General features: G+C 64.8%; 45 protein-coding genes and 1 pseudogene (2 of these 46 cut by a window edge). 31 read left to right on the forward strand and 15 right to left on the reverse strand.

The window, feature by feature from the left end:
- Positions 1–1,000, forward strand: the 3' portion of a protein-coding gene (gene cprA, locus CKW37_RS00255; RefSeq protein ID WP_095153428.1) for a cationic peptide resistance protein CprA. Its footprint begins 131 nt before the window's first position; 1,000 of the gene's 1,131 nt are visible here — the last part of the coding sequence; the start codon falls outside the window, past its left edge; its stop codon occupies positions 998–1,000.
- 50 nt (positions 1,001–1,050) lie between these two features.
- Here cprA and CKW37_RS00260 read toward each other — a convergent pair whose 3' ends face one another.
- Both CKW37_RS00260 and CKW37_RS00265 read right to left on the reverse strand, forming a co-directional pair.
- Positions 1,051–2,382 (reverse strand): diguanylate cyclase, encoded by a 1,332-nt coding sequence (locus CKW37_RS00260; RefSeq protein WP_177454382.1) that lies wholly within the window; start codon positions 2,380–2,382, stop codon positions 1,051–1,053.
- A 177-nt stretch (positions 2,383–2,559) separates the two neighbouring features.
- On the reverse strand, positions 2,560–3,777 hold the full coding sequence (locus CKW37_RS00265) for an MFS transporter (protein ID WP_095153430.1): 1,218 nt from the start codon (positions 3,775–3,777) through the stop codon (positions 2,560–2,562).
- Positions 3,778–3,983: 206 nt separating this feature from the next.
- Between CKW37_RS00265 and CKW37_RS00270 the strand changes: the two genes are divergently transcribed.
- The gene (locus tag CKW37_RS00270) at positions 3,984–4,904 is read left to right on the forward strand and encodes a LysR family transcriptional regulator (protein WP_095153431.1); all 921 of its coding nucleotides are present in this window, start codon (positions 3,984–3,986) and stop codon (positions 4,902–4,904) included.
- Between the two features lie 36 nt (positions 4,905–4,940).
- Here the strand turns inward: CKW37_RS00270 and CKW37_RS00275 are convergent, their stop codons facing one another.
- Positions 4,941–5,858, reverse strand: a complete 918-nt coding sequence (locus tag CKW37_RS00275; protein WP_095153432.1) for a LysR family transcriptional regulator — start codon at positions 5,856–5,858, stop codon at positions 4,941–4,943.
- A gap of 111 nt (positions 5,859–5,969) precedes the next feature.
- Between CKW37_RS00275 and araD1 the strand changes: the two genes are divergently transcribed.
- The 9 genes from araD1 to CKW37_RS00320 all read left to right on the forward strand — a co-directional run bounded on the left by araD1 (position 5,970) and on the right by CKW37_RS00320 (position 17,521).
- Entirely contained in the window at positions 5,970–6,968 is a 999-nt protein-coding gene (gene araD1 / locus CKW37_RS00280) for an AraD1 family protein (RefSeq protein WP_095153433.1), read from the forward strand.
- A 73-nt stretch (positions 6,969–7,041) separates the two neighbouring features.
- A complete protein-coding gene (locus tag CKW37_RS00285) occupies positions 7,042–8,361 on the forward strand; it encodes an MFS transporter (protein WP_177454383.1) in 1,320 nt (439 codons plus the stop codon).
- 29 nt (positions 8,362–8,390) lie between these two features.
- Positions 8,391–9,944, forward strand: coding sequence for a UxaA family hydrolase (locus CKW37_RS00290; protein ID WP_095153435.1), 1,554 nt, complete (start codon positions 8,391–8,393; stop codon positions 9,942–9,944).
- A gap of 33 nt (positions 9,945–9,977) precedes the next feature.
- Positions 9,978–11,549, forward strand: a complete 1,572-nt coding sequence (locus CKW37_RS00295; RefSeq protein ID WP_095153436.1) for an aldehyde dehydrogenase (NADP(+)) — start codon at positions 9,978–9,980, stop codon at positions 11,547–11,549.
- Positions 11,550–11,834: 285 nt separating this feature from the next.
- Positions 11,835–12,293: a (2Fe-2S)-binding protein gene (locus CKW37_RS00300; protein ID WP_095153437.1), complete on the forward strand. Its 459-nt coding sequence runs from the start codon at positions 11,835–11,837 to the stop codon at positions 12,291–12,293.
- Positions 12,293–14,551: a xanthine dehydrogenase family protein molybdopterin-binding subunit gene (locus CKW37_RS00305; RefSeq protein WP_095153438.1), complete on the forward strand. Its 2,259-nt coding sequence runs from the start codon at positions 12,293–12,295 to the stop codon at positions 14,549–14,551. The genes CKW37_RS00300 and CKW37_RS00305 overlap by 1 nt, the downstream gene beginning before the upstream one ends.
- 12 nt (positions 14,552–14,563) lie before the next feature.
- On the forward strand, positions 14,564–15,916 hold the full coding sequence (locus CKW37_RS00310) for a cytochrome c (RefSeq protein ID WP_095153439.1): 1,353 nt from the start codon (positions 14,564–14,566) through the stop codon (positions 15,914–15,916).
- A 16-nt stretch (positions 15,917–15,932) separates the two neighbouring features.
- Positions 15,933–16,955, forward strand: a complete 1,023-nt coding sequence (locus tag CKW37_RS00315) for an XdhC family protein (RefSeq protein ID WP_095153440.1) — start codon at positions 15,933–15,935, stop codon at positions 16,953–16,955.
- Positions 16,952–17,521 carry an NTP transferase domain-containing protein gene (locus CKW37_RS00320; RefSeq protein WP_095153441.1) on the forward strand — a complete coding sequence of 190 codons (570 nt, stop codon included), beginning with the start codon at positions 16,952–16,954 and terminating at the stop codon, positions 17,519–17,521. The genes CKW37_RS00315 and CKW37_RS00320 overlap by 4 nt, the downstream gene beginning before the upstream one ends.
- A gap of 49 nt (positions 17,522–17,570) precedes the next feature.
- Here the strand turns inward: CKW37_RS00320 and CKW37_RS00325 are convergent, their stop codons facing one another.
- Positions 17,571–18,173 carry a TetR/AcrR family transcriptional regulator gene (locus CKW37_RS00325; RefSeq protein ID WP_095153442.1) on the reverse strand — a complete coding sequence of 201 codons (603 nt, stop codon included), beginning with the start codon at positions 18,171–18,173 and terminating at the stop codon, positions 17,571–17,573.
- 127 nt (positions 18,174–18,300) lie between these two features.
- Here CKW37_RS00325 and CKW37_RS00330 point away from each other — a divergent pair, with 127 nt between their 5' ends.
- From CKW37_RS00330 to mgtA, 14 genes and pseudogenes are all read left to right on the forward strand, one after another.
- Complete coding sequence (locus CKW37_RS00330; RefSeq protein WP_095153443.1) at positions 18,301–19,533, forward strand: serine hydrolase; 1,233 nt, start codon at positions 18,301–18,303, stop codon at positions 19,531–19,533.
- A gap of 21 nt (positions 19,534–19,554) precedes the next feature.
- Entirely contained in the window at positions 19,555–20,676 is a 1,122-nt protein-coding gene (locus tag CKW37_RS00335) for an extracellular solute-binding protein (RefSeq protein WP_256587655.1), read from the forward strand.
- Between the two features lie 229 nt (positions 20,677–20,905).
- Entirely contained in the window at positions 20,906–21,727 is an 822-nt protein-coding gene (locus tag CKW37_RS00340) for a TorF family putative porin (protein WP_095153444.1), read from the forward strand.
- A 78-nt stretch (positions 21,728–21,805) separates the two neighbouring features.
- Complete coding sequence (locus CKW37_RS00345) at positions 21,806–23,668, forward strand: CocE/NonD family hydrolase (RefSeq protein WP_159985185.1); 1,863 nt, start codon at positions 21,806–21,808, stop codon at positions 23,666–23,668.
- A 60-nt stretch (positions 23,669–23,728) separates the two neighbouring features.
- Positions 23,729–24,298 carry a DUF3237 domain-containing protein gene (locus CKW37_RS00350; protein WP_095153446.1) on the forward strand — a complete coding sequence of 190 codons (570 nt, stop codon included), beginning with the start codon at positions 23,729–23,731 and terminating at the stop codon, positions 24,296–24,298.
- A 161-nt stretch (positions 24,299–24,459) separates the two neighbouring features.
- A pseudogene (locus CKW37_RS33470) lies at positions 24,460–25,155 on the forward strand (cache domain-containing protein); the annotation flags it as partial.
- A gap of 27 nt (positions 25,156–25,182) precedes the next feature.
- Complete coding sequence (locus CKW37_RS33475) at positions 25,183–26,019, forward strand: methyl-accepting chemotaxis protein (RefSeq protein ID WP_371864256.1); 837 nt, start codon at positions 25,183–25,185, stop codon at positions 26,017–26,019.
- 98 nt (positions 26,020–26,117) lie between these two features.
- Positions 26,118–27,860 carry an amidohydrolase gene (locus CKW37_RS00360; protein WP_095153448.1) on the forward strand — a complete coding sequence of 581 codons (1,743 nt, stop codon included), beginning with the start codon at positions 26,118–26,120 and terminating at the stop codon, positions 27,858–27,860.
- A 139-nt stretch (positions 27,861–27,999) separates the two neighbouring features.
- Entirely contained in the window at positions 28,000–29,142 is a 1,143-nt protein-coding gene (locus CKW37_RS00365; RefSeq protein ID WP_095153449.1) for a hypothetical protein, read from the forward strand.
- 60 nt (positions 29,143–29,202) lie between these two features.
- A complete protein-coding gene (locus tag CKW37_RS00370; RefSeq protein ID WP_095153450.1) occupies positions 29,203–30,342 on the forward strand; it encodes a hypothetical protein in 1,140 nt (379 codons plus the stop codon).
- A gap of 124 nt (positions 30,343–30,466) precedes the next feature.
- Positions 30,467–35,422 (forward strand): RHS repeat domain-containing protein, encoded by a 4,956-nt coding sequence (locus tag CKW37_RS00375; protein WP_095153451.1) that lies wholly within the window; start codon positions 30,467–30,469, stop codon positions 35,420–35,422.
- 209 nt (positions 35,423–35,631) lie between these two features.
- A complete protein-coding gene (locus CKW37_RS00380) occupies positions 35,632–37,248 on the forward strand; it encodes a mechanosensitive ion channel family protein (RefSeq protein ID WP_095153452.1) in 1,617 nt (538 codons plus the stop codon).
- Between the two features lie 402 nt (positions 37,249–37,650).
- Entirely contained in the window at positions 37,651–38,355 is a 705-nt protein-coding gene (locus tag CKW37_RS00385) for an MgtC/SapB family protein (protein WP_095153453.1), read from the forward strand.
- A 221-nt stretch (positions 38,356–38,576) separates the two neighbouring features.
- Positions 38,577–41,291, forward strand: coding sequence for a magnesium-translocating P-type ATPase (mgtA, locus tag CKW37_RS00390; RefSeq protein ID WP_095153454.1), 2,715 nt, complete (start codon positions 38,577–38,579; stop codon positions 41,289–41,291).
- 27 nt (positions 41,292–41,318) lie between these two features.
- On the opposite strand, the gene CKW37_RS00395 is transcribed toward mgtA, so the two are convergent.
- The 4 genes from CKW37_RS00395 to CKW37_RS00410 all read right to left on the reverse strand — a co-directional run bounded on the left by CKW37_RS00395 (position 41,319) and on the right by CKW37_RS00410 (position 44,609).
- Complete coding sequence (locus tag CKW37_RS00395) at positions 41,319–41,786, reverse strand: GNAT family N-acetyltransferase (RefSeq protein WP_095153455.1); 468 nt, start codon at positions 41,784–41,786, stop codon at positions 41,319–41,321.
- 26 nt (positions 41,787–41,812) lie between these two features.
- The gene (locus CKW37_RS00400) at positions 41,813–42,616 is read right to left on the reverse strand and encodes a LuxR C-terminal-related transcriptional regulator (RefSeq protein WP_095153456.1); all 804 of its coding nucleotides are present in this window, start codon (positions 42,614–42,616) and stop codon (positions 41,813–41,815) included.
- 105 nt (positions 42,617–42,721) lie between these two features.
- Positions 42,722–42,904 carry a DUF2783 domain-containing protein gene (locus CKW37_RS00405; RefSeq protein WP_095153457.1) on the reverse strand — a complete coding sequence of 61 codons (183 nt, stop codon included), beginning with the start codon at positions 42,902–42,904 and terminating at the stop codon, positions 42,722–42,724.
- A gap of 10 nt (positions 42,905–42,914) precedes the next feature.
- A complete protein-coding gene (locus tag CKW37_RS00410; RefSeq protein ID WP_095153458.1) occupies positions 42,915–44,609 on the reverse strand; it encodes an FAD-dependent monooxygenase in 1,695 nt (564 codons plus the stop codon).
- A 193-nt stretch (positions 44,610–44,802) separates the two neighbouring features.
- Between CKW37_RS00410 and CKW37_RS00415 the strand changes: the two genes are divergently transcribed.
- Entirely contained in the window at positions 44,803–45,285 is a 483-nt protein-coding gene (locus CKW37_RS00415; RefSeq protein WP_095153459.1) for an OsmC family protein, read from the forward strand.
- Here CKW37_RS00415 and CKW37_RS00420 read toward each other — a convergent pair.
- From CKW37_RS00420 to CKW37_RS00435, 4 genes are all read right to left on the reverse strand, one after another.
- Positions 45,207–46,361, reverse strand: a complete 1,155-nt coding sequence (locus CKW37_RS00420) for a hypothetical protein (RefSeq protein ID WP_095153460.1) — start codon at positions 46,359–46,361, stop codon at positions 45,207–45,209. The genes CKW37_RS00415 and CKW37_RS00420 overlap by 79 nt on opposite strands.
- 96 nt (positions 46,362–46,457) lie before the next feature.
- The gene (locus tag CKW37_RS00425; protein WP_095153461.1) at positions 46,458–48,713 is read right to left on the reverse strand and encodes a tetratricopeptide repeat protein; all 2,256 of its coding nucleotides are present in this window, start codon (positions 48,711–48,713) and stop codon (positions 46,458–46,460) included.
- A 71-nt stretch (positions 48,714–48,784) separates the two neighbouring features.
- On the reverse strand, positions 48,785–50,470 hold the full coding sequence (locus tag CKW37_RS00430; protein WP_095153462.1) for an arylsulfatase: 1,686 nt from the start codon (positions 50,468–50,470) through the stop codon (positions 48,785–48,787).
- Positions 50,471–50,533: 63 nt separating this feature from the next.
- Positions 50,534–51,856 carry an alginate export family protein gene (locus tag CKW37_RS00435; RefSeq protein ID WP_256587656.1) on the reverse strand — a complete coding sequence of 441 codons (1,323 nt, stop codon included), beginning with the start codon at positions 51,854–51,856 and terminating at the stop codon, positions 50,534–50,536.
- 447 nt (positions 51,857–52,303) lie between these two features.
- On the opposite strand from CKW37_RS00435, the gene CKW37_RS00440 reads away from it, so the two are divergent.
- The 5 genes from CKW37_RS00440 to CKW37_RS00460 all read left to right on the forward strand — a co-directional run bounded on the left by CKW37_RS00440 (position 52,304) and on the right by CKW37_RS00460 (position 56,173).
- The gene (locus tag CKW37_RS00440; RefSeq protein WP_095153463.1) at positions 52,304–53,611 is read left to right on the forward strand and encodes an MFS transporter; all 1,308 of its coding nucleotides are present in this window, start codon (positions 52,304–52,306) and stop codon (positions 53,609–53,611) included.
- Positions 53,612–53,657: 46 nt separating this feature from the next.
- Positions 53,658–54,185, forward strand: a complete 528-nt coding sequence (locus CKW37_RS00445) for a YbhB/YbcL family Raf kinase inhibitor-like protein (protein WP_095153464.1) — start codon at positions 53,658–53,660, stop codon at positions 54,183–54,185.
- A gap of 90 nt (positions 54,186–54,275) precedes the next feature.
- Positions 54,276–54,941 (forward strand): M24 family metallopeptidase, encoded by a 666-nt coding sequence (locus CKW37_RS00450; protein WP_095153465.1) that lies wholly within the window; start codon positions 54,276–54,278, stop codon positions 54,939–54,941.
- Between the two features lie 64 nt (positions 54,942–55,005).
- The gene (locus CKW37_RS00455; RefSeq protein ID WP_095153466.1) at positions 55,006–55,434 is read left to right on the forward strand and encodes a molybdopterin-binding protein; all 429 of its coding nucleotides are present in this window, start codon (positions 55,006–55,008) and stop codon (positions 55,432–55,434) included.
- Positions 55,435–55,492: 58 nt separating this feature from the next.
- A complete protein-coding gene (locus tag CKW37_RS00460; RefSeq protein WP_095153467.1) occupies positions 55,493–56,173 on the forward strand; it encodes a trans-aconitate 2-methyltransferase in 681 nt (226 codons plus the stop codon).
- Here CKW37_RS00460 and CKW37_RS00465 read toward each other — a convergent pair.
- The 3 genes in view from CKW37_RS00465 to CKW37_RS00475 are tightly spaced (at most 3 nt apart) and all read right to left on the reverse strand, a layout consistent with a single transcriptional unit that may run on beyond the window.
- Positions 56,150–56,713 carry a cupin domain-containing protein gene (locus CKW37_RS00465; RefSeq protein WP_095153468.1) on the reverse strand — a complete coding sequence of 188 codons (564 nt, stop codon included), beginning with the start codon at positions 56,711–56,713 and terminating at the stop codon, positions 56,150–56,152. The genes CKW37_RS00460 and CKW37_RS00465 overlap by 24 nt on opposite strands.
- Positions 56,714–56,716: 3 nt before the next feature.
- Positions 56,717–57,517, reverse strand: a complete 801-nt coding sequence (xth, locus tag CKW37_RS00470; protein ID WP_095153469.1) for an exodeoxyribonuclease III — start codon at positions 57,515–57,517, stop codon at positions 56,717–56,719.
- Positions 57,514–57,671, reverse strand: partial view of a hypothetical protein gene (locus CKW37_RS00475; protein ID WP_095153470.1) — the 3' portion only. It continues 85 nt past the right edge of the window; only the last 158 of its 243 coding nucleotides appear in the window; the start codon falls outside the window, past its right edge; the stop codon is at positions 57,514–57,516. The genes xth and CKW37_RS00475 overlap by 4 nt, the downstream gene beginning before the upstream one ends.

A 57,671-nucleotide genomic window follows, 5' to 3' on the forward strand; every position in this document is an offset into this window, starting at 1 on the left:
CCGCGAACAAGGCCTGCAACGTCTGCGCGACAACCTGCGCCAACACGGCGTCAGCGAAGCCGCCAGCCTGGCGCTGGAGCCCGCGCAAATCATCTGCGGCGACTTCCTCGACACCACCTGGCTGCCCCGCGAAACGCCACGCCTGATGCAGATCGACCGTGTGATCAACTGCGCCGCAGTAGCGTCGTTTTCGAAGAACCCGACCATCTGGCCGGTGAACGTCGAAGGCACCTTCGCCTTCGCCGAGGTCATGAGCCGTTCCAAGCGCCTCAAGCGCTTCCTTCACGTCGGCACCGCGATGTGCTGCGGCCCGCAACAGGCCTCGCCGATCAGCGAGTCCTGGGTGTTTCCCGAAGCGCGCGAGCAACTGGTGGACTACACCGCGTCCAAGGCGGAAATCGAACGGCGCATGAGCGCGGAATTGCCCGGGCTGCCGCTGGTGGTCGCGCGGCCGTCGATTGTCGTGGGGCACCGGACCCTCGGCTGTCAGGCGTCCGGCAGTATTTTCTGGGTGTTCCGCATGGGCTTTGCCCTGGAGAGTTTCACCTGCGGATTGGAGGAGCAGATCGACGTGATCCCCGTCGACTACTGCGCCGAAGCGCTGATCGGCCTGACGCTCAAGCCAACCCTGGAACACGACCTCTACCACATCTCCGCCGGGCATCAGGCGGCCTGCACGTTCGCCGAGATCGACGCCGCCTTTGCCCAGGCCAACGGCGCGGCGCCGGTGGGCGAGCGCTACCGCAAGATCGGCGTGGACGACCTCAAGCAACTGGCCGGCGACTTCGAGTCGCGCATCGGCCCGGCCAACCCGCGTCTGGTCCTGCGGGCGTTGCGCCTGTACAGCGGCTTTGCCGACCTGAACTACCTGTTCGACAACAGCCGGCTGATCAATGAAGGGATTGCCATGCCGCCGCGCTTCACCGACTACCTGGACGTGTGCGTGCAGTCGTCCAGCGGCGTAAGCATCGCCACGCAGATGCAAGCCGACTTCAAGTAACGCCCAGCTTCAGCGCGCGGCCTTGCGCTGCGCGCCGAAGATCAACCGCCTCAGGCGATCTCGTCGAACGCCACCACCCGATTGCGCCCGCCCTGCTTGGCCTGGTACATCGCCTGGTCGGCCTGGCGCAGCAGATGCTGGTAGTCCGGGTGACCGTTGTACGTCGCCACGCCGATACTCACCGTCACCCGATGCTTCCTGCCGTCGGTGAGTTGCAGTTTTTCCTCTTCGATCTTGCGGCGCAGTTTCTCCGCGACTTTCAGCGCGTTGTTGTCGTTGATGTCCACCAGGATCATCAGGAACTCTTCGCCGCCCATGCGGAACACGTAATCGCCCGCGCGGCTGTGGCTGCTGAGGATTTCCGCGGTCTGCTGGAGAATCATGTCGCCGGCGTCGTGGCCGAAGTTGTCGTTGATCGACTTGAAATGATCGATATCGATGGACAGTACCGAGAAGCGCTGCCCGGTCTTCTGCGCAATGGTGATTTCATTGCCGATCACCACTGGCAGGAATTTGCGGTTGAGCATGCGCGTCAGCACGTCACGGCCGCTTTCCAGTTCATTCGCGGTGTTGAACAGGCTGTCGAGGTTGAACATCAGGCTCTTGGTCTGATCGCGAATGTCCCGCAGCAGGCCCATCCGCGACGTTTCCGAGGCAGCCAGGAACATCGGCAGAAGCACCTCGTCCATGTTGCGGATGATCTGCAGGATCTGGTTGCTCTCATCGGTGTTCTGGAAGGCGTAGGCGCCTTTGTGACGGAACCACAGGCCGAAATCCGAGGCCGCCAGCCGGGGCAGGTTGACGCCGTTGGAGCCCATCACCAGGTCGAACATCAGGCTGTTTTCCCAATCGAGCAAGGCGCCGCGCTGGCGTTCGCGCTCGGTGGTGATGTTCTGCAGCACCGAGAACAGCCGGTAGCCTTCTTCGTTGCGCGAGTTGCGGTCATGGGAGCGGGAATAGGCGTGGCTCATGATTTCCATGGCCAAGTCCATGCTTTCGCTGGCCAGGTGCAGCGCTTGCGCCCGGTCTTCCACAGGCCAGTCCTGCTGGATGATCAGTTGGAACAACTGCTTTTTCAGGTTGCGCGCACCGCTCAGCACCAGGTGCAGCGGGACGTCGATGCGCGCGTGAACTTCGCCGACCTGCTTTTGCAGGGCCACCAGGGGCAGGAAGTCACCCTCGGCGGACGCCGAATAGACCTTGACCAGCCAGGCCTGCATCGAACTGCCGAGGCGGTTCTTGACCTCCTCGTGGGACAGGATCAGCGAGGCGTTGGGGTCCGCCAGCATGTGTTCATAGAAGCGCGCGGCAAGGGTGACCTTGTTGCTTTCGACCAGGCTCTTCAACGATTGAATGAGTGCGCCGGGAAAATGCGCAACCATGTTGTGCCATTCCCTGGCTTGTATTTCTGGAGCGACGCTGGGCATGTGGGGCCTATTTTCAGTTCAGCAAAAAGCGTGCTGGCGAACCGTACCGCGTCCGCCAGCGGGGCATTCTATTGCACGAAGACCCTGAAAGTCTTTGAACTGAAGCGGCTAAAAGGCTTTTGGCCATCCCCGTCAGTGACGGGCCGCCCCACCGGCCCGCAGCATGAACTTCAGCAGCGCCAGCCCCGGCAGGATCGCCGACAAGACCACGAACGCTGTCCAGCCGAGGGTTTCGTAGAGCGGGCTGGCAATCAGCGAGCCCAGTGCGCCGCCGACGAAAATGCTGGTCATGTACACCGCATTCAGCCGCGCCCGGCTGTGCGGATCCAAGGCATAGACTTCGCGCTGGCCGAGCACCATGTTCAGTTGCACCGCGAAATCCAGCAGCACCGCGGTGACCACCATCCACCACCACCCTGCCCCCGGCAACGCCCCGGCGAGCAAGGCCAATGGCGCCAGCAACAAGGCGATCAGGGTACCGCGCTGGACATGCCCGGCGTCCGCCAGACGGCCAGCGATGGGCGCGGCAATGGCGCCGACCGCGCCGACCAGGGCAAACAGCGCGATGCCGTTCTGGCTGAAACCGTGCTGCCGGATAAGCTCGATCGGCGCAATGGTCCAGAAACTGCTGAAACTGGCGAACAGCAAACCCTGATACAGCGAGCGCTCACGCAGCACGCCATAACGACGGGCCAGGGTGAACACCGAACCGATCAGCGCCGGGTAACTGACCCGATGCGCCGGCACCCGGCGCGGCAACAGCCAGCCCATCACCAGCGCCATCACCACCATCAGTCCGGCCGCGCTGAAGAACACCCCACGCCAGCCGAACGCTTGCGCAAGCGTGCTGGCCAAGGGACGGGACAGCAGGATGCCCAGCAGCAGGCCGCTCATGATGTTGCCGACGACCCGGCCACGGGATTCCTCCGGCGCCATGTGCGCGGCCAGCGGCACAAGGATCTGCACCGCTACCGAGGTCAGGCCGATCAGCAGCGAACAGAGCAAGAACAGCGAAGGCGTCTGGCTCAACGCCGCCGCGGCCAGGCACACCGCCGCGGCGAGGGTGAAGGTCACCAGCAGCCGGCGATTCTCCAGCAAGTCCGCCAATGGCACGAGGAACAGCAGGCCCAGGGCGTAACCGAACTGAGTCAGCGACACGATCAGGCTGGCGTGGGTGGTGGACAGGCCAATGGACGGCGCGATCATTTCCACGATCGGCTGCGCGTAGTAGAGGTTGGCGACCACCGCGCCACAACAGAAGGCGAGAAACACCACCAGGGCCGTGGGCAGCGCCGGCGTGGCACTGGCGGACTGGCTGATGGAAGTGGTAGCTGAATTGCCGGAGGACATTGATGACACCTCATCAGGGTGAATCGGGAGTAAGGACGCCAGCGTAGAGCGCGGCGGCAACCGAGAGAATCCGTCTGTCGGGCAACGCAGCGTTGCGTATTACGCAACGATTAGCGTGAGGCCAAGGTTAACTTCGCTTGACGATCCATGCTCAGGCTACAGAAGATGCGGAACATTTCGTTGCGCAGAGCGCAATAGGGACAATCATGGACAGTTTCGCGGCGCTCAACGCTTTCGTCGCCACCGTGGATGCCAGCGGCTTCGCCTCAGCCGGGCGGCAGTTGGGCATGGTCACCTCGTCGGTCACGCGCCAGGTGGATGCCCTGGAAGAAAAGCTCGGTACGCGGCTGCTCAATCGCTCGACCCGCGGGGTGACGCTCACCACCGCCGGAGAAGCCTACTACGAACATGCCGTGCGGTTGCTGGCGGATCTAGAGAGCGCCAACCTGGAAGCCAGCGAAGCGCAGGGTCCGCCCCGGGGTCAACTGCGCGTCAGCCTGCCGGTGGCCTTCGGGCAGTTGCATATTTCCCCGGCGCTGCCGGCCTTTCTCGCGCGCTACCCCGGCATCACCCTGGAACTGCTGCTGTCCGATGACGTGGCGGATTTGGTCGAGCAGCGGCTTGACCTTGCGATCCGCCTGGGCAGCGTGAACTCGCCGGATGTCGTCGCCCGGCGCCTGGCGCCGCATCACCGACTGCTGTGCGCCAGCCCCGAGTACCTGCGGCGCCATGGCGTGCCACGCACCCCGTCCGACCTTGCCCAGCACGCCTGCCTGACCTTCGCCTACACCCGCAGCAACCACCTCTGGCATTTCACTGGTCGCAGTGAAGAAAGCGTGCGGGTCAGCGGTCCGTTGCGGGCCAACAACTCATTGGTGCTGCGTGAGGCCGCGCTGAATGGCATGGGCTTGCTGCTGATCGCCGACTGGCTGGTGGGCAAGGACATCGACGCCGGCCGGTTGCAGATCGTGTTGCCGGAGTGGAAGGCCCACGTGAACAGCGAAGACAGCGGCGTGTATGCGGTGTACCTGCCGAATCGACGCAACTCGAAGAAAGTGCGGGCGTTCGTCGAATTCTTCGCCGAGCATTTTGGTGAGCCGCCGTATTGGGGGCATTCCGCTGGGTGATGTGTTGCTTGCCAGCGATGCGCCTGTCGTTGCCCGTCAAGCCATCAAAATACCAATCAACACCTGCGTCGGCCCGCTCAACTCGACACCCCGCCGCGTCACCACTTCATACGGCTCGCTGCGCGACAGCAACTGCAGCGGCAACTTCACCAGCATGCCGTGCTCCACCGCCACCTTGGCCACATCCCACGGCATCACCGCGAGCAATCCCGTGTCCTGGCGCAACAGCGACAAGGTGGTGAAGGTGGATGAGGTTTCGATCGGGTACTGCGGAAAGTTCAACCCGGCCTCGCGGAACTCGCGTTCCAGGGTCAGGCGCAGGGGCATGTTCACCGGGAACACCACCCAGCGCGAATCCGCCAGTTGCGTAAGGCTCAGGGTTTCGCTGCCGGCCAACGGGTGCGTCGGGTTCGCCACCAGCACCAGTTGTTCCTGATGCTTGACCCGGCTGTCGTAGGCGTCCGGCCGCCGGCTGACGCTGGTCCGGCAGATCACCACGTCCAGCCGGCCCTGGTCGAGCAGGCTGAGCAGGCGGTCGCTGGTGTCCTCGACCACCGTCACCGACAGGTCCGGCTGGCTTTCGCGCAAGTGCGCCAGGCCCTCCACCAGCATCGGCACGGCGCCCATGATGGTGCCGACCGACAAGCGCCCGCCATGGCCTTGGAGAATCCCCAGCATTTCTTCGCGCAAATGCGCCAGGTCGGTATTGATCAGGCGCGCGTAACGCACCACGCAACGCCCCAGGTCATTGGCTTCCAGGCCCTTGCTGGTGCGCTCGAACAGCACCGCGCCGAGGGTCGATTCGATTTCGTTGAGGGCTTTGGTCGCACCGGGCTGGGTGATGGACATGGCCTCGGCGGCTTTGTGGATCGAGCCCAGTTCGTCGAGGCTGATAAGCAGGCGCAACTGACGCAGGCGCAGGCGTGAAGCCATGGAACTCAAGGAAGGCAGCATAGGGGATCACTAAAAGTTATCACGGGGTAAACAGCTCTCATTAGGCAGCATCGCCCGGGAAAATTAAAGTGGCCCTCAGACGATCCTCCACAAGAACAAACAGGAGCCCTCATGCGCCTGATCCAATTCGAGACTGCACAAGCCAAACGCCATGTTGGCGTGGTCGAAGGCGACCTGATCCAGGTTGTGCGCAATACCTCCCACATGCGTGAACTGGCCCTCGCCGCCATCCGTAACCAGCGCAGCCTGAGCGCCGAGGTTCTGGAGCGCGGGCTGGACAGCAGTACTGAAAGTTATTCCCTGGTTCTGGCCGAGTGCCGCGTGCTGCCGCCGCTGGATCACGAAGACCCGGCTCACTGCCTGATCAGCGGCACCGGTCTGACCCACCTGGGCAGCGCCTCGACCCGCGACAAGATGCACCAGCAGAAAATCGATGACGCCGCCGCCCTGACCGACACCGCGCGGATGTTCCAGTGGGGCATCGACGGTGGCCGTCCCGCCGCCGGCACCGTGGGCGCGCAGCCAGAATGGTTCTACAAGGGCGACGGTTCCACGGTCGTCCGTCCGGGGCAGGCATTCCAGAGCCCTGTGTTCGCCGAAGACGCCGGCGAGGAACCGGAACTGGCCGGCCTCTACGTGATCGGAGATGATGGCCAGCCTTACCGCCTGGGTTTCGCCGTCGGCAACGAGTTTTCCGACCATGTCATGGAGCGCCGCAGCTACCTGTACCTCGCCCATTCGAAACTGCGTAACTGCTCGTATGGCCCGGAATTGCGGGTCGGCGAGCTGCCCCGCCACCTGGAAGGCACCAGCCGGATTCGCCGTGGCGACACCGTGTTGTGGGAAAAACCTTTTCTCAGCGGCGAAGACAACATGTGCCACTCGCTGGAGAACCTGGAGTATCACCACTTCAAGTACGGCCAGTTCCTCCGTCCTGGCGACGTGCATATCCATTTCTTCGGCACCGCGACCCTGTCGTTCGCCGACCAGATCAAGACCGTCGAAGGCGATGTGTTCGAGATCAGCCTGAGCGAGTTCGGCGCGCCACTGCGCAACAGCGTTGCCCGTGCCGCCGAGCCGCTGGAACCGGGCGCCGTGAAGCCTCTCTGACCCGGCGCATGTGAAGCAGGCGCAGGGAGGCGCCGCCCCGGCATTTCATAACAACCATAAGAGTGAGATGAGCATGAAGAACAGCCCCTATCCGGCGGCCCCCTCGCCCGCCCTCGCCGCCACTGACAGCGCTCGCCCGACCACCGTGCGCTGGCGCATTTTCCTGATCCTGCTGTTGCTGGCGGCGATCAACTACATCGACCGCGCCTCGCTGTCGGTCGCGCTACCGCTGATTTCCGCCGAGTTCGAACTGACCCCGGCCCTGGAAGGCCTGATCCTCAGCGCCTTCTTCTGGTCCTACGCGCTGATGCAGATCCCCAGCGGCATGCTGCTGGACCGCTTCCAGGTGCGCAATATCGTCGGTGTCGCCACTGTCGGCTGGGGTGCGTTCCAGGCGCTGGGCGGTTTCGCGCACAACTGGATCACCCTGCTGATCACCCGCATCGGCCTGGGTGTCGCCGAGTCGCCGATCATGCCCGCCGGCGCCAAGCTCAACGGCGCCTGGCTGACCCCCAACGAGCGTGGCCGTGGCGCCACCCTGGTGGACGGCGGCGCGCCGCTGGGCACCGCGTTCGGCGCGATCATCATTGCCGGCCTGATCACCTGGTTCGATTCCTGGCGCATCGCCTTCTTCATCGCCGGTGTCGGCACCGTCGTGGTGGGGATCTGGGCCTGGTGGTACATCCGCAACCACCCGAGCGAACACCCGCAAGTCAACAAGGCCGAGCTGGACTACATCACCCAGGCCAACGACGCCGCGAGCAAGAACAACGGCAACCGCAAGGCCGTGCTCAAGGAACTGCTGAAAAGCCGTTCGGTGCTGTGCATGTTCGCCGGCTACGCCTGCTACAACAGCGTGTTCTACGGCCTGCTGACCTGGATGCCGAGCTACCTGCACCAGGCCCACAACCTTGATATCAAAGCCATGGGTGGCGCGACCTTCCTGATCTTCATGTGCGGCTTCGTCGGCGAACTGATCGGCGGCTGGGTCGCCGACAAATGGAAAACCAATGGCGGCCAGCCAAACACCGTGATGCGCAGCATGTTCGCCGGCTCCGCCGCCGTCGCCGCGCTGTGCATCCTGTTGGTGGCCTACACCCCGGATGCCGCGCGGGTCATCGCCCTGCTCTGCGTCGCCCTGTTCTTCATCCGCTGGTGCGGCATGTACTGGTGCCTGCCGGCAATCCTCGGCGGCAAGTCCAAGGCCGGCGTGCTGGGTGGCAGCATGAACTTCTGCGGCAACATGGTCGGCGTCATCGTACCGATCCTGATCGGCCTGATCGTGCAGTTCACCGGTTCCTACTTCCTGGCCTTGATCTTCTTCGTGGTCATGGCTTTCGGCCTGATGCTGTTCTCCGGCCTGATCGACTATCGCGAGCGCGGGCTGGCCTGAGCCCCCGCTGTATTTCTGAGGTAACCGCCATGCAACTCATTACAAGAACAGGCAGTGAAAGCGCTGCCAACGCCGTGATCCGCCTCAACCCGCTGGACGACGTGCTGATCGCCCGCCAACCGCTGCCCGCGGGCCTGGAACTGGAAGAAGGCCTGCGCGTACTGGCGCCGATCCCGGCCGGGCACAAGGTCGCCGCCCGCGCCATCGCCGCCGGCCAGCCGCTGCGCCGCTACGGGCAGATCATCGGCTTTGCCAGCCAGGCCATCGCCGCCGGTGAACACGTTCACGTACATAACCTGGCGATGGGCGACTTCGCCCGTGATTACGCCTTCGGCGTCGATGCCAAGGGCGTGCAGGCGCCGACCGGCGACACCTTCATGGGCATCGTCCGCGCCGATGGCCGGGTCGCCACGCGCAATTACATCGGCATCCTCACCTCGGTGAACTGCTCGGCGACAGTGGCCCGCGCCATCGCCGACCATTTCCGCCGCGACATCCACCCCGAAGCCCTGGCGGCCTACCCGAACGTCGACGGCGTGGTCGCCCTGACCCACGGCGTCGGCTGCGCGGTGGACCCGGGCGGCGAAGCCCTGGCCATGCTGCAACGCACCCTCGGCGGTTACGCGGTACACGCCAACTTCGCCTCGGTGCTGATGATCGGCCTGGGCTGCGAAACCAACCAGATTCCCGACCTGCTGGCGGCCCAGGGCCTGGAAAGCAGCAACGCCCTGCGCACCTTCACCATCCAGGGCACCGGCGGCACCTCGAAGACCATCGCCAGCGGCATCGCCCAGGTCAAATCGCTGCTGGCCGAGGCCAACCGCGTCGAGCGCGAGCCGGTCAGCGTTCGCCACCTCACCGTCGGCCTGCAATGCGGCGGCTCAGACGGCTACTCGGGCATCACCGCCAACCCGGCGCTGGGCAACGCGGTGGACCGCCTGGTGGCCGCCGGCGGCACCGCGATCCTCTCGGAAACCCCGGAAATCTATGGCGCCGAGCACCTGCTGACCCGCCGTGCAGTCAGCCAGCAGGTCGGCGAGAAACTCATCGCCCGCATCCAGTGGTGGGAAGCCTACTGCGAGCGTATGGGCGCCGAGTTGAACAACAACCCGTCCGCCGGCAACAAGGCCGGGGGGCTGACCACCATCCTGGAGAAATCCCTCGGCGCCGTGGCCAAGGCCGGCTCCAGCGATCTGGTCGACGTCTACGAGTACGCCGAGCCGGTGCGCGCCCACGGCCTGGTGTTCATGGACACCCCCGGCTACGACCCGATCTCCGCCACCGGCCAGGTCGCCGGCGGCGCCAACCTGATCGCCTTCACCACCGGCCGCGGCTCGGCCTACGGCTGCGCGCCCTCGCCGTCGATCAAGCTGGCGACCAACACCCGCCTCTGGGAAACCCAGGAGGAAGACATGGACGTCAACTGCGGCGGCATCGCCGACGGCAGCATGACCATCGAAGAGCGCGGCGAGCACATCTACCGCCTGATGCTGAGCATCGCCTCGGGCGAGCGCAGCAAGAGCGAACAGCACGGCTACGGGCAGAACGAATTCGTGCCGTGGCAGATCGGCGCCATCACCTGATTTCCTTGTTTTTACCTGATTACGGAGACCCCAATGACCTCGATCCTCGGTCACAACTACATCGGCGGCCAGCGCTCGGCCCAAGGCGACACCTGGCTACACAGCCTCGACGCCAGCACCGGCGAGCCGCTGCCGCACCGGTTCAGCCAGGCCACCGAGGCGCAAGTGGATGCCGCGGCCAGGGCGGCCAGCGCCGCCTTCCCGATCTACCGCAACCTGAGCGCCGCCACACGCGCGGACTTCCTCGACGCCATCGCTGACGAACTCGACGCCCTGGGCGACGACTTCGTCGCCACCGTATGCCGCGAGACTGCGTTGCCTGCCGGGCGGATCCAGGGCGAGCGCGGTCGCACCAGCGGCCAGATGCGCCTGTTCGCCAAGGTCTTGCGCCGCGGTGACTTCTACGGCGCACGCATCGACCACGCGCTGCCCGAGCGCCAGCCGCTGCCGCGCCCGGACCTGCGTCAATACCGCATCGGCGTCGGCCCGGTTGCGGTGTTTGGCGCCAGCAACTTCCCGCTGGCGTTTTCCACCGCCGGCGGTGACACCGCTTCCGCGCTGGCCGCCGGCTGCCCGGTGGTGTTCAAGGCCCACAGCGGCCATATGGCGACAGCCGAATGGGTCGCCGATGCGATCCTGCGCGCCGCCGAGCGCACCGGCATGCCAGCGGGCGTGTTCAACATGATTTATGGCGGTGGCGTGGGCGAATGGCTGGTCAAGCATCCGGCAATCCAGGCCGTGGGCTTCACTGGTTCGCTCAAGGGCGGCAACGCCCTGTGCCGCATGGCCGCCGAACGGGCGCAGCCGATCCCGGTGTTTGCCGAGATGTCCAGCATCAACCCGGTGATCCTTCTGCCGGATGCCCTTCAAGCCCGTGGCACCACCATCGCCCGCGAACTCAGCGGCTCGGTGACGCTTGGCTGCGGCCAGTTTTGCACCAATCCCGGGCTGATCCTCGGCCTGCGTTCGCCGGCGTTCAGCGCGTTCATCGAACAGTTCGCGGCGCACATGGCTGACCAACCGGCGCAGACCATGCTCAATGCCGGCACCCTGGCCAGCTACCGCAAGGGGCTGGAGCATCTGCACGGTCACTCCGGCATTCGGCATTTGGCCGGCGCCGTGCAAACCGGCACGCAGGCGCAACCGCAGTTGTTCCAGGCGGATGTCAGTCTGCTGCTGAACGGCGATGAGCTGTTGCAGGAAGAAGTGTTCGGCCCGGCCACGCTGGTGATCGAAGTCGAAGATCAGACGCAACTGAGCGCCGCCATCCAGGCCCTGCGCGGGCAACTGACCGCCACGCTGATCGGTGAGCCGGACGAACTGCGCACCTATGGCTGGCTGAGTGAGTTGCTGCTGGAAAAAGTCGGTCGGGTCTTGCTCAACGGCTATCCGACCGGTGTCGAGGTCTGTGATGCGATGGTTCACGGTGGTCCGTATCCGGCCACCTCGGATGCCCGTGGCACATCGGTTGGTACGCTGGCCATCGATCGTTTCCTGCGGCCGGTGTGTTTCCAGAACTACCCCGGTGAGCTGCTGCCTGCCGCGTTGCAGGATGCCAATCCGCTGGGCATTCCGCGCCTGGTGAATGGCGAACACAGCCGCTAGGTAGCGTTGAGTTCGGAGCTGGGGCTTAGCCGTCCGAGACGGCGAGCTGCCGGCCCCTATCGAGTCGACAATCTCGCAACATTGTCTCCCCTTCAAAATCTCCCCAAACCTCCTCCCTCAAGCGGGCTTGCGCCAGCCATGGAATACCGTTCGGTTCCATGAGCTGGATGCAGCGAATGGCTTTTGCAGCCTTGTGCTAGCGTTTCTGGTTTGGGCCACGCGCCTGTGCGTGGCACCTGCCTATAAGAAAACCAAGACATCAACCGACTGATTAGCAGGTGAACCATGGAGCTACGAATCAACCAGAAGACCTTTCAGGTCGAGGCTGACGCCGATACGCCCCTGTTGTGGGTGATCCGCGACGACCTGGGACTGACCGGGACCAAATACGGCTGCGGACTGGCCCAGTGCGGGGCCTGTTCGGTTTTGGTGGACGGCAACGTGGTGCGCTCCTGCGTCACCCCGGTGGCGGCGGTGAGCGGGCGCGAGGTGACCACCATCGAAGCCATCGAGGCCGACGAGGTGGGCAAGCGCGTGGTGGCGGCCTGGGTCGAACACCAGGTGGCCCAGTGCGGTTACTGCCAGTCCGGGCAAGTAATGGCGGCGACCGCGTTGCTCAAGCACACGGCGAAACCGAGCGATGCGCAGATCGACGCGGCCATGGTCAACCTGTGTCGCTGCGGCACCTACAACGCCATCCATGCCGCCGTGCATGACCTGGCCACGCAACAGGAGAATGTCTGATGAACACACCCATCGACGCTCCCGAAGCATTGACTGCCCTGCTCAAGGGCGAACCGGTCAACCTGTCGCGCCGGGGCTTCCTGCTGGCATCCGCCGGCACCGCGGTCGGCGCTCTGGTCATCGGTTTCGGCCTGCCGCTGGGTTCGGCCAGGGCCCAGGCTGCTACCGCCGTGGCCCAGGAGCGCGGCACCCAGGTGCCGGCCTTCCTTGAAATCCGCCCGGACAGCACCGTACGCCTGCTTTGCCCGTTCATGGAAGGCGGACAAGGCACCTACACCGCCATGGCGCAGATCGTCGGCGAGGAACTGGACGCCGATCCCGCCACCTTCCTCGTCGACAGCGCGCCGCCGGGCGACGCCTATGTGGTGATGGAGAACGGCATGCGCATTACCGGCGGCAGCATGTCGGTGCGCATGAGCTACCCGACCATGCGCCGTCTCGGCGCCCTGGCCCGGGCCATGTTGCTGCAGGCCGCAGCCGAGCGTCTCGGCGTGCCGGTGAGCGAGCTGTCCACCGAGCCCGGCAAGGTGCTGCATTTGGCTTCAGGCCGCTCGCTGGCCTACGGCGAACTGGCCGAACGCGCCATGGACCTGCCGGTGCCCGACCCGGCCAGTGTGCAACTGCGCGACCCCAGCCAGTTCCGCTGGATCGGCAAGCCGGTGCGCCGTGTCGATGCCTACGACAAGTCCACCGGCAAGGCGCAGTACACCATCGACATCAGGCTCGACGGCATGCTCCATGCCGCGGTGCAACACGCGCCGCGCCTGGGCATGACGGTCGGCGAGCTGCGCAATGAAGCGCAGGTCAAGGCGATGAAGGGCGTGCATTCGGTCCATCGCCTGCCCGGCGCGGTCGCCGTGGTCGCCGAACGCTGGTGGCACGCCAAGCGTGCGGCCGAAGCCATCCAGGTCGACTGGCGAGAAGCGGTCAGCGACGGCAAGGTCCGGGCGATGCCCGCGGACTTCTCCAGCGATGCCTTTCGCGAGCGCCTCGCCGCCGAACAAGGGTCGGCCCGGGATGATGAACACGAGGGCGATGTCGCCGGCATCCTCGCCACCGCCAAGACCACGGTCGAGGCCACTTATCACAACCAATACCTCAACCACGCCCAACTGGAGCCGCCGTCCGCCCTGGCACGCTTCAACCCCGACGGCTCGCTGGAAGTCTGGCTGCCCAACCAGGCGCCGGACATGTTCCGCGCCGACATCGCCAAACGCACCGGCCTCGATCCCGCCCGGATCACCCTGCACTCGCCGCTGCTGGGCGGCTTTTTCGGCCGGCACTTTCTCTACGAGTCCGCCAATCCGTACCCCCAGGCCATCGAGCTGGCCAAGGCGGTCGGCCGCCCGGTGAAGCTGATCTGGAGCCGCGAGGAAGAATTCCTGCGTGATGTGCTGCGCCCGATCGCCGCGGTAAGGTTCCGCGCCGCGCTGGATGGCGACGGGCTGCCGCTGGCCATCGAAGCGATCAGTGCCACCGAAGGGCCCAGCGAAGCCCTCGCCGGCAAGCAGGGCGACAAAATCGACCCCACCGCCCTGGAAGGCTTGTCGGGCAAGTCCTACGCCATCCCCAACAAACGCATCGCGCAGCGCTACGTTCAGGGGCCGGTGATGCTCGGTTACTGGCGCTCGGTGGGCAATTCCCTCAATGACTTCTTCTACGAGGCCTTTCTCGACGAACTGGCCGACAAGGGCGGCAAGGACCCTTATGAGCTGCGCCAGCACCTGCTGCGCGACAACCCGCGGCTGACCAACCTGCTGAACGCGGTGGGCGAACTGTCCGGTGGCTGGAAACGCGGCCCGTTTACCGCCGAGGACGGCAGCCGGCGCGCCCGCGGCGTGGCCATGGCCTCGCCATTTGGCTCCGAGGCTGCGGTAATCGCCGAAGTGTCGATCGAGAATGGCCAGGTCAAGGTGCACGACATCTGGCAGGCAATCGATCCGGGCAGCATCGTCAATCCGGCGATCATCGAGGCGCAGGTCAATGGCGCCGTGGCCCTGGGCCTGTCCCAGGCGCTGCTGGAAGAAGCGGTGTTCATCGACGGCAAGCCACGGGCGCGCAACTACGACCTGTACCCGATCCTGCCGCCGTCGCGCATGGCCAAGGTGCATGTGCGCATCATCGAGAGCGGGGCGAAAATGGGCGGCATCGGCGAACCACCGTTGCCGGCGGTAGCGCCCGCAGTGGCCAACGCGGTAGCGCGGCTGACCGGGCAGCGCATTCGCAGCATGCCCCTGAGCCGCTACACCTTCACCTGACGGGGAACGCCCATGACTCGCAGCCGATTCGCAAGAACCGCCGGCTGGCTGGTGCTGCCGTGCCTTGTCGCGGCGGGCCTGCTGGCCTGGTACGTCAACCGCGAGCCCGCCTCGCCGTTCGACGCCGCGCCACGCGCTGACGCCAGTGCCGATGCGGCGCTGGTCAGCCGTGGCGAATACGTGGCGCGCCTGAGCGATTGCGTCGCCTGCCACAGCCTGCCGGACGGCGCGCCATTCACTGGCGGGTTGCCGATGGCGACACCGCTGGGCGTGATCCATGCCACCAATATCACCCCCGAACGGGAGACCGGTATCGGCGGCTACAGCCTCGCCGACTTCGACCGCGCCGTGCGCCATGGCGTCGCGCCCGGCGGTCGGCGTTTGTACCCGGCCATGCCCTACCCGTCCTACGCCAAGCTCAGTGACGACGATGTCCGGGCGCTCTATGCATTCTTCATGCAAGGCGTTCGGCCGGTCAGGCAAGCCAACCTTGCGGGGAGCATTCCCTGGCCGCTGAACATGCGTTGGCCCATCGCTCTATGGAACGGTGTGTTCGCCGCGACCAGCCCCTACGCGGACAAACCCGCACAGGACGCGCAGTGGAACCGCGGTGCCTACATCGTCCAGGGGCCCGGCCATTGCGGCAGTTGTCATACTCCCCGCGGCCTGGCGTTCAACGAAAAAGCCCTGGATGAAACCGGCAAGCCGTACCTTGCCGGCGCCCTGCTCGACGGCTGGTACGCGCCGAGCCTGCGCGACGATCACAACACCGGGCTGGGGCGCTGGAGCGAGGCCGATATCGTCCGGTTCCTCAAGACCGGGCGCAATCAGCATGCGGTGGTCTACGGCTCGATGACCGAGGCCTTCAACAATTCCACGCAGTTCATGGGCGACGATGACCTGGCAGCGATCGCCCACTACCTGAAATCGCTGCCCGGCGATGCACAACGCGACGGCGCACCCTGGCAATACCAGGCGGTGTCCGCCGCACAGCACCTGGACAATGCCGGCGCGCATACCTACGTGACCCGCTGCGCCTCCTGCCACGGCCTCGACGGCAAGGGCCTGGCCGAGTGGATGCCGCCGCTGGCCGGGGCGACTTCGGCGCTCGCCCGCGAGGACGCCTCGGCGATCAATATCACCCTCAATGGCTCGCAACGGGTGGTCGCCGCCGGGTTGCCGGATGCCTACCGCATGCCGGCGTTCCGCGCGCAACTGACGGACCAGGAAATCGCCGATGTGCTGAGTTTCATCCGCACCACCTGGGGCAACCAGGGTGGCAAGGTCGAGCCCCAGGCGGTCGGCAAGCTGCGCGGTCACACCGATCCGGCCAGCAGCAGCCCGATCATTCTGCAGATGCGCTGAGGAGGTTATGGCAGTCATGGAAAGTATCGATTTTCTGGTCCTGCGTAGCGTCCGCGACTGGGTCAAGGCGGGCGAGCCGGTGTTGCTGGCCACCGTCGCCCGCACCTGGGGTTCGTCACCCCGGCCGGTGGGTTCGATGATGGCGCTGCGCGGCGATGGCCGGGTGGTGGGCAGCGTCTCCGGCGGCTGCATCGAGGATGACCTGATCCATCGCTACACCACCGCCTACGGCGGCGCCGGCATGCGCGGCGGCTTGCCCGAAGTGGTGCGCTACGGCGTCAGCGCCGACGAAGCCCACCGGTTCGGCCTGCCCTGCGGCGGCACCCTCGAACTGATCCTCGAATTCGACCCAGCACCGGCCCGCCTGGAGCAGTTGCTCGAACTGCTCGACAGCGGCAGCCTGGTGCGCCGCGACCTCGACCTGAGCGACGGCCAGGTCACCCTGACCCCGACCCAACTCCCGGAGCAGTTCAGCTTCGATGGCCGGCACATGTTCAACACCCTCGGCCCCGGCTACCGCGTGCTGTTGATCGGCGCCGGGGCGCTGGCCGAGTACCTGGCGACCATGGCCCTGTTCAACGGTTTCAAGGTCTCGGTGTGCGACCCACGGCCCGAGTACATGGGCGGCTGGAACGTCGCCGGGGTCGAGAAGATCATCGGCATGCCGGATGACGTGGTCCGGGCCTACCGGGTCGATGTCCGCACCTGCATTGTCGCCCTCAGCCACGACCCCAAGCTGGATGACCTGGCCCTGTTGGAGGCGCTGCACAGCCCGGCGTTCTACGTCGGCGCCATCGGCTCGCGCCGTAACAGCCAGTTGCGCCGCGAGCGGCTGATCGAGCATTTCGGCGAAACCGAAGCCTCGCTCAAACGCCTGCATGGCCCCATCGGCATCTATATCGGCAGCAAGACCCCCGCCGAAATCGCGGTCAGCGTCATGGCCGAAATCCTTGCCGCCAAGAACGGCGTTGCCCTGCCTGGCGAAATCAGCGTCTCGCGGGCCAAGCACAGCCGCGAACTGCAGGTGCCAGCGGCATGAGCACCTGCGTGGCGTTGGTGCTGGCCGCCGGTCGAGGCAAGCGTTTTGGCAGCGACAAGCGGCTGGCGCGGCTCCCCTCTGGCCAGACCGTGCTGGCCGCGACAGTGGAGCGGGTGCTGACCTGCTTCGATGAGGTCCACGTGGTGCTGCGGCACGACGATGAACCTCGGCAGTTGGGCCTCGATAGCCGGGTCGCGCTCATCCGCGCCGAATACGCCGACGAAGGCATGGGCGCGAGCCTGGCCGCGGGCATTGGCGCGCTGGCGGATAATCCCGCCGTGGCAGTGGCGGTGTTGCTTGGAGACATGCCCTGGATCGAGACGCAGACGCTGCGGCAGTTGTGCGCCCAAGCTGATAGCGAGCGCATCCTGATGCCGGTTCACCATGGCCAGCGGGGCCATCCGGTGCTGTTCGGGCGCCGCTTCTGGCCCGCCTTGTTGCGGGCAAACGGCGATCAGGGTGGCCGGCAGGTGATCGGCGACAACCCTCAGGCCTGTGTGCGGATCGAGGTGCAAGACCCCGGAGTTGTGCGGGATATCGATCTGCCTGGGGATCTCACGGGCTAAGTTACACCGACTATCCGCGCCGCGGCCTAAGCCAAGCGCCCCGATCCGCCTACGGCGCCAACCCCTCCACCAACGTCTGGGTCAGCGTGCGAATGCGCCGGTCATGGGCCTCCAGGTCCGGCACGTCGTCCTGCACCAGGCGCATGAACAGCGTCGAGCTGTAGTCATTGAGAAATTCCGCGACGAACTCGACATCGAACGACGCCTTCAACAAGCCCCGCGCTTGCAGATCGCGCAGCAAACCGGCCACTTCGTCGATCAGGCGCTGATTGAGGTGGGTCGCGGCGTCAGGGCGCGGGGTGAGCACGCCCAGCGGCAGCAACTCACGCCAGATCGCAGCGGGCAAGGCCTGCAGTTCACGGCGGATGATCTGCGATTCGAGATAACACATGGCATCGACCGCGTTGTCGAACACCGGCATCTGCACCCGGGCGTCGCCGAGCGCGCGCTGGTCGGCGTGTTCCATCAGAGCCAGCAGGATGTCCTGCTTGCTGCCGAAGTAATTGAACACCGTTGGTGTCGACACCCCGGCCTGGACGGCGATCTGCTCCACGGTGGTCGCGGTGAAGCCATGCGTCTCGAACAGCTCCAGCGCCGCGGTAACGATGGCCTCCCGCCGCAGTTCCTTTTGTCTCTGTCGTAATCCGCTCACGTTCTTCTCCGGGTGGCCTTGGCAAGGTGCCGATTCTAGTAAATTTTCAATCTCGATCAAATATTTTATTTGACTATAAAATTATATGGAGATAAAAATTTCCCACCGCCACCCCACGGAGCTGTCCATGAACACCGATTTCGTCGAGGCAATGCGCAGTGCCTATCGCACCAGCGCACCTTCCGTAGCGCCGTTGATGGAGGGGTTTCCACCGCCCGCCGCGCAACGGGTGACCTGGCACAACTTCATGACGCCGCCGCACAACCGCTGGGCGTTTCACAACCTGGGGCGGATCCGTCCGAGCATCAGCGTGCCACGTGGCCAGGCAGCCGCCGGGCCCCTGCCCGCCGCCGGCTATTCGATCGCCGACTTCAGTTTCCTCAGCGCATCGGGCGATGACGTCAGCCTGGCCGATCACCTCGCGGCGACCCACACCGACGGCTGGCTGGTCATGAAAGACGGCCAGGTCGCCCAGGAGCTGTACGCCAACGGCCACGGCGAGACCACGCGTCACATCATGTTCTCGGTAACCAAGTCGCTGATCGGCATGAAAGCCGAAGAGCTGGTGCAGAACGGCCAACTGGACGACCAACGCCTGGCCGCCCACTACGTCGCGGAATTCGAAGGCAGTGCCTTCGGCGACGCCAGCGTGCGCCAGTTGATGGACATGGCGGTGTCCATCGACTACGACGAGGTCTATGACGACCCCGACTCCGGCAGTTCGCACTTCGGCTACGCCTGCGGGCTCACCCCGCCACCGGCCGGTATCCAGGCCTGTCAGTCGCTCTACGAATACCTGCCAAGGATGCGCAAGCGTGGCGAGCACGGCGGTTTCTTCCACTACGTGACCGCGACCACCGAAGCCCTCGGCTGGGTGATGGAGCGCGCCACCGGCCGCAGTAGCGCCGAGCTGCTGGGCGACATCTGGCAGGGCCTGGGCTGCGAGCGCGACGGGTTTTTCCTCGCTGATCCGTGGGGCCGCAACATCACCGGCTGCGGCTTCAACGCGACCCTGCGCGACATGGCCCGCTACGGCAGCCTGCTGCTCGACCGCGGCCATTGCCAGGGCCGCCAACTGCTCAGCGCCGACGCCATCGGCGCCGTGCTGGCCGGTGGTGATCCGGCCATCTATGCCGCCAACGAGAGCTTCGCCCAGTGGAGTCCCGGGGCCAGCTACAAGAGCCAGTGGTATGTCTATCCCGGCGAAGCGCTGCTGGCGGTGGGCATCCACGGCCAGTACCTGTACCTGGATTTCGAGCGCCGCGTGGTGATCGTCAAGCAGTCGTCGATGCCGGTGGCCGAAAGCATCCTCGACATCGACACCGTCCGCCTGCTCCGCGCCCTCGTCCGTGCGCTCTGACCCGACCGACAGGAGAGCCCCATGAAGCATTTGCTGAAAACCATGACCACGGCCCTGCTGCTGGGCGGCGCCAGCCTGCTCGTCCAGGCCCAGGACCAGGCCCCGGATCAAACCCCGGGCGGTGAACTGCGCATCTACAACTGGATCGAGTACCTGCCCAAGGACGTGGTGCAGGATTTCCAGAAACACACCGGCATCAAGGTCATCTACGACGTCTTCGACAGCCCGCAAACGCTGGAGGCCCGTCTGCTGACCGGCACCGCGGGTTACGACCTCGCGTTCCCCGGCAGCAGCCAGGTGCCCAACCTGATCGCCGCCGGCGCCGTGCTGCCGCTGGACCGCCAGCAGTTGCCGAACTGGCATCAGCTCGACGCCAGCACCCTGCAACAGCGCGAGCACCTCGACCCCGGCAACCGCTACTCGGTGCCGTACCTGCTGGGCAGCACACTGATCGGCTACAACAAGGCCAAGGTCGAGGCGGTACTCGGCAAAGACGTCGACATGCGCGACTACGACTGGCTGTTCAAGCCGGAGCGCATCGCCCGCTTGAGCCAGTGCGGCGTGGCCATTCTCGACAGCCCCAACGAGGTCGTGCCGATCGCCCTGCACTACCTCGGCCTGGACCCGAACAGCACGCGCCAGGCCGATTACGACAAGGTCGAGGTGCTGCTCAAATCGATCCGGCCCTACGTGCGCTATTTCAACTCGTCCAAGTACCCCCAGGACCTGGCTAACGGCGATATCTGCGTGGCCCTTGGCTGGTCCGGCGGGATGCTCGCGGCGCGCAACATGGCCCTCGGCGCCAACAACGGCAACGACATCCGCATGGCCTTGCCGCGCCAGGGCACGCTGATGTGGTCCGACGACATGGTGATCCCCAAGGGCGCGAAGAACCTCGCCCAGGCCCATGCCTTCATCGACTGGCTGCTGCAGCCGGAGGTGATCGCCCGGGTCACCAACCAGATCGGCTACCCCAACCCCACCCCGGCGAGCAAGGCGCTGATCGACCCGCAACTGCTGGGCGAACACAACCTGTTCGTCCCGGACGAGGACCGTCACCTGCTGTTCCAGGCCGAGCCGCCACAACGGCAAGTGCTGCGCCTGCTGACGCGGCTGTGGAACCGGATTCGCTCCGATGTCTGAAGCACCCGCTCAACCGCACAAGGAGAACTGCACCCGCCGACACTGATCCACGACCCGCTTCACTCGCCCAAAACAAACCTTGCCCGGTGCCTGAGTGGCTCGCCTTCGATCGAGCCAGCGCTGTCGTCATGCCCGGAAAAAGCGCGGGGTCCATCAGGCCATCCAATAACAAGACCTACAACGCAACGCCCTTATCTGCCAGATCAATCACAACAATGGAGCAGAACACATGAACAAATTGACTCTCGGGGGGCTGGCCGGCGCCTTGCTCGGCCTCTCACTGTCCGCCCAGGCCATCGACCTGACCCCGGAAACCCTGCTCGACATCAACGTCGGGCTGGCCAGCGACTACCGCGTCGGCGGTTTCTCGCTGAACCAGGACGACGGCCCCGTCCTGCTCACGTCCGCCACCCTGGTGCACAAGATCAGCGGCCTCTACGCCGGCGTGTTCACCGCCAACGTCGACATGGGCACCCAGAGCAACCGCGAGTGGGACTACTACGTCGGCATCGCCCGGCCGATCACCGAGAACACGCGCTTCTCGCTGTCCTACGTCCGCTACGAATACCCCGGCGATAGCTGGATCAACTTCGGCGAATGGATCGGCACCCTCGGCTACCGCAACGCCACGGTAGGCTTCAAATACGCCAACGACCTGCGCAACCCGCCGGCCCGCGCCGCGGCCGCCGCCCAGGTCGACCAGTTGATCGGCTGGGGCGTATTGCCCGCCAACGCCGCCATCACCGAACGCGATGGGCACCGCCTGATCAGTTGGGCCGAATACGACTTCTACCTGCCGTGGCAGACCAAGCTCAACGTCCGCTTCGGCCACACCTCGACCCCGGACGACCAGGCCTGGCGCTCGGCCAGCGGCAAGTACCGCAGCGACTACAACGACTGGCAACTGGCGGTCAGCAAGCGCGCCTACGGCCTGGAATGGAAGGCCGCCTACATCGACACCGACCTCTCCAAGGCCGAGTGCACCAACAACTTCGGCAAGGGCGGCGACTGCTCCGCCACCGTGGTGTTCTCCGCCAGCAAGCGCTTCTGAGCACTGACTGAATGATGCGGGCCGCACGTCAGCGCCCCGCCACCCTACGCAACGACTGATCCGAGGATAGTTATGTCCATGCCCTCCCTCACCCGCGCGCTGAGCCTCAGCGCCCTGAGCCTGGCCCTGCTGCTTGCCGGTTGCGCCGGTGCCCCGCCCGGCGGCGACGGCCTGCCGCCGTCCGACCGCAGCTTCGAAGCCTTCTGGGGCAAGCGCGTCACCGGCTACATCACCGCCGCCGATGGCACCCAACTGCGCTACTCGGTGCTGCTGCCCAAGGGCGACGGCAAATTTCCGGTGCTGATCCGGTACAGCGGCTATGACTCCGGCAGCATCGGTGGCTCGGCCTATTTGCAAGACAACGAAACCTTCTCCGTAGCCATGGACAAGGACCTGGTGCAACGCGGCTACGCCGTGATGGGCGTGCAAGCCCGCGGCACCGGCTGCTCCCAGGGCACCTTCGACTTTCTCGGTCCGGAATACGGCACCGATGGCCGCAGCGCAGTCGAGTTCGCCGCGCAGCAGAACTGGTCCACCGGCAGTGTCGGCATGTTCGGCTGGTCGTGGGCCGGCATGTCGCAGTTGATGACCGCCTCGGAACGCCCGCAGGGCCTCAAGGCCATCGCGCCGGGCATGATCCTCGGCGATGCCTACACCGACAGTTGGTTCCTCGGCGGCGTGCCGAACCAGGAATTCACCACCACCTGGCACTGGTTCGTCGACCAGCGCTGGGAGGCGGTGAAGGCCAGCGCGAAAAGCGAAGGCGACGAGCGCTGCATCACCCAGGTGACGGAGAACCAGGCCAAGGTGGTCGACACCTCGCTGATGTACCAGATGCTCCGTCACCCGCAGCACGATGAATGGATGAAACAGCGCGCCCCGCGCGACCGCGCCAATCTTGTGCAGGTGCCGGTGCTGTCGATGCAGGCCTGGCAGGACGAGGCGGTGCTGGCCCGCGAAGGCTTCTACCAGGAGCGACTCGACCCGAAAAAGCTCTGGATGGTGCAAACCAGCGGCGGCCACAACCTCTACGAGTCTGAGCGCTTCCGCAAAAAGCTGTACGCCTTCCTCGACCACTTCGTCAAAGGCGAGCAGAACCAGTTCGAAAGCACCCCGCACCTGGAAATCTGGCAGGAAACCGTGGCCGACGACCGCAGCGGCCGCCATCAGGCCAACGAAAGCGCGCGCCCCGGCTGGACCATCGAACGCAACCAGTACCCGCTGGCGGTGAAGCCGGTCAGCTTCGCCCTGAGCGAGGGTGGCGAATTGATCCAGGGCGGCAAGGGCACCGGCAAACCGGACGCGTATATCTACCCGATCCCCGGCCCGGACGTGAACACCTACCTCAAGGACCATGCCTGGGGCTGGCAGCACCCGCTGTGGCGTGACGGCAGCCTGGCCTACACCAGCGCGCCGTTCGAACGCGACTTCCTCAGCTACGGCAGCGGCAGCGCGGACATCTGGCTGTCGACCTTCCTGGCCCCGGACACCGATGTGCAGGTGACCATCACCGAAGTGCGCCCGGACGACAAGGAAGTGTTCGTCCAGCGCGGCTGGCTGCGCATGTCCAACCGCAAGCTGGACGACAGCAAGTCCAGCGAGTTGCGGCCACAACAGCTCAACGACCCGGACGGCATCCAGCCAATGCTGCCGAACGTGCCGGCGCTGGGCCGGGTGGAAATCCCGCCGTTCTCACACCCGTTCCGTGAAGGCTCGCGGCTGCGCATCTGGATCGACGCGCCTTCGCGCACCGGTGGCTACGGCTTCGCCTACTACGCGCTGCCCAGCCGCAACACGGTGTTCCATGACGCGGCGCACCCTTCGCGCCTGGTGCTCGGCGAACTGACCGGCGTCAGCGTGCCGCCGGACCTGCCCGAGTGCAATTCACTACTCAAACAGCCTTGCCGCCACGATCCGCTGTCGTCCTGGCCGCCGTTCTGACCCTCGCGCCACCCGCGACGGACGCGGGTGGCCCACCCCTCATTGCCACGAGCTGAAACCATGAAAGCACTCAAGACGCTGCGCCTGCTGTGCCTGTTTCTCGCCGCGATCTGCCTGTCACCGGCCCAGGCGCTGGAACTCAAGGAAAAAATCCCCAAGCGTCTGGACAACCAATTGGTCATGCAGATCAGCGTCCAGCTCGGCCCGCGCGAAGACATGGGCAAAGGCCCGGACGGCATGCGCATCAACTACCCGATCATCGGCGGCAGCTTCACCGGCAAGGGCGTCAAGGGCACCGTCGTTCCGGGCGGCGCCGACATGTCGGTGACCCGCGACGACGGCGTCACCCTGATCAACGCGCTGTACCGCCTGAAGACCGACGACGGCCAGCTCATCATCATCGACAACCCGGGCATCTGGCGCCTCAACGAATCCGGGCTGGCCAAGAAAGCCAAGGGCCTGGAACTGCGCGACATGCAGGAAAGCGATTTCTATTGCCGCACAACGCCGCGCTTCAAGACCCAGCCCGGCGCCAATGCCTGGCTCAACGACTATGTGTTCGTCGGCACCATCGACGGCATCAGCGAGCACGAAGTGCTGATCAGCGTCTACAAGGTTGGCGGCGTCTGATGCTGCCAGGGCGCACGCACTCCGCTCCCTGGCGTGCGCCCGTTTTTTTTCCGTTGGGCAGTCGTACCGCGAGGCGCACCATGCTGAGCCTGAGAAACATCGCAATCGAAAGACGCCTGTGGCTGATCCTGGCGATCGCCATGCTGACCATCGCCGTGCTCATGGCCCTGGTCCTGGTCCAGATCCGCGCGGGTTTGTACGGGGCCAAGATCTACCAGATCCAGACCGCCGTGGAGAACACCGCCGGCATCCTCCAGCGCTTCCATCACCTGCAGCAGCAAGGGCTGCTGAGCGAGGAAGAGGCACAACAACAGGCGCGGGAAATGATCCGCGGGCTGCGCTATGACCGCACCGAGTACTTCTTCATCCAGAGCCTCGGCCAGCGGATGCTCCTGCACCCGATGAGCCCGGCCCTCGAAGGCCAGGACGTCAGCGGCCTGAAAGACGCCAACGGCCTGGCGATCAACGGCGAGATGCTGAAGATCGCCCAGGGCGCCGGCAAAGGCATCGTCGAATACAGTTGGACGAAACCCGGCGGTGCCGGTGCGGCGGACAAGATCTCCTATGTCGAACTGTTCAAGCCCTGGGGCTGGATTCTCGGCAGCGGCGTGTACATCGACGACATCCAGGCCCGCTTCCACTACGAAGTGCTGCGCATCGGCGCCATTGGCCTGGCCTTGTCGGCGCTGCTGGTGCTGGTGACTGCGCTGATTTCCCGAGGCATCGCCCGGCCGTTGAAAAACACCGTGCAGGCCATGGCCGAAATCGCCCGGGGCAATGGCGACCTGACCCGCCAACTGGCGACCGATGGCCGCGACGAACTGTCCGGGCTGGCGCGTGACTTCAACAGCTTCACCGCGACCCTGCGCGGCATCATCGGCGACATGCGCATCGCCGCGACGGCGACCGACGAAGCCGCGCAGACCATCCACGACAACGCAACGTCCGCCCGGCAACAGAGCGCGCTGCAAGCCCAACAAGTGACGCTGGTCGCCACCGCGCTCAATGAAGTGACCTACAGCATCCAGGACGTCGCCAGCCACGCGCAGGCGTCGGCGAAAGAAGCGTCCGATGCCGAATCCCAGGCGCTGGACGGGCTGAAGAACGTCGAACTGACCCTGCGTGAAATCGACGGGCTGTCGACCCTGATCAACAGCGGCGTCGAAACCATCAATTCCGTGGCGCAGCAAAGCGAACGGATCAGCTCGGTGCTGGCCATCGTGCGCGCCATCGCCGAACAGACCAACCTGCTCGCCCTCAATGCCGCCATCGAGGCGGCACGGGCCGGCGAACAGGGCCGCGGCTTCGCCGTGGTGGCCGATGAAGTGCGCCTGTTGGCGCAGCGCACCCAGGACGCCACCACGGAAATCCAAGGGATGATCGGCGAACTGAGCGTCAGCAGCGGCAACGCCGTGGCGATGATCAGCCAGACACGCACGCTGTCCGGCCACACCGTCACTCAGGCCAGCCTGGCCGGCGAGCGCTTGCGCGCCATCGTCGAGTCGTTGCGGGCCATCGCCCTGCAAGGCAGCAGCGTGGCCGAGGCGACATTGCAACAGTCACTGGCCGTCGAAGACATCAACCGCAACCTGTCCAGCGCTGCCGAACAGGCCAAGCAAGCGGCCGAGTTCGCCCAGCGCACCCGCGACCTGAGCGACCGTCTGCATGCGGGTTCCAGTGATCTGAAACTTACCTTGAACCGCTTCAGGATCGAGCACTGAGTATCGCGAGCAAGCTCGCTCCTACGGTAATGCGGTCCTGTAGGAGCGAGCTTGCTCGCGAGAGGCTCCCCTTTTTCACACCGACACCGAGCACGCCAATGAAACGACTTTCCACCACCCTCTGCGCCCTGCTGCTGGCCCAGTTCACCGGCCATGCCCAAGCTGCGGCCGACCTCATCCTGGTCAATGGCCAGATCTTCACCGCCGACCAGCACCGGCCACAGGTCCAGGCCATGGCGGTCGAGGGCGACAAGGTCGTCGCCACCGGCAGCAACGAGCAGATCCGCGCCCTCGCCGATGCCGACACCCAGGTACTCGACCTCGCCGGCAAGCGGGTCATGCCGGGCCTGATCGACACCCATTCCCATGCCATTTTCGGCGGACTCTCGCTGTCGGCGGCGAACCTGCAGGATGAAGTCGTCGCCCTCCCCGAACTGGAGCAGCGCCTGCGCCAATGGCGCGACAACGGCCAGGCCCGCCTGGGCGCGGACACCTTGCAAGTGCAGGGCATGAACTCGGGCTACTGGGCCCAGGCCGAAGCGCTGGGGCGGCTCTTCAACCAGGGCGAATGGGCCACGACCCCGATCATCCTGATGGGCAGCGACCACCACACCGCCTGGGTCAACGCCCGGATGCTCGCCGTCGCCGGCATCGACAAAGCGTTGCTGGCCAGCCTCGACGCAGCCGAGCGCGACACCATCGGCGTGCTGGCGAATGGCGAGCCCAGTGGTTTCCTGGTGGACGCGGGCTGGGACCGGGTCTCGGCCGTGCTGCCGCCACTCGACGACGCCACCCTGCTCAAAGGCGCCGAAGCCGCAGTCCGCTACAACAACAGCCTCGGCATCACCGGCTGGATGGACCCGGCGGCCAACACCTCGCCGGGTCAGGCAGTGTTCGCCATCAAGCCCACGGCAACCACCGTCGGCGTGCTGCCGGGCTACAAGGCGCTGGGCCTCAAGGGCCAGTTGAGCGCCCACGTCGCCGCCTTGCTGGTGGCCAACCCGAAAAGCCGCCCCGCCGACCTGGAGGTGCTGGAAACGGTTCGCCAGCAGTTCGCAGGCGTGCCCAACCTGACCCTGCCGGGCATCAAGATCTTCGCCGACGGCGTGCTGGAATTCCCCGCGCAGAGCGCCGCGGTCATCTCGCCGTACAGCAACAGCCACAAACAGGGCGAACTGCTGTTCGATCCCGAGCACTTCGGCGAATTGGTCACTGCTGCGGACAAACGCGGCTGGCTGGTGCATATCCACGCCGTCGGCGACCGTGCCGTGCGCGAATCGCTCAACGCCTTCGAACAGGCCCGCGCCGCCGGTGACAGCGGGATTCCCCACTCCATCACCCACCTGCAACTGGTCAACCCGAAAGAGTTCACCCGCTTCAAGCCGCTCAACGTGATTGCCTCGATGCAACTGCTCTGGGCGATTGGCGACGACTACGCCATCGACATGGTCAAGCCTTACGTCAGCGCCTTCGCCTTCCGCTTCCAGTACCCGGCCCGCTCGCTGCTCAAGGCCGGCGCCACCATCGCCGGCGCCAGCGACTGGCCGGTATCGTCCGCCAACCCATGGCTGGCCATCGCCCAGGCGACCACCCGGCGCGGCAGCAAAGGCGTGCTCAACCCCAAAGAAACCATCCCGCGCGAGGTGATGTTCTACGCCTACACCCTGAACGCGGCGAAAACCATCCGACTGGAAGACCGGATCGGCTCGCTGGTCAAAGGCAAGCAGGCGGATTTCGTGGTGCTGGACCGGGATGTGTTTACCGTCGACGAGCAGGCCTTGGCCGAGACGCAGGTGGTGCAGACCTGGTTTGGCGGGAAGGAGGTGTATCGGCAACCATAGGCAACGGGCTGAAAGGGAATTGTTGTTTCGCGATGGCGCATTGATATCTATGTGCTATTACTTCTGTTCCTCGACCTTGCAATGGAACTGCAAAAGTCAGGCGTGAGGTCGCCAGTAATATCGCGCAAAAGGAATTGCCATGAGTGAAACAGCAAGGACACAGGCCGCCGCATCGGTTGGTCCATGGAGCAAGCTCTATGAACTCAAAATCGAATTCGCGGACGACGGCGTCCCTAATGCCGGCAAAATCTACAAGAATGGCTATCAGCAGATCGGAGTGCTGCTGACGGCCAAGCCGACAGACGACCAGGGCAACCCGCTGACCGAAAGCAACAGCCCCGGCATCACCGCGCTGGTACGCCGCGCCCTGGGGTTGGTGGACTACAAGGACGCCAGCCGGCTGCAGTTCGTCCAGGCCGGCAACACCGGCGCACACTGGTGCTACACCGACACGGCCAACGGATTCACCACAGGCAGTTCGATGAACACGTTCCTGTTCAGCACAGGCTCCGTGGATGATGCGGACAGTGACGTGCTGCAATTCAGTTTCTACGTCATGTGCCCGCCGGCTGAACATGCCGCGACCATTGCCATCGCCGCGCAAGCCGATGTGCCCAACCCCGACGGCGGCGGTACCTACTCGGTGACCACGCGTGGCGTCGAACCCAACGATTTCCCAAAGAACACGCTCAGCATCGCCGCCGTGCCGCCGGTTCGCTACACCGACCTCAACACTGACCTGGCCTCGTTCCAGGCCTATCAGGATCCGGACAACAGCGAGACGCAAAAGATCGTGGCGCGCAACCATGTGTTTGCCTGCCGCGAGCCAGGCCATGAGTTCATCCGCTTCGACATCGCCCCGGCCAGCGTCGGCGAGTACTGGCATGTCTTCGACGAAAGCACCGCTTACCAGAACCCCGGCGAAGCATTCAAGCGCTACCGCAAATTCAACATCGCCTATGCCTGGAGCAAATCCAGCCCAGCGCAACAGCAGGTGTTCGGTCTGAAGGATCAACCGGGTAGCGCGTCCCACTGGTGGCCGGTTCAGGTCAACCAGGATGACAATTCCTTCTATTTCACCGTGGCCGAGTACGACACGACCCTGGGCGGTGGCCGCGGCTTCGGTTACCCCGGTTCGCCGGTCAACGTCTCTTCGCCGGCTAGCGGCGGCAAGTCCAATGTGTATTTCACCGTGTGGGATCAGTTCGGCAACTCAGGGGACTTCACCCCGGAAACCGAGGGGCTTCTCGATGATTTCAAGGTAAAGCCGGGCAGGTCCTGATCACCCCTGTGATCCCGATGATCGACCTGAACAAACCTTCCAATACTTACGGTGAATACCATGCACGCATTGCAATCAAGAGAAGAAATCGCCGCCAGCATCGACCAGAACGCCTCGGCGGCGAGCAATAGCTGGGCCGGAATCGACAAGCTATCCATTCATTTCAGCGACAACCCGGGCACCTCCGGGGGCCAGTTGTACCGCAACGGCAAGAACCAGGTCGGGGTCACGGTGCAAACCCGTGCGGTAGACAGCCGCAGAAACTGGATCATCCCGGACCAGGACCTGCTCCAGAGAATATTCAGCGCCTTGTGGCTGGTGAACGGGGAAAACCTGGCGCAGTTTTCCTGGAACAACGGGCAGCAGAATAACTGGTGCTTCAGCGATGTCCGCAACGCGTTTCTGACCACGCCGTCCGGGGGGGCCGCGGTTGTCCGTGAGCAGCACAGCTTGAGCGCGACGGTTGGCGATGATGGCACCATCTACTTCCAGTTCTACGTCACCTGTCCTTACCAGGTGACCCTTGCCAGCATCAGCATCGCCGCACAGATCAAAGGCGTGCCTGACGGCCATGGCGGTAGCCAGAACATGGATTGCGCGGGAAAAACCAGCGGCATCACAGCCAGTACGGTGTCGATCACATCGCACGAACCGCCCAATTTTTCCCCGTCAGAGCTGCAATATTTCCCGACTCGGACCATCGTCAACGGCGATGCGCCCTCCAACCACAAAGACTCCAAGAACTGGCTGTTCGAGTACCAATGGTCCGCCCCCCCGGCGTTCCCCATCCACAGCGCGGAATGGGTGAGCGGCGAAAACTGGACGTATTACACCAACTTCCAGTGTGGTAACCCGAAAAGTGGCTACCTATGGATGGCCGGTGGCCGTATCCACCTGCCCGGAACGACCTACAACGGCAACACCCAGAGCTATTTGCTGAGCAATTACTGGTACAGCGGTTCGGTGGATCGGCCCTTTAGCGTGACGACGGCCAACAACGCCATAAAACTGACCCGTTTCATTACCGGCAACTACTCCTACATCGACGGCGATGCCGGCAACTTCAACCGTACCGGGGATCACCAGGTCAAGGTGACGGACATCTATGGCACGGTGCGCTGGTTGACCATCCGCGCCTTTACCACCGCCGACGAGGGCAACCGCCCGCCCATCACCAGCGCCATTGACACCCACGGCTGATGCTGCGAGGGGCGGTGCCCCCACGCACCGCTCCGCTCCCCCGAACCTGAACTTCTACCCCCCTCGCGCAGTGCCATCGGTGCCGCGCGACGGCAACGCACGCGCAATCGACAGGGAGTTTTGCATGAGCGACTTCTATTCCCAGGCTTTCAACTTCGCAACGGCCGTGGACGGCGGCGTAGATACCCGCACAGGCCTGTTCAACATCAACATCCCGCTGCTGCAAATACAGGGCAACGACAACCTTGGTCCCGCCCTGCCGCTAGGCCTGAGCTACACGCCGCTGAACAATACCGATGTCGGCCTCGGTATCGGCTGGACGCTCGGCCTGAGCTGTTACGACCGCAAGGCCAAGCGCATTTCGTTGTCGAGTGGAGAACAGTACTCGGTCGTGGAAACGCCCAATTCCGTCACTCTGCGCCAACAGAAACTGGACAGCCTGCGCTTCAGCAAAAAGTCGGACGCTTATCTGGTGGTACACAAGAACGGCGAAGTAGAGCAACTTGTCGGCCCCGATAAGGCCAGTGATTTCAAGGTGCCGTGCACGTTGTTCTCGCCCCTGGGTCACCGCCTCGACCTGGACTGGGACCTCAGCCGTTCACCACCTCGCCTGCGCTCGGTTAAGGATGAGCGCGGCCAGACATTCCTGACGCTGTCTTACCCTGACGGGAGGACTACCAGCGTGACCACGCTGCACGTCTGGCCGGGCACGAGTGAAGCCTATGACATCACCCTGTCCTTCCAGAACGGCTACCTGAAACAGTTGAAACATGGCGGTGCGACGCCGGCGCTGTCCTGGAACTTCACCTATGAAAACGTCGGCGGGCGCAACCTGGTCACCACCATTGCCGCGCCCACGGGAATGGTCCAGCGTGCCCAGTACCAGCCTGATGCCCAACGGTTCCCGGACGCCTCGCGGATCAGTGGCGGGCTGCCCGCAGTCATGCGTTTCACCCAACAGGCCAACGCTGGCCAGCCGGCGATAATCACCGACTACAGCTACTCGACCTACAACTACTTGGGATACGCCGGTCAGGGCGGCACCTGGTCCAACGATTCGGATTATCTCTACGGCATGCTGACCGACTATGCGTACTGGTGCCGGGCGACCACGGACGGCAAGACAGTAAAACGTACCTACAACAACTTTCACCTGCTGGTCTCGGAAGAAACCCGGGACGCGGGCTGCACCACCAACACCGAAACCCGCTACTTCGCCAAGGCAGCCAGCGGCTTCGACCAGCAGCCGCCGATCTTTCAGTTACCCCAGAGCGTCAAAGTCACCTACACCAACGCCGACAAGGCATCGCGCACCGAGGAAACCGTCAACGACTTCGACGACCAGGGCAATCCGACTTCGCAACTGACCCCCGACGGCACCCTGAACCGCTGGGAGTACTATCCGGCCGAGGGCGAAAAGGGGCTGGCGCCCGCCGAGCCCAATGGTTTTGTCAGATTGCTCAAATGCAAGTCCGTGCAGCCACCCGCCGATCTCGGTCCGGCGCCGCTGCGCAGCACCCGCTATCGGTACGCCAACAAGCCCACTGTCCCTGGCAGCCGCACGGTGCTTCCCGCATCGGCGGCACTTCAGGTCGGCGAAGACAGCTTCGCCGATGACCGCCTTCTCAACAGCCGCAGCACCGAATACGTAAGCGACGAACAGTCGCTCGAACTCGGTCGGATCACCCGCATTCAAGACAGCTTGCAGGCGGGGAAAGACGCGTACGTCACTACCCAGGACTTCACCTTTAGCAACGACGGCGAACGTTCGATTCAATCCGTCGGCTATCGCACCCACGACGACCTGCGCAACTCGACCACCAGGGTCCAATCGCGCCTGAGTGGTCGGCTCTGGTCAACCACTGACGCGCAAGGCAACACGACCTCGTATGACTACGACAGACTCGGCCGCGTGGTGCGAACCCGCAAAAACCCGGGGACTGCCTTCGAGGCACAGGGCACCATCCTTTACCAGACCGACGACAGTGGCTTGCCGCAGACCGTCGCCAGCGATCCCATGGGCAACATGACCCGAACCACGTTCGACGGACTGGGCCGGACCATTCACCAGGAACAGAAAGCCGCCGACGCCCAGATCTGGACTGCTGTGTCCGCACAACGCTACGACGCCAGGGGCCGGCTCGTCGAATCCACCACCTTTGACACGATCACCCTCAACGGCGCCGCGCCGCGTGTGCTGCAAGCGAGCGAAACACGCAGCTACGACGGCTGGGGCATGGTGCACACCCTTTCTCGCAGCAACGGCTACCACTTGATCAGCCGCTATGACCCCGTCTCGCGCAGCGCCGAAACGACACTGCAAGGCGACAACCAAGGGATGCGCAGAACCTGGTTCAACGCCCAGGGCAAAGCGGTCCGTGTCGAACGCCTGAACCCCGACGGCAGCGTGGATGGCGTAATTGCCAACGAATACAACGGCGTCGGCTGGCTGATCCGCAGTCGCGACGAACTGGACCATCAAACCGCCTGGCAGTACGACGATTGGGGCCGCGTGATTCGTATCGACCTGCCCGACGGCACCACGGTAACCAAGCGTTATGCCGACGACTCCAGCAGCCCGCAGGCGATTACGGCCATCACCGTCAACGGGGTCAGTCAAGGCAGCCAGCAATTCGACGGCCTCGGCCGGCTCAAGAACAGCCGTAGCGGCGAGCGTCAGTACCGATATGACTTCGCCCACGACAGCGATCCATTGCCGGCACGTATCACCGCGCCGGACGGCAGCATCGCCCATTACAACTACATCACCGAGCTGGGCAATGCAGTCCGCAGCGTCAGCACGGACGGCTGCGAGCAGCGCTTCGACTACCAACCGGCCATGGGCTGGATGCAAAACGCCGGCGAAACCGGCGGCGGCTACCAAAGCGATTACCACAGCGATTACAACACCCAGGGCCAACTGCTCACGGAGTCCTTCAGCGCTAACGGCAACACGCGTCGCACGGCCAGCCGCGTCTACACGCCGAACGGCCTGCCGTTGTCCTACGTCGATATTGCTGGCGCCAGCGAGTCACTGGTTTACGACGATAGTGGCCGACTACAGCGCTTGAAGAACAACCATGCCGATGTCGATATCAGTTATGACACCACCGGCCGCGTCGCCCGTCGCACGGTGACCGACAACCAGAGCGGTGATGTTCTGGAGTTGTCGATGACCTATGACGCCTTCAGCCGCGAGTCCAGTCGCGAGCTGAAATCGGCCAGCGAAACCTGGAAGGTGTGTCGCGCCTACCATCGCAATGGCCAATTGAGCACCCGTGAAACCTGGCACGACGGCCAGTTGGCGCGCCACGAAGCCTACGCTTATGACGCCCGCAATCGCCTGTCCCTGTACCAATGCGCGGGTGAACCGCGCTACTTGCCGCTCGACCCCTGGGGCAAGCCGATCGTGCAACAGCACTTCAGCTACGACGCGCTGGACAACATTGTCCAGTGCCATACCGAGTTCACCGGAGGCAGTGACACCGCGACGTTCCGTTATGACGCCAGCGATACCAACCAGTTGATTGAGGTCCGCCATGACCATCCTGACTACCCCACCAGCATCAAGCTTGCGTATGACGCGTGCGGTCGCCTGATCAAGGATGAAGCAGGCCGCACGCTGGACTATGACAACCTTGGCCGACTGGTCCGCGTAACGGGCGCCGGCACCGACGGCGCCTACCGCTACAACGCCATGAATCAGGTGATCACCCAGCTTGCCGGGCCGGGCAATACCCGGGACCTGTATTACCGCAATGGCCAACTGATCAACGAAACCCTCCGTGAAACCGCGCAGACCACCCGCTTTGTCCGCGCCGGTGGCAGTTGTGTGGCAGAACACCGTGACGGCGCGAACGCCGGCACCGCCCTCCTCGGCACCGATACTCAGGGCAGTGTGCTGCTGTCGCGGCACAACCGTGAAACCCGCGCCTGCGCCTACACCGCCTACGGCCACCGACAAGCCGACAGTGCGCTGAAGTCCTCATTGGGGTTTGCCGGAGAACGCCTGGACCCGGTCAGTGGCACTTACCACCTGGGCAACGGCTACCGCGCCTACAATCCGGTACTGATGCGCTTCAACGCGCCGGACAGTTTGAGCCCGTTCGGCGCGGGTGGCCTGAACCCCTATGCCTATTGCGTTGGCGACCCGATCAACCGTACCGACCCCACGGGCCACCTGAGTTGGCAAGCCTGGCTGGGGATTGGTCTGGGCGTCGTCGGTATTGTCGCCACGGCGGTGACCTTCGGTGCAGCGGCGGCGCCGTTGCTGGCGACCGAGGGCGTGCTGGCCGCGGCAGCCAGCGGTGCCTCCGCAGTCGGCGTGATCGGTGGCCTGGGCCTGGTGGCCGATGTCACCGCCATCGCCAGCGGCGCGTTGGAGTCCGCCAGCCCCGTCGCGTCCTCTGCGCTGGGGTGGGCGTCGCTGGCCTTCGGTTTGCCAGGCATGGTCTCCGGAGCGGCCAGCCTCGCCCGCTCCGCCAGCCGTTGGCTGCCGGCCGCCGGCGAGGCGGCGCAAGACACGGCCCGCGCGGTACGTGGAGTGCAGGTGGAAAGCGAGCACTTGGTGGTGCTAGGCGGCGAAGTGAGCAACGTCCTTCACGAGAACCCGTACGGCAGGAGCGGCATAACTCTGTTCGAAGATACGTCCACACGCGGAGCGGGCAAGCGCCTGAACATCGTATCGCACGGAACGTACGGTAAGTTGGCGGTCGAGGTAAAACCAAAAGTCTATAGGTACGTCGACGCCCCCGAACTAGCCAAGAACTTGACCTCTGTTCGTGGCGGTTCATTGAGTGATATCGACAGCGTTCACATCATCGCCTGCTGTTCTGCGGACATTAACCCGAAAACAGGCCTCAGCTTGGGACAGGAGTTGGCGACCGAGCTGAACAAAACCGTGGAAGCTCACCATGGCCTTGTATATTTCAAAGGCCAAGGATTGCCGAAGCTAATAGATACGCTCAGTAGAACCGACGGCTTGCAACCGTTGGAATGGCTCTGGGGGGCGAATGGCGTGGTCAAGGAAAGCGGCGGGATAAAGACGTTCTATCCCCACGGCGTCCCCATGGAGTTTTGACCAGGCACCTCACCGGCAAGCCGGCTCCCACAGTTCAATCGCGTGGACCACCAAACTTGTGGCTGGCAAAGAACTCTGCGGGAGCTGGCTTGCCAGCGATGAGGGGCTATCGCCTAGCGCATCATGCTCTTCACAACGCCACATATGGGAGACAAGCTCCACGACCGACACTAGTCTGGTGCTAATCACCAGCGCAGGAGTCGAGAAAGATGTTTAAAGGGATTGGGCTGGCGAGCATGGCGCTGCTCTGGACACTGGCGATGCCGACAGGCGCGGCCGAGGAAAAAACGGTCGCACAGACAGAACCGGCACCCCTGAAGATCGCCAACCGCACCATCATCACCTTCCAGGCCGATCTGCTCGGCGAGACCCCGGAAATCCGCGCCCAGCGCGCCGAAAACGTGATTCGCCAGGTCATGGACAGCCAGGAAGACCCGCACGTCCACCTCGACAGCATCAAGGATCAGTACCTGGTGCTGATGGGCCAACGCCGGGCGTTTATCGTCACCCCCGACGACCTCGTCGACAGCGAGGGCTCGGTAGCGGACCTGGCCGACGGCGCCGCCGCGAGGCTGCGCCAGGTGCTCGCGGAAAACCACGAAGCGCGCAACCTGCAATTCATGCTCAAGGCCGGCGGCTACGCGAGCGCCGCGACGCTGTTGTTCCTTGGCCTGCTGCGCCTGTTTGGCTGGGGCCGTGCGCGGCTGTTGGGCTGGCTGCCCCTCAGCGTGCGTAAACACACCGGCGTGTTACGCATCGGCCAGACCCAGTTGCTCGACACCAGCAACTTGCTGCTCGCCTCGCGCCGGTTGGTCGACCTGGTCTACTGGCTGCTGGCGTTGCTGGTCGGCTACGAGTGGCTGAGCTTCGTGCTGCAGCGTTTCCCCTACACCCGGCCCTGGGGCGAAAGCCTCAACCAGTACCTGCTGAACCTGGCGGGGTATCTGCTGGAGGCTATCGCCAGCGCCATTCCCGGGCTGGTGATCGCGCTGCTGATCTTCTTCATCGCCCGCGGCATCAGCGCCTTCAGCAAACGCCTGTTGGCGCGCCTGGCACGACCCGGCAACATCAACTGGCTCAACGACGAAACCCTGCCGCCCACCACCCGCCTCACCTCGCTGGCGATCTGGCTGTTCGCCCTGGCCATGGCCTATCCCTATCTGCCCGGCTCCGGCACCGAGGCGTTCAAGGGCCTGTCGGTGCTGATCGGCCTGATGATTTCCCTCGGCGCCACCAGCGTGGTGGGCCAGGCCGCAGCCGGGCTGATCCTGACCTACACCCGCACCCTGCGCCCCGGCGAATTCGTGCGCATCGGCGAGCACGAAGGCACGGTTACCGAGCTGGGCATGTTCACCACCAGCATCCGCACCGGGCTCGGCGAAGTGCTGACCATCCCCAACTCGATGATCACCGGCGCGGTGACCAAGAACTACTCGCGGGTGGTCCAGGGCGCCGGCTATGTGGTCGACGCCACCGTCACCATCGGCTACGACACGCCCTGGCGCCAGGTCGAGGCGATCCTGCTGGAAGCTGCGCGGCGCACACCCGGTGTGCTGGATACCCCGCGTCCGCAGGTGTTCCAGATCGCCCTCTCGGATTTCTACCCGGAATACCGTCTGGTGGCCCAGGCCGTGCCCAGCGAGCCGCGACCGCGGGCGGAGTTGCTGAGCGTGCTGCACGCCAATATCCAGGATGTGTTCAACGAGTACGGCGTGCAGATGATGTCGCCTCACTACATGAGCGATCCGAACCACGAAAAACGGGTGCCGAAGGAGCGCTGGTACGCGGCGCCGGCGCACGAACCCGAGCCGCCGCAACAGCAGTAATGAAGGGTTTTCTGTCGCTTCGCTGAACGCGCCGCAAACGGCCTTGACGCCCGGCACAACCGGGCCTTGACTGAGCTCATCGGAGGGCGTACTTTCCGCTCCGTTTTCTTCCCACACAGGAGTCCTGCCTTGGACAGTAGCCCCAGTCGATTGCGACAGGTCTGAACAGCGAGCACGTCCGGCAGCACTTCCCTGCCACTGTCTCGCTGATTACAGCGGACAGTGGCGATTCGCATCCCTGACGGGATGACGACTCCCCATTTTCCCTTGCAGTTTTCCTCCGCGGCGCGGCTGTTACGCGCGGCCTTGGGAGCCTTGCGACCGCGCAATCCATAACCCCGAATAGCGTGCCAGTTTCGTCTGGCGCACCCGCCGGCTGCGGCCGGAAAAACGAGGTGAATCATGGATTGGAAAGTCTTTCTGCTGCGCGCCGCCGCAGCGCTCATCCTCGGTGCCCTGATCGGCGCCGAACGTCAACTGCGCCAGCGCCTCACCGGCCTGCGCACCAACGCACTGGTCAGCACCGGCGCCTGCCTGTTCGTACTGATGACCCAGGCCGTGCCGGGCCTCGGCGCTGACGCGTCGCGCATTGCCGCCTATGTGGTTTCCGGCATCGGCTTTCTTGGCGGCGGCGTGATCATGCGCGACGGCCTCAACGTCCGTGGCCTGAACACCGCCGCCACCCTCTGGTGCACCGCCGCCATCGGCGTGCTGTGCAGCATGGGCCTGTTGCTTGAAGCGGTGATCGGCTGCCTGGTGGTGCTCTGCGCCAACATCCTGCTGCGCGACATCGCCCAGCGCCTGAACCAGCAGGACGTGGTTCCCGCCAGCGAAGTCGAACAGCGCTACGGCGTGGAGATCATCTGTCGCGCCGAGGACGAAATCCAGGTGCGCAGCCTGATGCTGCACAACCTCGACGGCGTGGCCCTGCGCCTGCAATCGCTGCACAGCGAAGACCAGGCCAACCCGGCCAAGCTGGAAGTGCGCGCCGAGCTGCTCGGCAATCACGGCGCCACCAGCCAGCTTGAGCGCTTGGTCAGCCGCATCAGCCTGGAAAAAGGCGTCAGCTCGGTGCGCTGGCAAGTGTTCGACCTGGCCGGCGAGTGACCCGGCCACCCCCTCCACCCCAAACTAATCCACCCCAAACAGGAGCTTCCGGAGCCCAGTCATGAATCCAGACCCCAGTCCCGTGTCACCCAGACCCGGGCCGGACGGCGGCTGACGCGTTTTCTCGCGCCGCTGCCCGGCCTGACCGGCAGCGGCGGCAATTGCCGTGCTGCACAACACCATCCGGTGGTCGCGTCCTTGCGACCGCCCAGGAGTGCATCATGCTGTTCAAACGTTTCGGCCGGCGCCTGCTGGCGTTCTTCGACCACGGCCTGAGCCGGCATTTCCGCCGCCAGGCAATGCTGGAACTGCTGCGTAACGGCAGCGCCCGCGGCAACCTGCCGGTCGAATTCATTCGGCAACTGTCCACCGTCGCCGGCCTTGAAGCCGGTGCCCTCTACCAGCGCTTCGGCACCGGCGCCGAAGGCCTCGACGCCACCCGCGCCGAAACCGTGCGCGACCGGGTCGGGGCCAACGTGGTCAACCAGGAAAAACCGGTCCCGCCGTTGCTGCACCTGTGGTGGTGCTACCGCAACCCGTTCAACCTGCTGCTCAGCCTGCTGGCCCTGGTGTCCTGGCTCACCGAAGACCTCACCGCCGCACTGGTGATCGGCAGTATGGTGCTGGTCTCGACGCTGCTGCGCTTTTTCCAGGAAGCCCGCTCCAACCGCGCCGCCGAGCGTCTCAAGGCGTTGGTCAGCAACACCGCCAGCGTGCTGCGCAGCGGCGACCCGGCTGTCGATCGGCGCGGTGCGGTGGAAGTACCGTTTCGCGATCTGGTCCCCGGTGATCTGGTGCTGCTGTCGGCGGGCGACATGATCCCCGCCGACCTGCGGGTGCTCGAAGCCAAGGATCTGTTTATCAGCCAGGCGGCGATCACCGGCGAATCACTGCCGGTGGAGAAGTTCGCTCATGCCCGGCGCGCCGTCGGCAGCCCGCTGGAATGCGACAACCTGTGCTTCATGGGCACCAACGTGGTCAGCGGCAGCGCCCGCGCCCTGGTGGTCGGCACCGGCCAGCACACCTACTTCGGCAACCTCGCCGAGCGGGTGTTGAGCAGCGACCGCGAGCCGACCGCCTTTCAGCAGGGCGTCAACAAGGTCAGTTGGTTGCTGATCCGCTTCATGCTGGTCATGACCCCGCTAGTGCTGCTGATCAACGGTTTCACCAAGGGCGACTGGCTGGAGGCTTCGCTGTTCGCGCTGTCCATCGCCGTAGGCCTGACCCCGGAGATGCTGCCGATGATCGTCACCTCGACCCTGGCCAAGGGCGCCGTGGCGCTCTCGCGCAAGAAAGTCATCGTCAAGCGCCTGGACGCCATCCAGAACTTCGGCGCCATGGATGTGCTGTGCACCGACAAGACCGGCACCCTGACCCAGGACCGCATCGTTCTGGAGCGCCACACCGATGTGCTCGGCGTGCCCTGCGAGGCGGTGCTGGACGATGCCTGGCTGAACAGCCATCACCAGACCGGGCTGAAAAACCTGCTGGACGTCGCCGTGCTGGAACATGCCGGCCCGCAGCGGCAGGCCCGCCTGGGCAGCGCCTTCAGCAAGGTCGACGAGATCCCCTTCGACTTCCAGCGCCGGCGCATGTCGGTGGTGGTCGGGCACGACGGCAATGGCCATCGGCTGGTGTGCAAGGGCGCGCTGGAGGAAGTGCTGGCGGTGTGCACGCGGGTGCGCCTGGGCGACGAGGAACGTCCGCTGGACCCGCAACTGCTGGCACGCATCCGTGAACACACTGCCCTGCTCAATGATGAAGGCCTGCGCGTGGTCGCGGTGGCGGTCAAGCAACTGCCGGGCGGGCGTGAGCAGTATCGGGTGGCTGACGAAAGCGATCTGCTGCTCACCGGCTATATCGCCTTCCTCGACCCGCCCAAGGAAACCACGGCCGCCGCGCTGCGGGTTCTGGCCGAACAGGGCGTGGCGGTGAAAGTGCTGACGGGTGACAACGAGCGCGTCAGCCAACGCGTCTGCCGTGAAGTCGGCCTGCCGGTGGCCGGGCTGTTGCTGGGCAGCGAGATCGATGCACTCGACGACCGCCAGCTCAGCGACCGCGCCGCCGAATGCAACCTGTTCGCCCGCCTCACCCCGGCGCACAAGGAACGCATCGTCCGCCTGCTGCGCCAGCGTGGTCATGTGGTCGGTTTCATGGGCGACGGCATCAACGACGCCCCGGCGCTGCGCGCGGCGGACGTCGGCATTTCGGTGGATTCGGCGGTGGACATCGCCAAGGAGGCCGCGGACATCATCCTGCTGGAAAAAAGCCTGATGGTCCTGGAAGAAGGCGTGCTCGAAGGCCGCAAGACCTTCGCCAACATGCTCAAGTACATCAAGATGACCGCCAGTTCCAACTTCGGTAACGTCTTCAGCGTGCTGGTGGCCAGCGCGTTCCTGCCCTTCCTGCCGATGCTGCCGCTGCACCTGCTGGTGCAGAACCTGCTCTACGACCTGTCGCAGACCGCGATCCCTTTCGACAACGTCGATGCCGAGCAACTGACCCGGCCGCAACGCTGGCAGGCCGAGGACATCGGGCGGTTCATGCTGTTCTTCGGACCGCTCAGTTCGATCTTCGACATCCTCACCTATGCCGTGATGTGGTTCGTGTTCGCCGCGAACACGCCGGAGCACCAGACCCTGTTCCAGTCCGGCTGGTTCGTCGAAGGGTTGCTGTCGCAGACGCTGGTGGTGCATCTGATCCGCACCCGCAAGCTGCCGTTCGTGCACAGCCGCGCGGGCTGGCCGTTGCTGGCCATGACGCTGCTGATCGTCGCTGTCGGCGTGCTGCTGCCGATGTCGCCGCTGGCTAGCTACTTCAAGCTGCAGGCGCTGCCGTTGAGCTACTTCCCGTTCCTGCTGGTGATTCTGCTGGGGTACGTCGGCGTGGTGCAGGCGATGAAAGGCTGGTTCACCCGCCGCTATGGCTGGCAATAAGCCGTTTCCGGGATCGCCTGTATTTCATCAACCGGCGCGGGACAGCTCCCGCGCCATCAACCATTGCTCCTTGCCCCATGCCTCGAACCGCTCCACCACCTGCCATCCGCGCTTGGCGTAATACTCGCTCTGGTCGTGGGTGTGCAGGTACAGGCGGGCGATGCCGGTGGCCCGGGCGTGATCACAAATGCCTTCGATCAACTGCTCCGCGAGCCCTCGCCCGCGTGCTTCGGGGCGGATGAACACACAGGCGAGCCACGAACCAAGATCGGCGCGCTCCGGCAGATCGTCGCGGGCCAGTGCGGCGCCGCCGAGCAGTTCGCCCTCATCGAGGACGATCAGGCATTTCCACTGACCGTCATGTTGCCCCGAGGCGAATTCCGCCTGCCAGTCCGCCAATGGCTGCTCGAACTCGTAGCTGAACTGGCGATGCAGCCAGGTGGCCAAGGTGTCGCTGTGGTGCAGGTGGTGTTCAAGCCAATCCAGGTGCGGCATGGGAAGTCCTTGTTGAAGCGAGGGTTTCAGTTCCGGTGGCCCTGGGTTACCAGACCGATCAATTCACGCAAACTCCCGGTGCCGAGTTTGCGGTACAGCCGCTTGATATAGGTCGCCGCACTGGACGGCCGCACGCCCAGGCGCCGGGCGATTTCGTCGTTGTCGATGCCGGTCAGCAGCAGGCGCAGCAGCTCAAGGTCGCGCGGGGTCAGCTCCGGGTACAGGGTAGCGAGGCGTTCGGCCAACACCTGCGGCAGTTCGTCGACCTGCCGCCAGGCCAGGTAATGCATGCGCACGATCTGCATCAACAAAGGTGCCCAGGCTTCCAGGTGGTCAAGCTCCTGGTTGCTGAAGCAGCCATGCTCCCGGCCCCGGTAGAAGTTCACCGACAGCCAGCGATCATTGTCGCAACGGGTCAGCAGCGCCAGGCGTTCGGCGATCTTCGGCTGCTCGTAGCAGATGCGCCGGTATTCGGCGTGGCCGATGTCATCGATGTGCTGGCGTTGCACCATGATCCGTTCACCGCCGCCGCCACTCATGGCCTGCTGGTTGCCGTCCTGGTTGTAGAAGCGTTCGGCATAGTTGGAGGAAATCTTCGGCAGCGACACTTCCCGCGCCCGGTCGGCGAAGGTGAACACCTGTGGGTTGCGGCGCGGCGCATAAGCGAAGACCGTGCACTGAGCCAGCGGAATACCGTTGCCGATCAACTGCAACAGATCGCCGGCCAATTGCCGGCGATAGTCGTGCCCGACATGGGCAAGCAGCCTGGCGGCCTGGCCGATATTCAGGCTCTGCGGCGGCGGCACGGTACGCAACGGCCAGAATTGCATGGCGTTTCCCTCTCGGGGGTTTCGAAGAGCGCGAGTCTATCAGGCTGCCCGGGCAAGCTGGACGGCCTTCCTCGCACAGGCCCATACGAGGAAGGCAGCGGGCCGTTACAAGTCGCGGCCGGCGATCACCGTCAGTTCGCTGAAGCGCTCGACATCGCCCAGGGCCTCGGCGGCCAACAGGGCGAGCTTGACCAGCAGCAGCTCACGCTTGCCGTCAGGCGCCTGGTCCAGGCTGTCGGCCAGGCGGTCATAGAGGATTTCCAGTTCGGGGGTGGTCAGGTGTGCCATGGCGGTGTCCTCAGTCGTTTCCCAATGCGGTGTGGAAGGCGGCGGTCAGGGCGTCAGCGCCCAGCGATCGCCAGCGGGCGCAGACATGCTGGTCCGGGCGGGCCAGATAAGCGCTGCCGGCCTGCGCAGCGTATTTGCGCCGCAAGTGGCCATCGGGATCGACCAGGGTCAGGTCGGCAGCGTCGACCGGGCGCGCACTGCCCACCGCAATCAGCCGCAGCGGAATACCCCGCGCTTGCACTGCCGCGACCTGCGCCTGGATCTCCAGCGGCAACGCCCCGTCATCGGTGAAATACAGCAAGTGGAACGCCGCCCCCAAGTGATCGAACAGGTAATCGTCGTCGCCCAGGCGCACGTTCAGCAGCGGCGCGCCGGCCCGCGGGCCGTGTGGGAACAGGCTGTCGTCGGCCTTTTCGCAATTGAGCGGCGAATCGGCGTAGTCGTGGGGCCGCGAGGTGCGCCAGTGAAACAGCGGCCGGACGAAATCCTGGGACAGCGACAACGACAGCACCGCGTCGCGCAGCAGGCGCTGGCCGGGGCTGGGCGGCGTCATGAAGCGCGTGCTCTTGCCCGCCTCCTCGATGATTTCCCGAGCCGCCGCCACCCGCTCATGACTGTAGGACGGCAACAGCCGCGGCCCGGCCAGGCCCTTGATCTGCAACGCCAGCTTCCAGCACAGGTCGTTGACGTCCTGAAACCCGGTGTTGGCCCCGCGAACACCGAAGATCGGCAGCAAGTGCGCGGCATCACCGCTGAAAATCACCCGCTGTGCGAGGTAGTCCGGCAGGGTCAGGGCGCGGGCGGAATACACCGAGCACCAGTCCAGTTCCCAGGTGCGGTCCGCCATGCCCATCAAGGCGAGCTGGGCGTCGATGCGCTGGCGCAAGGATTCCGGGGCCAATGCCTGTTCCGGGGTTTCGTTGGTGGGCAATTGATAGTCGATGCGCCAGATATCCCCCGGCTCGCGGTGCATCAACACGGTGTTACCCGGGTTCCAGGGCGGATCGAAATAGGCCAGGCGTTCGGTGGGCAGGTCGAGCTTGATGCGGATATCAGCGATCACGAAACGGCCTTCATAGGCCGCGCCCTCCAGCTTCAGCCCAAGCAGGCCGCGCAACCCGGAACGGGCGCCGTCGGCGGCGATCACCCAGGTGCTCTCCAGTGCATACACGCCAGCTGGGGTGTCCACCTCCAGGCGGGCATGGTCCGGCGCTTGGGTCAGGCCGACCACCTTGTTGCCCCAGCGCAGCTCGATCAGCGGATTGGCTTCGGCTGCCTCCACCAACGCGCGTTCCAGGCACGGCTGCTGCAGGTTGGTCATGGGCGGGAAGCGGTCGTCCGGGTCATGCGGCGCTTCCATGCGGAACACCAACTGATTGCGGTAGAACGAGTTGCCGAAGCGCCAGCCGAGGCCGGCCTCGGTCACCCGCCCGGCAACGCCGACCTGCTGCAGGATCTCCATCGAGCGCCGGGTGAACACGATGGCGCGACTGCCCTCGCTGACCTGCTGCTCGGCCTCCAGCACCACCGAAGGAATACCGTAGCGGGCCAGTTCCAGCGCGGCGGTGAGGCCGATCGGCCCGGCGCCGACCACCACCACGGCCTCGCGTCGGGTGGCGCTGGCCGCAACATCGGCGGTGAAGGCGGGATAGACCTGATAATCGAAATACAGCGAGCGCCGCGGCTCGGTCGATGGACTGTGCATCGTCAATGCGTCTCCGGTGTTCTTGTGGTTATGGGACGGCATGCTAAGCGTGATCGAGGCGCGGGCATGTCCCCAAAAGGGGACAACCGGTCAGGCTTGTTGCGCGCGGACAATCCGGCCCGGCGCCCTTGCCTGTTTCGCCCGACGCCGCCACGGCGTAGGCTCGGGGCCACGTTCATTCAGGAAGGGTCCCATGGCAGACAAACAACACCGCTACGACGTCAACGTCACCTGGACTGGCAACCAGGGCACGGGGACCTCCAGCTACCGCGGCTACAGCCGCGACCACCTGATCCAGACGCCCGGCAAGGCGCCGATCGACGGCTCGTCCGACCCGGCCTTCCGCGGTGACCCGGCGCGCTGGAACCCCGAAGACCTGCTGGTCGCCTCCCTCTCCGCCTGCCACAAACTCTGGTACCTGGGCCTCTGCGCCGAAGCCGGCGTGGTGGTGCTCAGCTACGAGGACGACGCGCAAGGCGAGATGGTCGAAGAACACAGCGGCGCCGGGCAGTTCACCTCGGTGGTACTGCGGCCGCGGGTGGTGATCGCCGCCGGCTCAGACCTCGGAACCGCCCGCGAACTGCATCACCTGGCGCATCAGAAGTGTTTTATCGCCCGGTCGGTGAATTTTCCGGTGACGCATGAGCCGGACATCTCAACCGCTTCGGCCGGTTGAGTCTTGTTGCGCGGTTTCTTCCATTCCTGATCGGGCTGGACAGGCCCGATCAGCGGCTGGAGGACGAGACCCGCCTCTGTGCCACCGCAGGTCTTCATTACCCTCGATGAGGTCAGGCTCAAGCCGACCAGATGGACCTTCGAGATCGGCTGAGGCGCGATGAAACTGTGCCGGTAGCCCTTGGCTCTCCGGGCAATTTCCCGTTGCAGCAGCCCGATTGCGACGCTGGGCGCCGAATCGATGGAGCCGCCGCTGTTCACGCTGATCCTGCGCATCAGGCGTGAGGCTGAGCGCAGGTAGCGAGTCGTCAGCCAGGCCAGCGGCAGTACGATAACCGCCGCGCCCTTGAAGCAGGCCAACGCCAGGGACGACTCCGAGTCCCATAGCGCAAAGACCAAAAGGGGCACCTGAAACAGCCCCATGATGAACAGCGTGCGGATTCGCCCCATAAGAATCCTGAGCTTGCCCACCCGACGCTCCTTCTTTTCATCACGCTCGCTGAACATCCAGCTTTTCAGCACGATGTCGTATTGATCACTGACCTGACGCAACTGCCGGAGTGCGTTGACCATCGAGTCTGTCACCGCACGACGATGCTCGAAGAAGTCCCGCTTGACGTGAAAGCACAGCACATACCTGGAAAGGCGGATGCCTGGCAGGGTCGGAGCCCGCTCGATCGAGAGCATCAACCCTCGTCCCAGTGGCAACGACCACCCTTTCGCGCCCAGCATCAGTTGCATCGGGACTGCGACAGCGATGGCAAACACGATCAGGTTTAGCGCCGGGATGATAACTGGAGCCAGATTAAAGGCAGGGAGCAGCAGACCACTGGCTACGTGATAAAGGACACTGACCGGCAGACTGACACCGCCGAGCAACAGCAGGCTGAACCCGATACGGTTCATCAGAAGGCGGTAGAGCCTGAGCAGGTTGTGCCGGAGTGGAACACGGAAATCCTTACGCCGGCCCGGGATCAGCAGACACACCACTATCCAGCACCAAGTGAAGATACCTGCACAGTTGAGCAGAACCAGAACGTAGTGCCAGAGCGGAAGTGACGCGAGGGTTTCGAACATGCCGTACCTTGAATTTCCCGGAGCCGGCGCCTGAACGCTGGCGCCGTGAATGCATATCGGCGTCCATGCCGAAACCCTTAGCGCTGAACCTGCGCTTCAACGACTGCGTGCCTGAATCGCCCGGATCAAGCGCTGACAGCGCGGGTCCGGCGAGCCATCGCAATAACGCAGCGCCTCGTCGGTGCGACCCGCCCGCGCACTGAGGTAAGCCAATCCATAGCGCAAGTCGGCATTGTCCCGGTCCTGCTCCAGCCCTTTCAAAAACGCCGCCCTCGCCTCTTCCGTGCGCCCCATCCGGCTCAGCAGCAAGCCCAGGTTGTACTGGGCCCGCGGGCCGTCGGCGCGTTGTAGCCAGGTGATTGCTTCGTCATTCTTGCCCTGCTGGCCGAGCACAAGACCTAGGGAATAAGCCAGCTCAGGCTGTTGCGGCTGCAGTTCCAGGCCGGTACGCAACAGTTGCTCGGTTTCGGCGACTTGTCCTTGCGCCATCAACAGCCGCGCAAGCCCCGTGCGCGCCGGGACGTAGCGCGAATCCTGCTTCAGCGCCTGACGGTAGTTGTCGATCGCGTCGACGGGACGGTTCAGGCGCTCCTGCAACACAGCGAGATTCAAGCGCGTAGCGGGCAAGTCGGTGTTTTCTCGAAGGCGCTCCAGGTGGTCGTTCAGTTGCGCTTCCAGGCGGTCGGCGACGGGTTGCGCAAGGTCGGCACTGCGTTGGTCGGCCAGACCTCTCGCCGCCTGATCGCGTACTGCGAGGCTCGGGTCCTGTAGCAATGGCAGCAGGTATTTCAGGCGCTGCACCGGCGTTTGCCCTTCCAGGGCGCGGGCCGCTTGCAGGCGCACCTGCGGGCTGTCGTCGCCCAGCGCCGCAAGCAGGCTGTGCTGGAGCGCATCGCCGTAACCCGCGCCCAGTTCGACGGCGCTGGCGCGGACAATCGCCGGTTTGCCGGCGTCTGCGATCAGCTTCGCCAGTTGCGGGATGACACTGGGGTCGTGGCGGCGGGCAGCGGCGAAGGTTTCGCCGTAGTGCGGCTCGCGTTTCGGCTGGCCGAACCAGCCCTCGATGGCGCTGGCCGCCCATGCCGGGCGCTTGTCCTGGTGGCAGGCGGTGCAGGCGTCCGGGGCGCCGGTCGTGCCGTCGAGGTCGGGGCGCGGAATGCGCAAGGCATGGTCGCGACGGGCGTCCACGCCCATGTAGGTGCGGGTCGGCATGTGGCAACTGACGCACTGCGCACCCGGCGTTCCCGGTGAATGGTGGTGGTGCTGCGGGCTGTCGTAGTCCTGCTTGACCAGGCTGGGGAAGCGCGGGTTGCCCGCCGGGTTGTGGCACGCCTTGCACAGGTCGTTGCCTTCGGCGCGCAACGTTGTGGAATGCGGCTCGTGGCAGTTGCTGCAAGTCACACCCTTGGCGAACATCTTGCTCTGGGTGAAGGAGCCATATTCGAAGACTTCGTCGAGGATCTGTCCGTCGGCATGGTAGAGCCCGTCGGACAACACCGCCGGACGCATGGCGTCGAGCAGCGGTTTGCCCGGCTGGCTGCCATTGCCCAGCGGCTGGCGCCGGCTGTGGCAGCGGGCGCACTGCTCGACCAGATAGCCTGGCTCGGCGCGATGGAAGTCCACCGCCAGGCCCATTTGCGCCGGGCTCATGGCGGGCGACGGTTTGTCCGGGTGCTGTTCAGCCCAGTCAAGATGACGCTGGCCAGGGCCATGGCAGCTCTGGCAACCCACCGCCATTTCGCTCCAGGTGGTCTGGAAGGTGTCGCTGGCCGGGTCGTAGCCTTTGCGCAGGTTGCCGGAATGGCAATCAGCGCACATGGCGTTCCAGTTCTGGTAGCGGCCGGTCCAGTGCAGGGCGTCATCCGGGGTGAAACGCTGTCCGGGATGTAGCGAAAACCAGCGTTGCCCGCCTTTGTCGCCGGGCCGGCTGTCCCAGGCGACGGTGAGGCTTTGCAGGCGGCCACCGGGGCGCTCGATCAGGTATTGCTGGAGCGGATCGAAGCCGAAGGTGTAGGCAATGGCGAAATCCCCGGGTTTGCCGTCTTCCCCCTCGGCGTTGACGAAGAAGCGCTCGCCGCGCTTGAAAAACCGCATGCGGATGCCGTCGGCGTCGCTGAAGGTGGTGTCGTTGAAGTCGCCGAGCACGTTGGCGCTGTTGGCCTCGCGCAGCGACCAACTGTGATGGGAGTTGGCCCAGGCGCTGGCTTGGGTTTGGTGACAGGCGGTGCAGCGTACCTGGGCGACGTAGCCGTCGGAGAGGTGTTCACTCGGCGGGCGCGGGTCGGCCGCGCCGAAGGGGGACGCGAGGATCAATAGCAGGGTCAGGCAGTGCAGGTGTGCACGCAAAGGCATTGTTGTTCTCTGTCTTGAGGAGCGCTTTGCTGAGATCGCTGCGGTTCGAGGCCCCGAACCGCAGCGAGGGATCAGTAACCGCTAACGTGGTCCGGCAGGATCACATGGTTCTCCTGCGCATACTGGTCCCAGACCTTTTTCAGTTCCGCCACTTTCCCTGGTTCCTTGGCACTCAGGTCATGCCGCTCGGCCATGTCCGACTGCAGGTTGAACAACTGCCAGTCGCCCGTGCCCCAAGGTTTGGGCATGTGTACCAGTTTCCAGTCGCCCTTGCGCACGAAGCGCTTGCCGAACAGTTCGCCGCCCTGGGTGCGCTTGGCGACTTTCTCGCCTTTGAGCAGCGGGATGATCGAGGTGCCGGTCATGGGCACCACATCGCGCCCCTTGTACTGCCGCCCCGGATGCTTCACCCCCGCCAACTCCAGCAGGGTTGGCGCGAAGTCCTTGACGCTGACCAGTTGATCGAGCTTTTTCCCCTGCGAATCGGCCCCCGGAATGCGGATGATCCCGGCCGTACGCGTGCCACCCTCGGTCGGGAAGCCCTTGAACAGGCTCAGGGTCGGCGCGGACACCCGCGACCAGTTCGGGCCAAGGAAGGTGTAGGAGCCCGGCTTGCCCATGTGGGCGTAGCTGAAGTCGTTGGTCTCGTCGATCACTTTGCGGATCTCCGGGAACTGGTCCGCCGGCCAGGTCTCGTCGAGGTCGTGGCCTTCGGCGCCGTTGTCGGAAATGAAGATCACCACGGTGTTGTCGTACAGACCGTTCTGGCGCAGGTAATCGAAAACGCGACCGGTGTTGGCGTCCATCTGGTCGACCATCGCCGCGTAGATCTCCATCGCCCGCGCCTCACGCTGGCGTTCTTCGGGGCTGAGGCTGGCCCAGGCACGGCCTTTCGGCGAGCGCGCGGCGGGCTCGGCGTCCTGCGGCACCAGGCCGAGCGCTTTCTGCTTGTTCAGCCGGGCTTCGAGCAATGCGTCATAGCCTGCGTCGTAGCGGCCGCGGTATTTGGCGATGGCCGCGTCGGGCGCCTGGAGCGGCCAGTGCGGCGCAGTGAAGGCCAGCATGCCGAAGAACGGCCGGCCGCTGTCTTTGTCGGCGGCGATGTAGCGGATCATCTTGTCGGCGTAGTACTGGCTGGAATAGCTGAAATCAGCGGGCAGTGCGTCCAGGCGCTTGCCGTCCTGGGCGTAAGGCGCCTTCGCGTCCGGGGTCGGCGCATAGGCCGGCTTCATGTCGGGATAGTGGCTGGCACCGCCGCTGAGCAGGCTGAAGGAATGCTCGAAACCGCGCTGGTCAGGGCCGGTCTGTTCAGTCTTGCCCAGGTGCCATTTGCCGGTCAGGTAGGTGTCGTAGCCCGCGTCGCGCAGCAGTGAGGCGATGGTCACCGCGCGGTCGTTGAGGTAACCCTCGTAGCCTTTCTTGCCTTCCTGGTTGGGCGCGGTCTCTTCGGCCATGTTGCCCAGCCCGACCTGATGCGGGTCGGCACCGGTCAGCAGCGCGGCACGGGTCGGCGAACAGGCCGGCATGGCCTGGAAGTTGGTCAGTTGCACGCCCGAGGCGGCCAGGGAATCGAGGTTCGGCGTCTCGATCTCGCTACCGAAACTGCCGAGGTCGGCGTAGCCCATGTCATCGGCGACAACCAGCAGGATGTTGGGGCGCGCGGGGTCGCTGGACGCTGCCTGGACCGAGACGACGGCCAGCGAAGCGGTCATGCCGACGGCTGCGGCAAGCGCCGTGCGGAAAAAGGGAACACGCATCAGGAATGTCCTTTTTTATAATTGGTTTTAGGAAGTGGGAAGACACTCGGGCCGGAAAAGTCATTAAAAGGCGAAGGAAATTACCAACTGGCTGTAGAGATTGAGGTCATCACTGCCCAGTTGCGATCCGCCGTCCTCGGCACTCTTCTTCGGTTTGTACAGGCCGACCAGCGGACTGACGGTGAAATTGCCTATGGTCCAGTCGACGTAGAGGTCGAGTTCCTTGGCATCCAGGTCGCCTTGCGTGCGGTCGAGGGTGTTGAAATCGAAATACAACACGCCCATCGCAACGTCCGGGTGCGGCGTCAGGCCGAGGCTGAACATGTGGATACCGGCGTTGCGCTGGAACGGCCCGGAGTAGTTGGCCGCCACTTCGCCCTGGAACCAGGTGCCGTAGCCGCGACTGAAACCGCTGAACAACGGGTCGTAATCCTCCGAATAGCGACTGTAGCGATAGCCGACCCGTGGCTGCCAGGGCATGCCCGAGAAGGTCCAGCCGGCTTCCGCATACCAGGCGTGTTCGTCGCCCAGGCGTTTGTCTTCGTGGGCGTACTCGAAGGACAGGAACAGGTCCTTGACCCCGGCATTGCCCTGGGCTCGCAGGCTGGTGATTTTCAAGCCGTCGCGCTGGCCGCTGAAGGCGTTGGCCAGTTTGTCCTCGACATCGAGGCCCTTGACGTAGGTCAGGCCCACCGTGCCCTCCGGCGCGACATGCTCGAGCACGGCGACGCCCAGTTCAGGCTTGGCCTTGATTTCGTTGTCGGATTTCAGCCAGATCAGGTCGCCGCGCCAGCCCTGCTGCCCGCCGAGGCGCAGCCAGGCGGTCTTGTCGAACGCGTTGCGCGCGGTGAGGTAATAGGCGCCGCCGCGATTGGCGCTGCCACCGGCGAGGTTGTTGCCGACGCTCAGGCCGTCGCCATTGATGATGAAGCCGTCACCGACCTTCACTTTCTGGCTGCCGACGGAAATATCCACGCCGTCCTTGCCCAGCGCCGGGAACAGATCCCCCGAGCGCCAGCCGGCGTAGGCACGGTCGACGTCGGTGCGACGCTCGGTGCCATCGGTGTAGCCGGCGGCATCGCCCTCGCCCCAGGTGCCGTTGCTGACCAGATTGAACTCGCCGTACAGCGACGAGTTACCCGCTTCCGGGAAACGCGTGGTCCCGCTCAGGCCGTAGCGCAGGAACGCTTCCTGCCAGGCCACCGACCCCGGGTCGATCGGTCCGCCCTGGTTGTAGCTTTCGTCGCTGTGGAAGAAGCCCAGGGCACCCTGGACATTCAACTTCAGTGTGGAATCCGCGGTGGAGTACAGCTCGTAGGCCGACGCGCCGGAAGAAATGGCGCTGAGGGCCGCGGCCAGTAATGAGCCATGGCGAAACCTGTTCACATCAATCCCCTTTGTTTTTATCGTAAGGACTACCGCAAGGTGCGATTCATCTGAATCTTGATCGCTGGGGGATTAACTCATCTGGGTGGACAGGATTCTTGTACCTGGCTGCCGGGGAATTTGCAGGTCCCTGCCACTGAACCTCCCCCCCTGTAGGAGCGAGCTTGCTCGCGATATGCGCTGATGGCCCTTCGCGAGCAAGCTCGCTCCTACAGAGGTGTGGGTGGAATGGTGCGTGGGGGGCTCCAGGCACCTGCGACACTCCGCCGCACCCCTGCCCATCTGTCGGTGACCCCGGCAAACCCATTAGAATCTCGCGCCCTTTTTCGCCTGGTCACTTCGAGCAGCGACAATCCCAACAACGAGCAGCCCCGGTCCGCAACGGTCCGGCTGACGTGCGCGCGCGTACCAAGGGTCTGACCGCTAATCGAAACTCTTGAGGTACGTATGTCTCCGCGTTTGCTGGCGATGGCGCTGGCCCCCCTGCTCGGGCTGTTTATCATGGCCCTGGGTAATGGCTTTCTGTCTTCCCTGACCACCCTGCGCCTGGATGAAGCCGGCGAGTCGGCCACCATGATCGGTGTGGTCTCGTCTGCCTATTTCATCGGCCTGACCCTCGGCGCCGTGTTCAATGACCGGCTGATCCTGCGCATCGGCCATATCCGCGCCTACAGCAGCTTCGCCTCGCTGATCGCCGTGACCATCCTGGCGCAGGGCCTGTTCGTCGACACCTGGGGCTGGATGGTGCTGCGGATGATCAACGGCTGGGCCACGGTCGGCGTGTTCCTGGTGATCGAAAGCTGGCTGTTGATGGCCGGCGACACCAAGGTCCGCGGGCGTCTGCTGGCGCTGTACATGATCGCGTTCTATGGCGCGGGCGTGGTCAGCCAGGCGGCGCTGGGTGAAATTGCCGGCTGGGGTGACCAGGCGCCGTTCATGATGGCCGGCATGCTGGCGGCGCTGTCGGTGCTGCCGATCGTGATCCTGCCGCGGGTGTCGCCGCTGCTGGAGCACGTCGAGCCGCTCAAACCGCGCCAGTTGCTCAGCGTGACCCCGACCGGCCTGGTCGGCTGCTTCGGTTCCGGCCTCGCCATCGCCGCGGTCTACACCTTGCTGCCGCTGTACCTGCAACGCATCGGCCTGGCAGTCGGTGAAGTCGGCACCATGATGGCCTGGGTGATTCTCGGCGCCATGCTGCTGCAGTACCCGGTGGGACGCTGGTCGGACCGCAAGGACCGCCAGGATGTGCTGATCGTGCTCGGCATGCTCTGCACCGTGCTGTCGGTGGTCATCCTGCTGCTGCCGTCCGATTCGGTGCTGCTGCCGGTGATGCTGTTCCTGCTCGGGGGTGGCGTGTTCGCCGTCTACCCGGTGTCGGTCAGCCATGCCGCCGACCGTGCTCCGGTAGAGGCGCTGGTGCCGATGATCCAGGGCATGCTGCTGATCAACTCGCTGGGTTCGGCGATCAGTCCGGTGGCGATTTCGCCGGTGATGAACCGCTACGGCGAGGTCGGTCTGTTCTGGGCCATGGCGGTGATCAACCTGGCGCTGGTGAGCTTCTTCCTGTGGCGCCGCGGCAAGCGCCCGGTGCCGGCCAATCCTGCGCCGTTCGTGCCGTCCGCGACCTTCTCGCCGACCGGTGCCGAACTGCGGGTGACCGACGATTTGCGCCACGCCGCCCAGGAACATCCGCCGGTACCGGAAATGGGCGAATACGCCGGGTCGCCGCCGGTGCCCCGCGCCGGCGTCGAGTAAGCGTCTACACTGCGGTTCCCCGAAGCTCATTCAAAGGTGAACCGCAGTGAAAACACTGATCCCCGCCCTCGCCCTGCTGGCCTTCGCAGGCGCCGCACATGCGGCGCCGCTGTCCATCACCTCCACCTCCTTCACCGATGGTGGCCGGATTGCCCTGGCCCAGGTCGGTCCTGATACCGCCTGCGGCAAGGGCCAGGAGCGCTCGCCGCAGTTGAGCTGGTCGAACCTGCCCGAAGGCACCCGCTCGGTGGCCCTGGTGATGTTCGACCCGGATGGCGCCAAGGGCCTCGGCGTCGTCCACTGGGTGGCCTACAACATCGATGCCAAACGTGGCGAACTGGCCGAAGGCGTCAGCGAAGGCATCACCGTCGGCAAGAACGTCAAGGGCGCCACTGTTTATCGCGGCCCCTGCCCGCCCGCCGGGGACAATCCTCATCATTACGCCCTGACCCTGATCGCCACTGACCTGGCACCCGGCACCCTGCCCGACGGTCTGGACCGGGACGGTTTGCTCAAGGCATTGCAAGGGCACGCACTGGGGGCGCAGAGCCTGGTCGGCTTGTACGGGCACTGAGGCTCACCAAACAAAATGTTGCAAGAGCCATCGCCATATAGAAGTCTATACAGCGAAAACACCCAAGAGCCCTTGAACAGAGAGCCCCCGATGAACACCGCCGTGTACCCCAAGGAAGCCACCGGCGCGAATTACGCGCTGGAATTGATGCAGTACGCCCAGGCCCGCACCTGGGAAGCCGTGGACGCTATCGCCGCGGTCATTCGCCCCGGCATGAGCGAGTCCGAAGCCACCGCCCGCGGCAAGGTGATCCTTGCCGAGCTGGGCATGGAACGCATCTGGCACCCGCTGCTGGTGCGGTTCGGCGCCAATACCCTGAAAGCCTTCAACCAGCGCTCGGACGGCGATCCGGTGCTGGGCGACAACGACATTTTCTTCATCGACATGGGCATCGTCTGGAAAGGCCATGAAGGCGATGCCGGCGCCACCTTCGCCGTGGGCGACGACCCGGAAATGATCGCCTGCGCCGCCGCAGCCAAGACCCTGTACCAGCGGGTCGAAGCACACTGGCGCGGCGAGAACTGCAGCGGCGTCGAACTCTACGACTTCGCCCGCCAGGAAGCCGAAGCCATGGGCTGGACGCTCAACCTCGACATCAAGGGCCATCGCGTCAGCGACTTCCCCCACGCCATCTACCGCGCCGGCGACCTTGGCGACCTGGCCGAGCGGCCGAACCGCGGGCTGTGGATCCTGGAAATCCAGATCGCTCACCCGAGCAAGCCGTACGGGGCGTTTTACGAAGACCTTCTGAGCTGAACCGACCCCGGCTACACTCTCCCTCTTTACGGCCAGGCCGATGCTCACAATCGAGGGAGAGACGATGAAAGTCAGCGCACGCAACGTATTCAAAGGCAAGGTCAGCGAGGTACGCCCCGGCGCCGTCAACAGCGAGGTCATCCTCGAACTGGGCGGCGGCGAGACGCTGGTGGCGGTGGTCACCGTGGAAAGCGTCAAGAGCCTGAACCTGGTGCCCGGCGCCGAAGCCATCGCACTGGTCAAGGCGCCCTGGGTGATGCTGATGACCGATGCCGACGGCATTCGCTTGTCGGCGCGCAACTGCCTGGAAGGCAAGGTCATCAGCGTCACCGATGGCGCGGTCAATGCCGAAGTGGTGCTGGAGTTGACCGGCGGCACCCGGGTCTATTCCATCGTCACCCGCGACGCCGTGCAGGAGCTGGGCCTGGCCAAGGGCGTCAGCGCCACTGCGGTGATCAAGGCTTCCCATGTGATTCTCGGCGTCCCCGCCTGATCCACTGCCCCGGAGCACCTGCCGGTGCTCCACGTCATCCCGCCACGGGAGCCCGCCCATGCCTGACCACAACCCCGAATCCCTGATCCTCTCCAGTTGGCAAACCAACGCCGAACCCTGGATCACCGCCGTGCGCGAAGCGCGGATCGAAAGCCGCCGGCTGGCCACCGACCACGCGATGTTAAGCGCCATCGATGCGCGGCGGCCACGACGTGTTCTCGATCTTGGCTGTGGCGAGGGCTGGCTGTGCCGTGCGTTGCGCGGCTGGGGCATCGCGACCTGGGGTGTGGACGCCACGGCGGGCCTGATCGAAGCCGCCCGGATCAGCGATCCCGAGGGTGACTACGAATGCCTCGACTATGCGGCGTTCAGCCAGCAGACGCCGCACCGTCAGGTCGATCTGATCGCCTGCAATTTCTCGCTGTTCGGCGCCGAGGAACTGCAGCGGTTGCTGGCGGCGTTGCCGGCGTGGCTGGAGCGTCCGGGCCATCTGCTGATCCAGACATTGCACCCCCACGTGGCCTGTGGCGATGAGCCTTATGTCGACGGCTGGCGCGCGGGTTCATGGGCAGGCTTTGACGCGGCGTTCCGTGACCCGGCGCCCTGGTATTTCCGCACGCTGGAAAGCTGGGTGACGCTGCTGCACGCCAGCGGATTGCGCCTCGACGCCATCATCGAACCGCCACACCCGCTTACCGGCAAGCCGGCCTCGCTGCTACTCGCCGCGCGCGCTGCCTGAGGCTTTCCAGGCCACCATCAGCGGACCGTCCCGGCCGGCTACCGGGTCGGCCAGCGGCAGCGCAACACGGGCGATGCGTGCTTTCGAATCGGCATGGCTGGCGCTGCCGGGGCGCTGGATATCGTAGTCTTCCTGTCCGCGCGGATACGCCCCCACCACCAGGAAATCCCGGCTGCTTTCGACACAGCGGTGGCCGGTTCCGGCCGGCAACACCAGGACATCGCCGACGGCAATGCTCAGGGTCTGCCCGGACTGCCCGCCCAAGGTCACCCGCGCCTCGCCACGAACCACGGCCAGCGCTTCATGGGCGGTGGAATGGTAGTGGTGATAGTCGAAAATGCCGGCACGCCACAGCGGCGTCCACTGGTTGCGGTTGAACAGCGCCTCGAACGCCGCCGCCATGTCGCTGCCGGGCTTGGACCGCAGGTGATAGCGAATGACCGGCAACGGGCTGTTGGGCGTGGCCCCGTCATCGTGGAAGTGCAACTGCCGCATGGTCTCGGCAACGTGTTGTAGATCGACGAAAAGCGCGTCGTTCATCAGTCAGTCCTCTCGGGCCTTGCGCTTGCGCGGGCCCAGTTCGATCCAGGCTGGAGCGTGGTCGCTGGCCTTGGTTTCATTGCGCACCCAGGCATCGACGCCGCCGTTTTTCAGGTACGGGGCCAAGGCCGGGTTGAGCAGCAGGTGGTCGATGCGCAGGCCGGAGTTTTTCGGCCAGTGCTCGCGGAAATAGTCCCAGAAGGTGTACAGGCGTTGGTCCGGATACAGGTGGCGCAGCGCGTCGGTCCAGCCCTGGTCGAGCAGGCGCTGGTAGCAAGCGCGGCTTTCCGGCTGCAGCAGCGCGTCCTTGAGCCAGGAGCGCGGGTTATAGATGTCGAAATCAGTGGGCACCACGTTGTAGTCGCCGGCCAGTACCACCGGATGGTCGCTGTCCAGCAGCACCTGGGCGTGTTCGATCAGGCGTTCGAACCAGGCCAGTTTGTAGTCGAACTTGGGGCCGGGTTGCGGATTGCCATTGGGCAGGTACAGGCACGCCACCACCACACCGTGGGCCGCGGCCTCCAGGTAGCGGCTCTGGCCGTCGTCTTCCATACCGGGCAGGCCGCGGCGGATTTCCAGCGGCTCGGCATCGCGAGCCAGGATCGCCACGCCATTCCAGGCCGCCTGGCCGTGATAGAGGCTGCCGTAGCCGGCGTCGGCAAGTTGCTCGCTGGGAAAGTCCTGCGCTTTCAATTCCTGCAGGCAGGCGATGTCCGGCTGTTCGCGCTCCAGCCAGGCCAGCAGGTTGGGCAGGCGGGCGCGGATGCCGTTGATGTTGAAGGTGGCAATCTTCAGCGCCTTCATGCGTCGGGGTCCGCGACACGGCTGTCCACCGCGTCTTCCAGCGCGCGGGCGTGGCCGCCCTCGGCAAGGGCTTTCAGCGCCTGGCATTCGTCCCGATCCACCACGCCGCTGGCCAGCAACTCATCGGCGCCGCGCAACAGGCTGGCGTGCCAGG

The sequence above is a fragment of the Pseudomonas sp. Irchel 3E13 genome (assembly GCF_900187455.1).
Classification (GTDB): Bacteria; Pseudomonadota; Gammaproteobacteria; order Pseudomonadales; family Pseudomonadaceae; genus Aquipseudomonas.

What these genes read in the sequence shown, in the direction of transcription:
- CKW37_RS00260 (WP_177454382.1), bottom strand. Translation starts at nt 2,382, where the DNA reads ATGGTTGCGCATTTTCCCGGCGCACTCATTCAATCGTTGAAGAGCCTG.
- CKW37_RS00265 (WP_095153430.1), bottom strand. Translation starts at nt 3,777, where the DNA reads ATGTCCTCCGGCAATTCAGCTACCACTTCCATCAGCCAGTCCGCCAGT.
- CKW37_RS00270 (WP_095153431.1), top strand. Translation starts at nt 3,984, where the DNA reads ATGGACAGTTTCGCGGCGCTCAACGCTTTCGTCGCCACCGTGGATGCC.
- CKW37_RS00275 (WP_095153432.1), bottom strand. Translation starts at nt 5,858, where the DNA reads ATGCTGCCTTCCTTGAGTTCCATGGCTTCACGCCTGCGCCTGCGTCAG.
- araD1 (WP_095153433.1), top strand. Translation starts at nt 5,970, where the DNA reads ATGCGCCTGATCCAATTCGAGACTGCACAAGCCAAACGCCATGTTGGC.
- CKW37_RS00285 (WP_177454383.1), top strand. Translation starts at nt 7,042, where the DNA reads ATGAAGAACAGCCCCTATCCGGCGGCCCCCTCGCCCGCCCTCGCCGCC.
- CKW37_RS00290 (WP_095153435.1), top strand. Translation starts at nt 8,391, where the DNA reads ATGCAACTCATTACAAGAACAGGCAGTGAAAGCGCTGCCAACGCCGTG.
- CKW37_RS00295 (WP_095153436.1), top strand. Translation starts at nt 9,978, where the DNA reads ATGACCTCGATCCTCGGTCACAACTACATCGGCGGCCAGCGCTCGGCC.
- CKW37_RS00300 (WP_095153437.1), top strand. Translation starts at nt 11,835, where the DNA reads ATGGAGCTACGAATCAACCAGAAGACCTTTCAGGTCGAGGCTGACGCC.
- CKW37_RS00305 (WP_095153438.1), top strand. Translation starts at nt 12,293, where the DNA reads ATGAACACACCCATCGACGCTCCCGAAGCATTGACTGCCCTGCTCAAG.
- CKW37_RS00310 (WP_095153439.1), top strand. Translation starts at nt 14,564, where the DNA reads ATGACTCGCAGCCGATTCGCAAGAACCGCCGGCTGGCTGGTGCTGCCG.
- CKW37_RS00315 (WP_095153440.1), top strand. Translation starts at nt 15,933, where the DNA reads ATGGAAAGTATCGATTTTCTGGTCCTGCGTAGCGTCCGCGACTGGGTC.
- CKW37_RS00320 (WP_095153441.1), top strand. Translation starts at nt 16,952, where the DNA reads ATGAGCACCTGCGTGGCGTTGGTGCTGGCCGCCGGTCGAGGCAAGCGT.
- CKW37_RS00330 (WP_095153443.1), top strand. Translation starts at nt 18,301, where the DNA reads ATGAACACCGATTTCGTCGAGGCAATGCGCAGTGCCTATCGCACCAGC.
- CKW37_RS00335 (WP_256587655.1), top strand. Translation starts at nt 19,555, where the DNA reads ATGAAGCATTTGCTGAAAACCATGACCACGGCCCTGCTGCTGGGCGGC.
- CKW37_RS00340 (WP_095153444.1), top strand. Translation starts at nt 20,906, where the DNA reads ATGAACAAATTGACTCTCGGGGGGCTGGCCGGCGCCTTGCTCGGCCTC.
- CKW37_RS00345 (WP_159985185.1), top strand. Translation starts at nt 21,806, where the DNA reads ATGCCCTCCCTCACCCGCGCGCTGAGCCTCAGCGCCCTGAGCCTGGCC.
- CKW37_RS00350 (WP_095153446.1), top strand. Translation starts at nt 23,729, where the DNA reads ATGAAAGCACTCAAGACGCTGCGCCTGCTGTGCCTGTTTCTCGCCGCG.
- CKW37_RS33475 (WP_371864256.1), top strand. Translation starts at nt 25,183, where the DNA reads ATGCGCATCGCCGCGACGGCGACCGACGAAGCCGCGCAGACCATCCAC.
- CKW37_RS00360 (WP_095153448.1), top strand. Translation starts at nt 26,118, where the DNA reads ATGAAACGACTTTCCACCACCCTCTGCGCCCTGCTGCTGGCCCAGTTC.
- CKW37_RS00365 (WP_095153449.1), top strand. Translation starts at nt 28,000, where the DNA reads ATGAGTGAAACAGCAAGGACACAGGCCGCCGCATCGGTTGGTCCATGG.
- CKW37_RS00370 (WP_095153450.1), top strand. Translation starts at nt 29,203, where the DNA reads ATGCACGCATTGCAATCAAGAGAAGAAATCGCCGCCAGCATCGACCAG.
- CKW37_RS00375 (WP_095153451.1), top strand. Translation starts at nt 30,467, where the DNA reads ATGAGCGACTTCTATTCCCAGGCTTTCAACTTCGCAACGGCCGTGGAC.
- CKW37_RS00380 (WP_095153452.1), top strand. Translation starts at nt 35,632, where the DNA reads ATGTTTAAAGGGATTGGGCTGGCGAGCATGGCGCTGCTCTGGACACTG.
- CKW37_RS00385 (WP_095153453.1), top strand. Translation starts at nt 37,651, where the DNA reads ATGGATTGGAAAGTCTTTCTGCTGCGCGCCGCCGCAGCGCTCATCCTC.
- mgtA (WP_095153454.1), top strand. Translation starts at nt 38,577, where the DNA reads ATGCTGTTCAAACGTTTCGGCCGGCGCCTGCTGGCGTTCTTCGACCAC.
- CKW37_RS00395 (WP_095153455.1), bottom strand. Translation starts at nt 41,786, where the DNA reads ATGCCGCACCTGGATTGGCTTGAACACCACCTGCACCACAGCGACACC.
- CKW37_RS00400 (WP_095153456.1), bottom strand. Translation starts at nt 42,616, where the DNA reads ATGCAATTCTGGCCGTTGCGTACCGTGCCGCCGCCGCAGAGCCTGAAT.
- CKW37_RS00405 (WP_095153457.1), bottom strand. Translation starts at nt 42,904, where the DNA reads ATGGCACACCTGACCACCCCCGAACTGGAAATCCTCTATGACCGCCTG.
- CKW37_RS00410 (WP_095153458.1), bottom strand. Translation starts at nt 44,609, where the DNA reads ATGCACAGTCCATCGACCGAGCCGCGGCGCTCGCTGTATTTCGATTAT.
- CKW37_RS00415 (WP_095153459.1), top strand. Translation starts at nt 44,803, where the DNA reads ATGGCAGACAAACAACACCGCTACGACGTCAACGTCACCTGGACTGGC.
- CKW37_RS00420 (WP_095153460.1), bottom strand. Translation starts at nt 46,361, where the DNA reads ATGTTCGAAACCCTCGCGTCACTTCCGCTCTGGCACTACGTTCTGGTT.
- CKW37_RS00425 (WP_095153461.1), bottom strand. Translation starts at nt 48,713, where the DNA reads ATGCCTTTGCGTGCACACCTGCACTGCCTGACCCTGCTATTGATCCTC.
- CKW37_RS00430 (WP_095153462.1), bottom strand. Translation starts at nt 50,470, where the DNA reads ATGCGTGTTCCCTTTTTCCGCACGGCGCTTGCCGCAGCCGTCGGCATG.
- CKW37_RS00440 (WP_095153463.1), top strand. Translation starts at nt 52,304, where the DNA reads ATGTCTCCGCGTTTGCTGGCGATGGCGCTGGCCCCCCTGCTCGGGCTG.
- CKW37_RS00450 (WP_095153465.1), top strand. Translation starts at nt 54,276, where the DNA reads ATGAACACCGCCGTGTACCCCAAGGAAGCCACCGGCGCGAATTACGCG.
- CKW37_RS00455 (WP_095153466.1), top strand. Translation starts at nt 55,006, where the DNA reads ATGAAAGTCAGCGCACGCAACGTATTCAAAGGCAAGGTCAGCGAGGTA.
- CKW37_RS00460 (WP_095153467.1), top strand. Translation starts at nt 55,493, where the DNA reads ATGCCTGACCACAACCCCGAATCCCTGATCCTCTCCAGTTGGCAAACC.
- CKW37_RS00465 (WP_095153468.1), bottom strand. Translation starts at nt 56,713, where the DNA reads ATGAACGACGCGCTTTTCGTCGATCTACAACACGTTGCCGAGACCATG.
- xth (WP_095153469.1), bottom strand. Translation starts at nt 57,517, where the DNA reads ATGAAGGCGCTGAAGATTGCCACCTTCAACATCAACGGCATCCGCGCC.